57 protein-coding genes, 2 tRNA genes and 1 riboswitch (2 of these 60 running past the window's edge) are annotated in these 55,438 nt (G+C 63.2%); of the genes, 35 read left to right on the forward strand and 24 right to left on the reverse strand.

Features of this window, described 5'->3' with window-relative positions:
• From KJP30_RS02145 to miaA, 3 genes are all read right to left on the reverse strand, one after another.
• Positions 1-140: the beginning of an ABC transporter substrate-binding protein gene (locus KJP30_RS02145; RefSeq protein ID WP_218447340.1), read on the reverse strand. It extends 1,531 nt beyond the left edge of the window; 140 of the gene's 1,671 nt are visible here — the first part of the coding sequence; it begins with the start codon at positions 138-140; its stop codon lies beyond the left edge, outside the window.
• Between the two features lie 243 nt (positions 141-383).
• Entirely contained in the window at positions 384-1,208 is an 825-nt protein-coding gene (locus KJP30_RS02150; RefSeq protein WP_224874293.1) for an AraC family transcriptional regulator, read from the reverse strand.
• Between the two features lie 29 nt (positions 1,209-1,237).
• Entirely contained in the window at positions 1,238-2,143 is a 906-nt protein-coding gene (miaA, locus tag KJP30_RS02155) for a tRNA (adenosine(37)-N6)-dimethylallyltransferase MiaA (protein WP_218447343.1), read from the reverse strand.
• A gap of 110 nt (positions 2,144-2,253) precedes the next feature.
• Between miaA and pyrH the strand changes: the two genes are divergently transcribed.
• Positions 2,254-3,033: a UMP kinase gene (gene pyrH, locus KJP30_RS02160; protein ID WP_218447344.1), complete on the forward strand. Its 780-nt coding sequence runs from the start codon at positions 2,254-2,256 to the stop codon at positions 3,031-3,033.
• Positions 3,034-3,058: 25 nt separating this feature from the next.
• Here the strand turns inward: pyrH and KJP30_RS02165 are convergent, their stop codons facing one another.
• Positions 3,059-4,027, reverse strand: coding sequence for a GlxA family transcriptional regulator (locus KJP30_RS02165; RefSeq protein ID WP_218447345.1), 969 nt, complete (start codon positions 4,025-4,027; stop codon positions 3,059-3,061).
• A gap of 182 nt (positions 4,028-4,209) precedes the next feature.
• Between KJP30_RS02165 and KJP30_RS02170 the strand changes: the two genes are divergently transcribed.
• The 13 genes from KJP30_RS02170 to lpxB all read left to right on the forward strand — a co-directional run bounded on the left by KJP30_RS02170 (position 4,210) and on the right by lpxB (position 16,539).
• Complete coding sequence (locus KJP30_RS02170; RefSeq protein ID WP_218447347.1) at positions 4,210-4,998, forward strand: class II aldolase/adducin family protein; 789 nt, start codon at positions 4,210-4,212, stop codon at positions 4,996-4,998.
• A gap of 127 nt (positions 4,999-5,125) precedes the next feature.
• Complete coding sequence (frr, locus tag KJP30_RS02175; protein ID WP_218447349.1) at positions 5,126-5,686, forward strand: ribosome recycling factor; 561 nt, start codon at positions 5,126-5,128, stop codon at positions 5,684-5,686.
• Positions 5,687-5,942: 256 nt separating this feature from the next.
• On the forward strand, positions 5,943-6,668 hold the full coding sequence (gene uppS / locus KJP30_RS02180; RefSeq protein ID WP_218447351.1) for an undecaprenyl pyrophosphate synthase: 726 nt from the start codon (positions 5,943-5,945) through the stop codon (positions 6,666-6,668).
• Complete coding sequence (locus KJP30_RS02185) at positions 6,665-7,447, forward strand: phosphatidate cytidylyltransferase (RefSeq protein ID WP_218447352.1); 783 nt, start codon at positions 6,665-6,667, stop codon at positions 7,445-7,447. Before uppS ends, KJP30_RS02185 begins: the two co-directional genes overlap by 4 nt.
• Entirely contained in the window at positions 7,444-8,610 is a 1,167-nt protein-coding gene (gene dxr, locus KJP30_RS02190) for a 1-deoxy-D-xylulose-5-phosphate reductoisomerase (RefSeq protein ID WP_218447353.1), read from the forward strand. The genes KJP30_RS02185 and dxr overlap by 4 nt, the downstream gene beginning before the upstream one ends.
• A 20-nt stretch (positions 8,611-8,630) precedes the next feature.
• On the forward strand, positions 8,631-9,974 hold the full coding sequence (gene rseP / locus KJP30_RS02195) for an RIP metalloprotease RseP (protein ID WP_218447356.1): 1,344 nt from the start codon (positions 8,631-8,633) through the stop codon (positions 9,972-9,974).
• An 84-nt stretch (positions 9,975-10,058) separates the two neighbouring features.
• Positions 10,059-10,190 carry a hypothetical protein gene (locus KJP30_RS25005; RefSeq protein WP_255564378.1) on the forward strand — a complete coding sequence of 44 codons (132 nt, stop codon included), beginning with the start codon at positions 10,059-10,061 and terminating at the stop codon, positions 10,188-10,190.
• A 103-nt stretch (positions 10,191-10,293) separates the two neighbouring features.
• Positions 10,294-12,660 (forward strand): outer membrane protein assembly factor BamA, encoded by a 2,367-nt coding sequence (gene bamA / locus KJP30_RS02200; RefSeq protein ID WP_218447358.1) that lies wholly within the window; start codon positions 10,294-10,296, stop codon positions 12,658-12,660.
• 7 nt (positions 12,661-12,667) lie between these two features.
• Positions 12,668-13,270 (forward strand): OmpH/Skp family outer membrane protein, encoded by a 603-nt coding sequence (locus KJP30_RS02205; RefSeq protein ID WP_218447359.1) that lies wholly within the window; start codon positions 12,668-12,670, stop codon positions 13,268-13,270.
• A 66-nt stretch (positions 13,271-13,336) separates the two neighbouring features.
• On the forward strand, positions 13,337-13,798 hold the full coding sequence (gene fabZ / locus KJP30_RS02210) for a 3-hydroxyacyl-ACP dehydratase FabZ (protein ID WP_218447361.1): 462 nt from the start codon (positions 13,337-13,339) through the stop codon (positions 13,796-13,798).
• Positions 13,795-14,583 carry an acyl-ACP--UDP-N-acetylglucosamine O-acyltransferase gene (gene lpxA, locus KJP30_RS02215; RefSeq protein WP_218447362.1) on the forward strand — a complete coding sequence of 263 codons (789 nt, stop codon included), beginning with the start codon at positions 13,795-13,797 and terminating at the stop codon, positions 14,581-14,583. Before fabZ ends, lpxA begins: the two co-directional genes overlap by 4 nt.
• Before the next feature lie 7 nt (positions 14,584-14,590).
• Entirely contained in the window at positions 14,591-15,379 is a 789-nt protein-coding gene (locus KJP30_RS02220; protein WP_218447364.1) for an LpxI family protein, read from the forward strand.
• Positions 15,379-16,539 carry a lipid-A-disaccharide synthase gene (lpxB, locus tag KJP30_RS02225; RefSeq protein ID WP_218447366.1) on the forward strand — a complete coding sequence of 387 codons (1,161 nt, stop codon included), beginning with the start codon at positions 15,379-15,381 and terminating at the stop codon, positions 16,537-16,539. The genes KJP30_RS02220 and lpxB overlap by 1 nt, the downstream gene beginning before the upstream one ends.
• 74 nt (positions 16,540-16,613) lie before the next feature.
• Here lpxB and tkt read toward each other — a convergent pair whose 3' ends face one another.
• Complete coding sequence (gene tkt, locus KJP30_RS02230; RefSeq protein WP_218447368.1) at positions 16,614-18,632, reverse strand: transketolase; 2,019 nt, start codon at positions 18,630-18,632, stop codon at positions 16,614-16,616.
• A gap of 244 nt (positions 18,633-18,876) precedes the next feature.
• On the opposite strand from tkt, the gene KJP30_RS02235 reads away from it, so the two are divergent.
• Positions 18,877-19,713 carry a colicin transporter gene (locus KJP30_RS02235; RefSeq protein ID WP_218447370.1) on the forward strand — a complete coding sequence of 279 codons (837 nt, stop codon included), beginning with the start codon at positions 18,877-18,879 and terminating at the stop codon, positions 19,711-19,713.
• Positions 19,710-20,111: a cell division protein ZapA gene (locus tag KJP30_RS02240; RefSeq protein WP_218447371.1), complete on the forward strand. Its 402-nt coding sequence runs from the start codon at positions 19,710-19,712 to the stop codon at positions 20,109-20,111. The genes KJP30_RS02235 and KJP30_RS02240 overlap by 4 nt, the downstream gene beginning before the upstream one ends.
• A gap of 9 nt (positions 20,112-20,120) precedes the next feature.
• Here KJP30_RS02240 and KJP30_RS02245 read toward each other — a convergent pair whose 3' ends face one another.
• From KJP30_RS02245 to xth, 4 genes are all read right to left on the reverse strand, one after another.
• A complete protein-coding gene (locus KJP30_RS02245; RefSeq protein WP_218447372.1) occupies positions 20,121-20,810 on the reverse strand; it encodes a hypothetical protein in 690 nt (229 codons plus the stop codon).
• An 88-nt stretch (positions 20,811-20,898) separates the two neighbouring features.
• The gene (gene grxD, locus KJP30_RS02250) at positions 20,899-21,261 is read right to left on the reverse strand and encodes a Grx4 family monothiol glutaredoxin (protein ID WP_218447373.1); all 363 of its coding nucleotides are present in this window, start codon (positions 21,259-21,261) and stop codon (positions 20,899-20,901) included.
• Positions 21,262-21,406: 145 nt separating this feature from the next.
• A complete protein-coding gene (locus tag KJP30_RS02255; protein WP_218447375.1) occupies positions 21,407-21,643 on the reverse strand; it encodes a BolA/IbaG family iron-sulfur metabolism protein in 237 nt (78 codons plus the stop codon).
• Between the two features lie 102 nt (positions 21,644-21,745).
• Positions 21,746-22,528: an exodeoxyribonuclease III gene (xth, locus tag KJP30_RS02260; RefSeq protein ID WP_218447377.1), complete on the reverse strand. Its 783-nt coding sequence runs from the start codon at positions 22,526-22,528 to the stop codon at positions 21,746-21,748.
• Positions 22,529-22,940: 412 nt separating this feature from the next.
• Here xth and KJP30_RS02265 point away from each other — a divergent pair, with 412 nt between their 5' ends.
• From KJP30_RS02265 to KJP30_RS02275, 3 genes are all read left to right on the forward strand, one after another.
• A complete protein-coding gene (locus KJP30_RS02265) occupies positions 22,941-23,600 on the forward strand; it encodes a DUF6749 family protein (protein WP_218447379.1) in 660 nt (219 codons plus the stop codon).
• 65 nt (positions 23,601-23,665) lie between these two features.
• The gene (locus tag KJP30_RS02270) at positions 23,666-24,724 is read left to right on the forward strand and encodes a DUF6902 family protein (RefSeq protein WP_218447380.1); all 1,059 of its coding nucleotides are present in this window, start codon (positions 23,666-23,668) and stop codon (positions 24,722-24,724) included.
• A complete protein-coding gene (locus KJP30_RS02275) occupies positions 24,721-25,617 on the forward strand; it encodes a DMT family transporter (protein ID WP_218447382.1) in 897 nt (298 codons plus the stop codon). The genes KJP30_RS02270 and KJP30_RS02275 overlap by 4 nt, the downstream gene beginning before the upstream one ends.
• Before the next feature lie 68 nt (positions 25,618-25,685).
• On the opposite strand, the gene KJP30_RS02280 is transcribed toward KJP30_RS02275, so the two are convergent.
• Together KJP30_RS02280 and KJP30_RS02285 are read right to left on the reverse strand one after the other, a co-directional pair.
• A complete protein-coding gene (locus KJP30_RS02280) occupies positions 25,686-26,009 on the reverse strand; it encodes a HesB/IscA family protein (RefSeq protein ID WP_218447384.1) in 324 nt (107 codons plus the stop codon).
• Positions 26,010-26,158: 149 nt separating this feature from the next.
• Positions 26,159-27,292 (reverse strand): trypsin-like serine peptidase, encoded by a 1,134-nt coding sequence (locus KJP30_RS02285; protein WP_218447386.1) that lies wholly within the window; start codon positions 27,290-27,292, stop codon positions 26,159-26,161.
• Positions 27,293-27,591: 299 nt separating this feature from the next.
• Here KJP30_RS02285 and KJP30_RS02290 point away from each other — a divergent pair, with 299 nt between their 5' ends.
• The 8 genes from KJP30_RS02290 to KJP30_RS02325 all read left to right on the forward strand — a co-directional run bounded on the left by KJP30_RS02290 (position 27,592) and on the right by KJP30_RS02325 (position 36,310).
• A complete protein-coding gene (locus tag KJP30_RS02290) occupies positions 27,592-28,800 on the forward strand; it encodes a deoxyguanosinetriphosphate triphosphohydrolase (protein ID WP_218447389.1) in 1,209 nt (402 codons plus the stop codon).
• A 64-nt stretch (positions 28,801-28,864) separates the two neighbouring features.
• Positions 28,865-30,703, forward strand: a complete 1,839-nt coding sequence (locus KJP30_RS02295; protein ID WP_218447390.1) for a cation:proton antiporter — start codon at positions 28,865-28,867, stop codon at positions 30,701-30,703.
• 59 nt (positions 30,704-30,762) lie between these two features.
• Positions 30,763-32,505, forward strand: coding sequence for an arginine--tRNA ligase (argS, locus tag KJP30_RS02300; RefSeq protein ID WP_218447391.1), 1,743 nt, complete (start codon positions 30,763-30,765; stop codon positions 32,503-32,505).
• 82 nt (positions 32,506-32,587) lie between these two features.
• The gene (locus tag KJP30_RS02305) at positions 32,588-33,580 is read left to right on the forward strand and encodes an SPOR domain-containing protein (protein ID WP_218447392.1); all 993 of its coding nucleotides are present in this window, start codon (positions 32,588-32,590) and stop codon (positions 33,578-33,580) included.
• Positions 33,577-34,587, forward strand: coding sequence for a glycoside hydrolase family 3 N-terminal domain-containing protein (locus KJP30_RS02310; protein ID WP_218447393.1), 1,011 nt, complete (start codon positions 33,577-33,579; stop codon positions 34,585-34,587). The genes KJP30_RS02305 and KJP30_RS02310 overlap by 4 nt, the downstream gene beginning before the upstream one ends.
• On the forward strand, positions 34,584-35,381 hold the full coding sequence (locus tag KJP30_RS02315) for a segregation and condensation protein A (protein WP_218447394.1): 798 nt from the start codon (positions 34,584-34,586) through the stop codon (positions 35,379-35,381). Before KJP30_RS02310 ends, KJP30_RS02315 begins: the two co-directional genes overlap by 4 nt.
• Positions 35,374-36,060 carry an SMC-Scp complex subunit ScpB gene (scpB, locus tag KJP30_RS02320; protein ID WP_218447395.1) on the forward strand — a complete coding sequence of 229 codons (687 nt, stop codon included), beginning with the start codon at positions 35,374-35,376 and terminating at the stop codon, positions 36,058-36,060. Before KJP30_RS02315 ends, scpB begins: the two co-directional genes overlap by 8 nt.
• Positions 36,061-36,136: 76 nt before the next feature.
• Complete coding sequence (locus tag KJP30_RS02325; protein WP_218447397.1) at positions 36,137-36,310, forward strand: hypothetical protein; 174 nt, start codon at positions 36,137-36,139, stop codon at positions 36,308-36,310.
• Between the two features lie 12 nt (positions 36,311-36,322).
• On the opposite strand, the gene KJP30_RS02330 is transcribed toward KJP30_RS02325, so the two are convergent.
• The 8 genes from KJP30_RS02330 to KJP30_RS02365 form a co-directional block, all read right to left on the reverse strand.
• A complete protein-coding gene (locus KJP30_RS02330) occupies positions 36,323-37,405 on the reverse strand; it encodes a 2'-deoxycytidine 5'-triphosphate deaminase (protein ID WP_218447398.1) in 1,083 nt (360 codons plus the stop codon).
• 134 nt (positions 37,406-37,539) lie between these two features.
• Positions 37,540-37,616: transfer RNA gene (locus KJP30_RS02335), tRNA-Pro, on the reverse strand.
• 65 nt (positions 37,617-37,681) lie between these two features.
• On the reverse strand, positions 37,682-38,797 hold the full coding sequence (locus KJP30_RS24835) for a MerR family transcriptional regulator (RefSeq protein WP_246594326.1): 1,116 nt from the start codon (positions 38,795-38,797) through the stop codon (positions 37,682-37,684).
• Positions 38,798-38,817: 20 nt separating this feature from the next.
• Entirely contained in the window at positions 38,818-39,120 is a 303-nt protein-coding gene (gene ihfA, locus KJP30_RS02345) for an integration host factor subunit alpha (protein ID WP_218447400.1), read from the reverse strand.
• A gap of 126 nt (positions 39,121-39,246) precedes the next feature.
• On the reverse strand, positions 39,247-40,218 hold the full coding sequence (locus KJP30_RS02350; protein ID WP_218447401.1) for a beta-ketoacyl-ACP synthase III: 972 nt from the start codon (positions 40,216-40,218) through the stop codon (positions 39,247-39,249).
• Positions 40,215-41,315 (reverse strand): phosphate acyltransferase PlsX, encoded by a 1,101-nt coding sequence (gene plsX / locus KJP30_RS02355; protein WP_218447402.1) that lies wholly within the window; start codon positions 41,313-41,315, stop codon positions 40,215-40,217. The genes KJP30_RS02350 and plsX overlap by 4 nt, the downstream gene beginning before the upstream one ends.
• Positions 41,316-41,340: 25 nt before the next feature.
• Positions 41,341-41,547: a 50S ribosomal protein L32 gene (rpmF, locus tag KJP30_RS02360; RefSeq protein ID WP_218447403.1), complete on the reverse strand. Its 207-nt coding sequence runs from the start codon at positions 41,545-41,547 to the stop codon at positions 41,341-41,343.
• Positions 41,548-41,700: 153 nt separating this feature from the next.
• Positions 41,701-42,270, reverse strand: coding sequence for a YceD family protein (locus KJP30_RS02365; RefSeq protein ID WP_246594327.1), 570 nt, complete (start codon positions 42,268-42,270; stop codon positions 41,701-41,703).
• Between the two features lie 89 nt (positions 42,271-42,359).
• On the opposite strand from KJP30_RS02365, the gene KJP30_RS02370 reads away from it, so the two are divergent.
• The 3 genes from KJP30_RS02370 (at position 42,360) to KJP30_RS02380 (ending at position 45,551) form a co-directional block, all read left to right on the forward strand.
• Positions 42,360-42,818: an outer membrane protein assembly factor BamE gene (locus KJP30_RS02370; protein WP_218447405.1), complete on the forward strand. Its 459-nt coding sequence runs from the start codon at positions 42,360-42,362 to the stop codon at positions 42,816-42,818.
• A 106-nt stretch (positions 42,819-42,924) separates the two neighbouring features.
• Positions 42,925-43,653, forward strand: coding sequence for a GNAT family N-acetyltransferase (locus KJP30_RS02375; RefSeq protein ID WP_218447406.1), 729 nt, complete (start codon positions 42,925-42,927; stop codon positions 43,651-43,653).
• A gap of 74 nt (positions 43,654-43,727) precedes the next feature.
• Complete coding sequence (locus KJP30_RS02380) at positions 43,728-45,551, forward strand: ABC-F family ATP-binding cassette domain-containing protein (RefSeq protein ID WP_218447407.1); 1,824 nt, start codon at positions 43,728-43,730, stop codon at positions 45,549-45,551.
• Positions 45,552-45,605: 54 nt separating this feature from the next.
• Here the strand turns inward: KJP30_RS02380 and KJP30_RS02385 are convergent, their stop codons facing one another.
• Entirely contained in the window at positions 45,606-46,691 is a 1,086-nt protein-coding gene (locus tag KJP30_RS02385) for an AbrB family transcriptional regulator (RefSeq protein ID WP_218447408.1), read from the reverse strand.
• Positions 46,692-46,771: 80 nt separating this feature from the next.
• Between KJP30_RS02385 and KJP30_RS02390 the strand changes: the two genes are divergently transcribed.
• The gene (locus KJP30_RS02390; RefSeq protein ID WP_218447409.1) at positions 46,772-47,884 is read left to right on the forward strand and encodes an acetoin utilization protein AcuC; all 1,113 of its coding nucleotides are present in this window, start codon (positions 46,772-46,774) and stop codon (positions 47,882-47,884) included.
• A gap of 25 nt (positions 47,885-47,909) precedes the next feature.
• Here the strand turns inward: KJP30_RS02390 and KJP30_RS02395 are convergent.
• Positions 47,910-47,983 (reverse strand) — tRNA-Gly (locus KJP30_RS02395).
• A 117-nt stretch (positions 47,984-48,100) separates the two neighbouring features.
• On the opposite strand from KJP30_RS02395, the gene KJP30_RS02400 reads away from it, so the two are divergent.
• Complete coding sequence (locus KJP30_RS02400; RefSeq protein WP_218447410.1) at positions 48,101-49,231, forward strand: fumarylacetoacetate hydrolase family protein; 1,131 nt, start codon at positions 48,101-48,103, stop codon at positions 49,229-49,231.
• 51 nt (positions 49,232-49,282) lie between these two features.
• Here the strand turns inward: KJP30_RS02400 and KJP30_RS02405 are convergent, their stop codons facing one another.
• From KJP30_RS02405 to speB, 3 genes are all read right to left on the reverse strand, one after another.
• Positions 49,283-51,325 carry an ASKHA domain-containing protein gene (locus KJP30_RS02405; RefSeq protein WP_218447411.1) on the reverse strand — a complete coding sequence of 681 codons (2,043 nt, stop codon included), beginning with the start codon at positions 51,323-51,325 and terminating at the stop codon, positions 49,283-49,285.
• A 127-nt stretch (positions 51,326-51,452) separates the two neighbouring features.
• Positions 51,453-52,601, reverse strand: coding sequence for a CaiB/BaiF CoA transferase family protein (locus tag KJP30_RS02410; protein WP_218447412.1), 1,149 nt, complete (start codon positions 52,599-52,601; stop codon positions 51,453-51,455).
• Between the two features lie 89 nt (positions 52,602-52,690).
• Positions 52,691-53,647, reverse strand: coding sequence for an agmatinase (gene speB, locus KJP30_RS02415; RefSeq protein WP_218447413.1), 957 nt, complete (start codon positions 53,645-53,647; stop codon positions 52,691-52,693).
• A gap of 81 nt (positions 53,648-53,728) precedes the next feature.
• Positions 53,729-53,905: riboswitch (cobalamin riboswitch) on the forward strand.
• Between the two features lie 42 nt (positions 53,906-53,947).
• Here speB and bluB point away from each other — a divergent pair.
• The 3 genes in view from bluB to guaB are tightly spaced (at most 36 nt apart) and all read left to right on the forward strand, a layout consistent with a single transcriptional unit that may run on beyond the window.
• Positions 53,948-54,658 (forward strand): 5,6-dimethylbenzimidazole synthase, encoded by a 711-nt coding sequence (gene bluB, locus KJP30_RS02420; protein WP_218447414.1) that lies wholly within the window; start codon positions 53,948-53,950, stop codon positions 54,656-54,658.
• Entirely contained in the window at positions 54,655-55,083 is a 429-nt protein-coding gene (locus KJP30_RS02425) for a hypothetical protein (protein WP_218447415.1), read from the forward strand. The genes bluB and KJP30_RS02425 overlap by 4 nt, the downstream gene beginning before the upstream one ends.
• 36 nt (positions 55,084-55,119) lie before the next feature.
• On the forward strand, positions 55,120-55,438 hold the beginning of the coding sequence (guaB, locus tag KJP30_RS02430; protein WP_218447416.1) for an IMP dehydrogenase. The gene runs 1,130 nt beyond the window's last position; the window shows 319 of its 1,449 coding nt (coding positions 1-319); it begins with the start codon at positions 55,120-55,122; its stop codon lies beyond the right edge, outside the window.

The following is a 55,438-nucleotide window of genomic DNA, read 5'->3' on the forward strand; positions in this document are numbered from 1 at the left end:
GCGTAGGCGGCGGCAGAGGTCAGGCCCAGCGCGGTCGTGCGCACCAGAAATTCGCGACGGTCCAGAAGACCCTTCTTGAATTCCTCGGCGTACATCTTGGCAGCCGGATGTACCCGCTGCAGGTTTTCGGTCGATGTCATGCTTGTCTCCCTGTGACACAACTCGGTTCAGCCGGGGGTCTGATATTCGGCATTCTCAAGAGGTTGTCGCTTCCCTCTTCGGCCTTGCCCCTCGCTGGACTTCATTCCGCACGAGAAGGCTTGCCCCGTCAACGCCCGCTTTCGCCCTTTTGAGGTCAAAAACCGACATGTGACTTATTCAAAAGCGACATGCGCTTGTTGCGCAAGTAACTTCCGCGGTACCACGAGTCGGATGCCCGCTCGTCACGCGCGAAGAGGAAGATGCCGCGATGCGGCGCGAAGGGCGGTTGGCGACTGTCCGGTGTGGGTCTGGATGAATCGGGTGAAATAGGCCGCCGAGGCAAAGCCCAGCGACTGCGCAACCTCCTTCACCGGGGGCTTGGGGCTTTCCAGCGCCACGCGCGCGGCGTGGAGCTTGCGTTCGGTCAGAATATCGGCGGCGGTCTTGCCGCAGCACTGGCGGCAGACCCGGCTGAGATGGGTTGGCGTCACGTCCAGTGCCTCGGCATAATGGCCCATCGGCTTCGGCTCGCGGAAATCGCGGGTCACGGCCTCGGCATAGCGCCGCACAAGCCGCTGCGCGGCGCTTTCCGGCGGGGTGTCTGCCGCGCCAGCCTGCACCTGCCGGTGCAGCCAGACACCGATCAGCCCGACATGCGCGGCCAGCGCCTCTTGCAGCATCGGGCGTTGCTGCATGGTTTCGCGGCTCATCGTGTCGATGGTGCCGGTCAGTTCGGCTTGCGAAAGGCTGTCGCGAACCCTCAAAAGCAGCGGAAGATGCGGCAGATAAGGGCTTAACCCTGGCGGGCTTTGCACGATCAACGCCTGCGTGCCCTGCTGGACCTCGACCGAAAACAGTGTTCCGGCGGGCAGGAAAAGGGCGTTGTTCATCGAAAATCCGCGCCGGATGCCGTTGACGATCACGCGGCCCTGACCGCGGGTGAACCACAGCGTGACGTCCACTTCGCGGTCATGCAGCAATGTGAATTTCCACGGCGCGCCCTGCAATTCCAGAGCGAAGGAACCGCTGCGCACCGTGCCCTTTGGTCGGGGCGGCGCGGGCGGCATGGGCTTTCTGAGGAAGCCGGGCCGCGACATCAGGCCAGTGCCTCGGCGGTCAGGTGGTGCCAGTGTCCCATGCGGGCACGGAACCACGTGCGTTGGCGCTTGGCGAACTGGCGGGTCAGGATGGTGGCGCGCTCAATGGCGTGATCCAGCGTAATCTCTCCGTCCAGATGGGCCATGAGTTCCGCCGCGCCGATGGCCTTGGCCGACGGGCGGTCGGCGGTCCAGCCGGGTCGGTTCGCGCGGGCTTCGTCCAGCGCACCGCTTTGCACCATCTTGCGGAACCGGGTTTCGATTCGGGGCGTCAGCCAGTCTTTCGGGGCCTCGACAACGAATCCGGTGGCCTGATCCAGTGGCAGCAGGGGCGGCGGGGTGTTGTCCTGCCAGTCAGCAATTCCCCGCCCCGTAGCCTGCAACACCTCCCATGCGCGGGCCACCCGCGCGGGGTTGTTCAGGTCGATCCGGGCGGCGCTTGCCGGGTCAAGCTCGGCCACCATGGCCGCCAGCCCGCGGTCCGCCAGCAGCGTTTCGCCACGGGCGCGAATCCCCGGCGGGGTTGGCGGGATCTCGGCAAGGCCTTCGGTCAGCGCGGTAAGGTAGAGACCGGTGCCGCCGGTAAAGATCGGGCGGTCTGGCGCATTCAGAAACTGTGCCGCCTCGCGCAGCCATTCCCCGACACTATAGGCATGATCACCTGGAACATGGCCATACAGCGCGTTTGGCGCGCGCGATTCTTCCTCCGCCGAGGGACGGGCCGTCAGAACGCGCCAATCGGAAAAAACCTGTATCGCGTCCGCGTTGACGATGATTCCGCCTTGTTTTTCGGCGATGGCCAGCGCCAGCGCCGACTTGCCGCTGGCGGTCGGTCCGGCGATCAACACCGGGCGCGTGGGGTCACAGGCCGCGAGGCAGGCCTCGATTGCCGAATTGTCACGCATTGCGCTGCCTGTCCCGCTGTCCCCGGCGGCCTTCCCCTGGGCCATTGCGGCCCAAGCGGTTTTCCGCCACATATGCGCGCGATCATACCCCCCCCGAGACGGAGCGCAACATGACCGAAGACGGCACCCCGCAGACAACCTTCAAACGTGTGATGCTCAAGATTTCCGGCGAAGCGCTGATGGGGGATCAGGGCTTTGGCCTGCATCCGCCAACCGTGCAGCGCATCGCGCGCGAGGTGAAGTCGGTGCAGGAGATGGGCGTCGAGATCTGCATGGTCATCGGCGGCGGCAATATCTTCCGCGGATTGGCCGGCAGCGCACAGGGGATGGAACGGACCACCGCCGACTACATGGGCATGCTGGCGACGGTGATGAACGCGCTGGCCATGCAATCGGCGCTGGAAGGTCTGGGGGTCTTCACCCGGGTCATTACCGCGATCCGCATGGACGAGGTCGCCGAACCCTACATTCGCCGTCGCGCGGTCCGTCACCTTGAAAAGAAACGCGTCTGCATCTTTGCCGCGGGTACGGGCAACCCTTATTTCACCACTGATACCGCGGCGGCATTGCGGGCCAACGAAATGGCCTGCGAAGCGATCATCATGGGCAAGAACGGCACCGACGGCGTCTATGACAAGGATCCCCGTCACCACGCCGATGCCAAACGTTACGACGAAGTGACCTTTGACGAGGTTCTGTCCAAGAACCTCAAGGTCATGGATGCCTCTGCCATTGCGCTGGCGCGTGACAACAACATGCCGATCGTCGTCTTCTCGCTGGATGAACCGGGCGGGTTCCGCGGTATTCTGGCAGGGCAGGGCACCTGCACCCGCGTGATCGAAAAACCGGCCGAGCCGCAACCGGACAAACCCGGTCCCGCTCCGTCCTGATCCGCGCGACTGCGTCCGGCCGTGCCTAGTGCAGGACAGCCGCGGCTGCGCGACCCGGTGCCACCGACGACAGGCGCGCCCGCCGCTGATCGCGCGGCGGAGTGCCGAACCGGGCGTGATAGCTGCGGGTAAAGGCCGAGGGTGAGGCGAAACCGGCGGCCAGCGCGATGTCCAGCACCGAAAGTTCGGTTTCCGAGACCAATTGCGCGGCACGGTCCAGCCTCAGGCCAAGGTAGACCTGCGCGGGCGTCTGGTTCAGCCCCTTTCGGCAGCGCAGGCGCAATTGTTTCGGGCTTAGCCCAAGTTCGGCAGCCACCCTTTCAACCGGAATCGGGTTTTCGATCCGCGCGGCCATGATGGCCATCATGCGTTCCAGCAAGGGGTCGGCGCTGACTGCCAGTTTCTGACACTCGCCGGCGTCGCGAATCCGTCCGTGCGCCAGCGCATCGGCGGTTCTGGAGGCAAGCGCCGGGCTCTGCACCCGGGCGATCCAGGCCAGCACCGCGTCCCCGGTGGCGACGCCCCCGGCTGTCGTCAGGCGCTGACGGTCAAAGGCATAAAGGTTGTCCGACAGGGCAATATCGGGGAAATCCTCCAACATACCGGGCACGGCCTCATGGTGCAGCACCGCCTCACGCCCGTTGAGGAACCCCAGTTTCGCAAGGATCATGCCGCCTGTGTCCAACCCGCCCAGTGTGGCACCCGCTGCATCCGCCCGGTTCAGGAAAGCGCGCAATCCCATCGGCAGTGACTTTAGCGGATCATAGCCTGCGCAGAGCAAGACAAGGTCGAATCCCTGTGCGCCGTGCCAGTCCGGCATGTCGCCATCTACCATTGTGCCATCCGACGCGGCGACCGGCGCGCCGCTGACAGTGCGCACGGACCATGTAAACAACGGCTGTCCCGCACTTTTGTTGGCGACGCGCAGCACCTCGCGCGCGAAGACATATGCCAGCATCTGGAAGCCGGGAAAGAGGATCAGGCAGACATGCATCTTTGGTCAGGGTCCGGGGTCACGGTGCGGTTGTGCCATGCCGAGGGTTAAGACCCGGTTGCAGGCACAGCGATCCTAGACCATCGCTTGGGCATTTTCTGCACGAAAAACGGCGCAGCAGGGCCGATGTTGCACAGAATGTGGTGACATCCTGCGCCCAGCGGACCAACAGGAGAGCCCAGATGAACATCCAGACCCCGATGCCGACAGGCCAGCGCCCGGCCAATTGCTCTGATGCGGAATGGGAGGCGCGACAAGAGCTGGCGGCGATCTATCACGCGCTGGTGAAATACCGGCTGACCGATGTCACCAACCAGTGGCACGCCATGCGGGTGCCCGGCGAAGACGCGCTGCTGACCCATCACTATGGTTGGATGCACGAAGAGGTGACGGCTTCGAATCTCATCAAGGTCGGGTTCGACCGGGTGAACCACACCCCGGAAAACGGCGAACCCAACCCCTCGGCCACCGAGATCGGCAAACTTTTCTTCGAGGCCGATCCAACGATGAACTGCATCATGCACATTCATACCAAGGCGATCATGGGGGTCAGCGCGCAGGCCGAAGGGGTCGGCCCCTATAGTCAGGCTTACCTGATGATCGGCGGCGGGGACGTGATCGGCTATACCGACTACGAGTTCGAATGCACCGATGATTTCCTCACGGGCCTGCTGAAAGCGGGCCGGGACAAGAAGATGATCGTCGAAGCATGGCACGGGGCCTTTGTCTTTGGTCGCGACGCGGGCGAGGCGTTTTTCCGCAGTTTTTATCTGGATCAGGCCTGTGCCGTGCAACTGGAGGTCCAGAAATCGGCGGCAGGCGGCGCGACGGTCCGCACGATCCCCGAGGCCGAACAGCAGCGCCACCTTGCGGATATGGCGGTAAGCGACTGGTACGGCTACGAAGGCGCGCTGGAATGGGCCGCGATCCGGCGGCGGCTGGACGTCGAGAGCCCCGCCTACCTTGGATGACAGAGGGCAACAGGGCTGGCGCGGGCACAGACCCGCGCCGCGCCATCTGGTCAAGTCGGATTGATCTGCGGTAAAGGTCGGGATAACCAGTGCTTCCCGAGCACGCAGCATCAACAAGGGGCCACCGATGTCCGAAGACTTCGAACTCGATACCGACGATCTTACGCGCCGCATGGAAGGCGCGATGTCCAATCTGCGCACCGAATTCGCTTCGTTGCGGACAGGCCGTGCCTCGGCCTCGATGCTGGAACCGGTGCAGGTGGATGCCTACGGCCAGATGACCCCGATCAACCAGGTTGGCACCGTGAACGTGCCGGAACCGCGCATGGTGACGATCAACGTCTGGGACAAGGGACTGGTGGGCAAGGTGGAAAAGGCGATCCGCGAGTCGGGCCTTGGCATCAATCCGCAGTTGAACGGCACCATCATCATGCTGCCGATCCCCGAACTGAACGAGGAACGCCGGCGCGAACTGGGCAAAGTGGCGGGCCAATATGCCGAACACGCCCGCGTTTCGATCCGCAACGTGCGCCGCGACGGCATGGAGCAGATCAAGAAACACAAGGACAGCATGTCCGAGGATGACGCCAAGCTTTGGGAAAGCGAAGTGCAGGAGCTGACCGACACCTACATCAAGAAGGTGGACGAAGCGCTGGAAACCAAACAAGAAGAGATCATGCAGGTGTAATTCCCGGGACCGCGCACGCCTTGCGCGTGCGCCCGTTGGGAAAGGCGGTGCGGGCAGGCCTGCCGCCGCTTGCAATTATCGATAGACGCGGGCCCGCGCGGCGGGCCTGCCACGGCAATGCACCGCCATTGCCGCGTTCTTGCCTTTCCCGGCGGGGAAGATTGGATTAAGCACCCGCCGATACCTTTGCTTTGGATTGGCAAACATGTTGATCTAGGAACGTGAGCGCTCGCATTTCGCCTTGGAAGGGAATTTGATGGCCAGACCGATGATGGAAACTTCGGGACCCAGACATGTTGCCATCATCATGGACGGCAACGGCCGCTGGGCGACGATGCGCGGCCGTCCGCGGTTGTTTGGTCACCATGCCGGCGCGCGGCGCGTGCGCGAAGTGGTCGAAGCCTGCCCGGACTACGGGGTGAAATACCTGACCATCTTTGCCTTCTCGACCGAGAACTGGAAGCGCACGCAGGTCGAAGTGGCCGGGCTGATGAGCCTGTTCCGCCGGTATATCATGAAAGAGATGCAGGCCTTCGTGAAGGAAAACGTCCGCGTTCGTTTCATCGGAGACCGCCCGCGGCTGGATGCGAAACTGCGCGCGCTGATGGACGAGGCCGAGGATTTCACCAAACATTGCACCGGCGTCAACCTGACCATCGCGCTGAATTATGGCGGCCGGGACGAGGTGGCGCGCGCCGCCCAGCGGCTTGCGATGGATGTGCGGGACGGCAAGCTGGACCCTGAAGGCATCGACGTCGAAACCCTGCCGAAATACCTTGATACACACGTGCTGCCGGATCCTGACCTTGTGATCCGCACAAGTGGCGAGGCACGGATCTCGAACTTTCTGCTTTGGCAGTCAGCCTATGCGGAATACGAGTTCATCGACACGCTCTGGCCGGATTTCACCCCGGAAGAACTGGGGCGGCTATGCGCGGCCTTTGGTGGGCGTGACCGTCGATATGGTGCCGTCAAAGCATGAAAGGACGCTGGCGCGATCTGCGAGCCAGGATCCTGTCGGCGATTGTCCTGATCGGGATCACGACGCTGGCGGCGGTCTCGGGGCCGTTGGGCTTTGCCCTTTGGGCATCTGTCGTGACCGGCCTGATGATCTGGGAACTGACCCGGATGGTCGGACCGCGCCACCCGGGTTTGCCGGTGGTGCTGGGTGTGATCGTGGCGCTGCTGATCTTTGGATCGGCACGGGGGATCGCGGCGCCTTGGGGCGGGACCGATCTGGGCAGCGCCGCGGTCATGGCCGCCGTTGTCGCCCTGTGCCTTGGGCTGATTGTGCGGCGCGACCGGTTGTTGACGGTTGGCTATGGCTTTGCGGTGGTTCTGACAGGCAGCATCTGTGTCGGCGTGCCGCTGTCCATGGTGCTGCTGCTGGTGGTGCTGGTGGCATTGACCGACATCGCCGGGTATTTTGCCGGGAAATCCATCGGCGGGCGCAAGTTCTGGCCTTCGGTCAGCCCCAACAAGACATGGGCCGGAATCGTGGCCGGTTGGGCCGCTGCCGGTTTGTTGGCCATCGTCCTTGTGCTGTGGTTCCGCGCGCCTTTCGGATTTGTCCTCGTGGCGCTGGCGCTCAGCTTTGCCTCGCAGATGGGCGACATCACCGAAAGTGCGCTGAAACGCAGGGCGGGGGTCAAGGACAGTTCCAACCTGATCCCCGGCCACGGCGGTTTTCTCGACCGGCTTGACGGCGTGGTGGGTGCCTCGCTGCCCCTCGTGTTCTTCGTGCTGGTTTTCGACTTATGAGCCGACGCATCTCTATCTTTGGCGCCACAGGGTCGATCGGGCAAAGCACCATCGACCTGATTGCCCGCGACCGTGACGCCTATGAGGTGGTTGCCCTGACCGGCGGTGCCAATATCGACCAATTGGCGCGGGATGCGCGGGCCCTTGGTGCGGGTCTGGCCGTGACTGCCCATGAGGACCGGCTGGAGGATCTGCGGGCCGCGCTGGCGGGCAGCGGGGTCGAGGTGGCAGCCGGTCGCACCGCCTTGGTCGAGGCAGCGACACGGCCCGCGGATTGGGTCATGTCCGCCATTGTCGGCGCGGCCGGGCTGGAACCCGGATTGCGCGCCCTGCAACAAGGGGCGACGCTGGCACTGGCCAACAAGGAAAGCATGGTCTGCGCGGGCCCCCTGATGCTGGCGACAGCACGGGAAAACAAAGCGCGGCTTTTGCCCGTGGACAGCGAGCATTCCGCCGTCTTTCAGGCCTTGATCGGTGAGGATCTGACAGCCGTCGAGCGTGTCATCATCACCGCGTCTGGCGGGGCATTCCGGGACTGGCCGGTGGAGGATCTGGAAAAGGCCACGCCGCAACAGGCGGCCACCCATCCCAACTGGGCGATGGGGCAACGGATCACCATCGACAGTGCGTCGATGTTCAACAAGGCGTTGGAACTGATCGAAACGCGCGAATTCTTTGGGCTGGACCCTGAGAAGATCGAGACCGTCGTGCACCCGGAATCGATGATCCACGCGCTGGTGGGGTTCAACGACGGCGCCTTGATGGCGCATGTGGGACCGCCCGACATGCGTCACGCCATCGGCTTTGCGCTGCATTACCCGGCGCGCAGGGCGCTGCCGGTCGAGCGTCTGGACCTTGTGAAGCTGGGCCAGCTTTCGTTCCGCGCCCCTTGTGAAACCCGCTGGCCGGCCTTGCGGCTGGCGCGCGAGGTCATGCAGGCGGGCGGATTGATGGGCGCGGTGTTCAACGCCGCCAAGGAATCCGCGCTGGATGCCTTCATCGCTGGGCGGATTACCTTTCCGCGCATGGCCGGCGTCGTCGAAGAGGTGCTGACCCGGCTTTCGTCCCAGGCGAGCCATAATGCTGCCGGGATTACCCTTGATATGGTCATCGCGGCAGACCATCTCGCACGGCAAGAGGCCCGTGCGGTCATGTCAGAATAAGAATTGAGTGGAGTGGCAGCTTGGACCCGACGACTTTGATCCCGCAATTCGGTGGCGCACTTTGGACCGTCGTGTTCTTCGTCGTCGCGCTGTCGGTGATCATCGCCGTCCATGAATATGGCCACTATATCGTCGGCAAAAAGACCGGGATCTTCCCCGAGGTGTTTTCGCTGGGCTTCGGTCCGGTGATCTGGTCGCGGATGGACCGCGACGGCACCAAATGGCAGCTCGCCGCGATTCCCTTCGGCGGCTACGTGAAGTTTCGCGGCGATGCCAATGCCTCGGGCGGGATCGACGAGGACGCGATGGACGGGCTCGACGACGACGAACGGCGCACAACCATGGCAGGGGCGCCGCTTTGGGCGCGTGCAGCGACAGTTGCGGCGGGGCCGGTGTTCAACTTCGTTCTGTCGATCCTGATCTTTGCCGGTGTCATTATGTTCCGGGGCGAAATGACCGAACCGCTGACCGTGGGTGAACTGCGCCCGCTGCCGGTGGAACAGGAATTGCGCCCGGGTGACACGATTCTGGCCATCGAGGGCACGCCGCTGCCCGCCGCCGACCAGGGTTCGGCGATGCAGGCCTTTTTTGACGGCCTGCCGCATCAGGCACAGCTGGACTATACCGTGCGTCGCGACGGCAGTGAGATCACCGTTGCCGGCCCTTACACCTATCCGCCAATCGCCACCCAGATCGCGCCGCGTTCGGCCGCGGGTGACGCCGGGCTGAAATCCGGCGATGTCATCACCGCCGTCGATGGAACACCGATCTTTGCCTTTGAAGAACTGAAGGAACGGGTCGAAGGGTCCGAGGGCGCGACGCTGCAATTGACCGTGTGGCGCGATGGCGAGGTGCTGGACAAGGAAATGACGCCGCGCCGGGTGGATGAACCGCAGGCGGATGGCGGATTTCAGACCTTCTACCGAATCGGCATCGTGGGCGGCGTGGCCTTTGACCCTGCGACGGAAACTGCGGGGATCGGGTCTGCGCTTTTGGGCGGTGTGGCGCAGGTTGGCCGCATCATCGAAGGATCCTTGTCGGGTCTTTGGCACATGGCTACGGGCGCAATCAGCACGTGCAACCTGTCCGGCCCCATCGGAATCGCGGAAACCAGCGGCGACATGGCCAGCCAGGGCACCGCGAATTTTATCTGGTTCATTGCCGTTCTCTCCACGGCTGTGGGGCTTCTTAACCTCTTTCCCGTACCGGTTCTGGACGGCGGCCACCTTGTGTTCTACGCCTACGAGGCCGTGTCGGGCCGTCCGCCCAGCGATCGCGCTCTCAAGGTTTTGATGTCCATCGGGCTGACTGTTGTCCTGTCCTTGATGGTCTTCGCGCTTTCGAACGATCTGTTCTGCCCCTGACACAATGCGGGCGGTCTCCCGCCCAACTCCTGCCTGAATCACCGGTCATACCCGTGGGTGCAAACGCAACCGAGGACCGATTCCATGACTGCGATTCAAGCGGGATACCGAAGCATGAGCCTGCTGGTCACCATCAACTGGGACCGGCTGCTGTATATCTGCACCATCGTCTTCGCCTTGTTTTTCGGGGGCTGGCTGGGCTCTGTCCTGCACTAGTCGCTGACAGGCGACAGTCGGCCAAATTCGCGCTTCCGAGCTTTTGACAAGCAGGGGCATTCCCGATACTCACGACTCCGGGATGTCAAAGTGGATTGCGAAAATGGCAAAGGTCATTTCCGCGCGTAAAGCGCTGGGTGGAGCACGAGTTTACAACGTTGCGAATGCGACTCGGGCGGTTTGCCTGAGCTTTGCGGTCGCGATGGGGGCAGGGGTGGCCACCATCCCCGAGGTTGCCTACGCGCAAGCCTTTGTCTTCAACTCCGTCAATATCGAGGGCAATCGCCGGGTCGAACCGGGCACGATCCTGTCCTACGCGGGAATCGCGCGCGGACAGCGCGTGTCTGCCGCGGAACTGAATGACGCTTACCAGCGCATCCTTGGCTCCGGTCTGTTCGAGACCGTCGAGATCATCCCGCAAGGGTCGCGTCTGACCATCCGCGTCGTGGAATATCCGACGATCAACCGCATCGTTTTCGAAGGCAACCGCCGCATCAAGGATGAGGATCTGGCCCGTGCGATCCAATCGCAGTCGCGCCGCGTCTTCAGCCCGCGTGTGGCCGAGGCCGACGCCCTTGCGATCAGCCAGGCCTACGAAGTGCAGGGCCGTCTTGCCGCGCGTGTCTCGCCCAAGGTGATCCGCCGCAGCGACAACCGTGTCGATCTGGTCTTTGAAGTCTTCGAAGGCGGCACCGCCGAAGTGGAGCGCATCGGCTTTGTCGGGAACGGCAAATATTCGGACCGCCGCCTGCGTCGCGTGCTGGACACCAAACAGGCGGGCCTGCTGCGCGCGGTGATCCGCAAGGATACCTTCATCGAGGATCGCGTTGAGTTCGACAAACAGTTGCTGCGCGATTTCTACTCGGCCCGCGGCTATGTCGATTTTCGGATCACCGGCGTCAACGCCGAGTTGAGCCAGGAACGCGACGCCTATTTCGTGACCTTCAACGTCGAGGAAGGCCAGCAGTTCAAATTTGGCGATGTCAGCGTCACCTCCGACCTGTCGGACGTGGACTCTGAACTCTTCGCCAGCAAGGTGCGCCTGAAAAGCGGCAAGGTCTATTCTCCGACGCTGGTCGAGAACGAGATTGCCCGGCTTGAGAAACTGGCGATCAACCTTGGTCTGAACTTTGTGCGCGTCGAACCGCGCGTCACCCGCAATGACCGGGATCTGACGCTGGATGTTGAATTCCAGCTGGTGCGTGGTGAGCGTATCTTCATCGAACGCATCGATATTGAAGGCAATACCACGACACTGGACCGGGTGATCCGCCGCCAGTTCGAGGTTGTCGAAGGCGACCCGTTCAACCCGCGCGCCATCCGCGAAAGCGCCGAACGGATCCGGGCCCTTGGCTTCTTCAACAAGGCAGACGTCGAGGCGCGTGAAGGTTCCAGCCCGCAGCAGGTTGTTGTCGACGTCGACGTCGAGGAAAAGCCCACCGGCTCGATCAGCTTTGGTGGCTCCTACTCGACAGAGAACGGTCTTGGCGCGGCCTTCTCCTTCTCCGAGCGTAACTTCCTCGGCCGCGGTCAGTCCTTCAGCTTCAAGATCAACACGGCCGCCGATGCACAGCAATACGGGCTGTCCTTCGTCGAACCGGGCCTGTTTGGCCGCGACCTGTCGCTGGGCTTTGTCCTTGGGTACAACGAAACCGACAATGACAACGCCGATTTCGATACGGTGACGGGGGTGTTCAAACCCTTCCTCGAATTCCCCGTTGCCGAACAGGCACGGCTGCAACTGCGCTATACGCTGGACTATGGTGACATCCGCAATGCGGACTCGACCGTCGGCGGCATCATCACCTCGGAAATCGCCGAGGGTGAGCGTTTTGACAGCTCGCTGGGGTATACCTACATCTTCGACACGCAGGCGAAGGGTCTGAACCCCAACACCCGCTACCGGTTCGAATTCGGACAGGATTTTGCAGGGCTTGGCGGCGATACGACCTTTGTGAAAACCTCGGCCAAGGCCATCGCACAGACGCTGGTCTGGAACGAAGAGGTCACCCTGCGGGCCTCGATCGAAGGCGGCGCGCTGAGCTACTCCAAGGGTGATGCCCGCGTCACCGACCGGTTCCTGATCGGTCCGGACATCATGCGCGGCTTTACCACTGGCGGGATCGGCCCGCGCGAAGTCGGCACCGGCTTTGATGACTCGCTGGGCGGCAACTATTACGCCGTGGCGCGGTTCGAGGCGGAATTCCCGCTTGGCCTGCCTGAGGAATACGGCATTACCGGTGGCCTGTTCTACGACGTCGGCTCGGTCTGGGGGCTTAGCGACTCGACCAAGAGCAAAGCGACCGGAACGTTGGTTTCCACCGGGTTTGAGGCACGACATGTTGTCGGCTTCTCGATCTTCTGGCGCAGCGCCATCGGTCCTTTGCGTCTGAACTTCACCGAAGCGGTGAAGAAGAACAAATGGGACGAGCCGCAGAACTTCAACCTGACGATCTCCAGCCAATTCTGAGGCAGGCGTGCGTCTGGCCCTTCGGTTTGCTGTCTTGCTGCTGGCGCTTTGGGGCGCCGCAGCCGTGGCTCAGGGGCAGGGTGGCCCCTTTGCCACCGGCGTGCGCCAATCTCCTATCCTTGTGATCGACTTTGAACGCGTTTTCTCGGAAAGCGCTTTTGGTCGTCGCGTAAATGCCGAGATCGAGCAGCAGGGGCGCGCCATCGCCGCGGAGAACCGCAAGATCGAAGCAGAGCTGATCGAGGAAGAGCGCAAGCTGACGGACCTGCGACCCACTCTTGCGCCGGACGAATTCCGCAAGCTGGCCGACGCCTTCGACGAAAAGGTCCAGACGCTGCGCGATGAACAAGATGCCAAGGCGCGTGCCTTGGGTTCGCAGACCGAAGACGCCCGCCGCCGTTTCCTTGGAGTGGCTCAACCGGTGCTCGAAGGTTTGCTGCGTGAGGCGGGTGCGGTCTTGATCCTTGAGCGGCGCACCGTCTTTGTGGCGGCCGATACAATCGACGTCACCGAACGGGCCATTGCGCTGATCGATGCGCAGATCGGCGACGGAACGCCGGCAGACCCAGATCCCACGCCCAAGCCAGAGACGCCAGATCCGCAGGACTGACGCCGCGCTTGCCCCTGCGCGCTGCCATTGCTAGGGGTTAGCCCAAAATACGAAAGGCCGCTTGCCATGACTGACACGCTTCTCAGCGCGGATATCCAGCTGATCCAGCGCATCCTTCCGCACCGCTATCCCTTTCTGCTGGTGGACCGGGTGATCGACATCGACGGCACGCAAACGGCGACCGGCATCAAGAACGTCACCATGAATGAACCGCATTTTCAGGGTCACTTTCCCGGCCTGCCGATCATGCCGGGCGTGACTATTGTCGAGGCCATGGCTCAGACCGCCGCCGTCATGGTGGGCACCGCGCTGGATATGGCCGACAAAGAAATGAAGGTCTATTTCATGTCCATCGACAAGTGCAAGTTCCGCCGCAAGGTGGTGCCTGGCGACCAGTTGATGATGAAACTGACCACGTTGCGCGGCAAACCCGGTGGCAAGGTCTGGAAGTTCGGCGGCGTCGCCGAGGTCGAAGGTGAGATGGCCGCCGAGGCTGAGTTCACCGCGATGATGGACCTGCCGTCTTGACCCAGACCGTGATCCATCCCTCTGCCGTCGTCGAAGAGGGCGCGGTCATTGGTGAGGGCTGCCAGATCGGTCCCTTTTGCCACGTTGGCCCCGAAGTCGTCCTTGCCGAGCGGGTCGAACTGAAAAGCCATGTAGTGGTGACAGGACAGACCGAAATCGGTGCCGAAACGGTTGTCTTTCCGTTTGCCGTGATCGGTGAGATCCCGCAGGATCTCAAGTTCAAAGGCGAAAAGACACGACTGGTGATCGGTGCGCGCAACCGCATCCGCGAACATGTCACCATGAACAGCGGCACCGAAGGCGGTGGCGGCGTCACCCGCGTGGGTGACGACGGTTTGTTCATGGCGGGCTGTCACGTGGCCCATGACGCGCAGGTCGGCAACAACGTCATCCTTGTGAACAATGCGGCGCTGGCAGGACATTGCGTGATCGAGGATGATGTCATCATCGGCGGCCTGTCGGGTGTGCATCAATGGGTGCGCATCGGGCGCGGGGCGATCATCGGCGCGGTGACCATGGTCACCAATGACGTGATCCCCTACGGCCTTGTGCAGGCTCCGCGTGGCAAGCTGGACGGGTTGAACCTTGTCGGGCTCAAGCGGCGCGGCGTGGCCCGGTCGGACATCACGGCGCTGCGCGCCGCCTTCCAGATGCTGGCCCAGGGTGAGGGCGCTTTTGCCGACCGCGCCAAGCGGCTTCGGGATGAAACACAAAGCGACTATGTGCGCGAAATCGTGGATTTCATCCTTGGCGACAGTGACCGCCACTTCCTGACGCCGGGGTAAGGCCGAGATGCTGGCCCTGATCGCCGGGCGGGGGGCTTTGCCCGCCGCCGTGGCCGGCGCCGCGGGCGAACCGGTCCTGATCTGCGGTCTGGACCATTGCCCGCCGGACCATGTTGAGGCCGAACACCTGTTCTGTATCGAACGGCTGGGCGGCTTTCTGGCATGGCTGCGGTCCAGGGGCGTCACCCGTGTCTGTCTTTGCGGGTCCGTGGACCGGCCAAACCCGTCGCTGCGGCGCATCGGGTTGCGCACCCTGCCGCTCGTGCCACGGATCCTGCGCGCGCTGAAGCGTGGCGATGACGGCGCATTGCGTATTGCGATTGATATCCTCGAAGGTGCGGGTTTCACCGTGCTGGCGGCGCATGAACTGGCGCCATCCTTGCTGCCTGCGGCGGGCGTGCCGACGCGCGCCCGGCCGGATGACGCCGCGACTGAGGCAGCGCGCTTGGGCGACCGGGTGTCAGGTGAGCAGGCCCGGCGCGATCTTGGGCAGGCCTGCGTTGTCCGCGATGGTCAGGTGATCGCCCGCGAAACCGAGGCAGGCACCGATGCCATGCTGCGAGGATTGGGGCCAGAGGCGCGCGGCGGCGTGCTGTACAAAGCCCCCAAACCGGGTCAGGAGCGGCGCGCCGACCTGCCGGTGATCGGGCTTCAGACTGCCGAAGGCGCGGCGGCGGCAGGTCTGGCCGGGATCGTGGTCGAGTCGCAGGGCGTCATGGTGCTGGATCAGCCGCAAGTTCTGGCCCGGCTGGAGGCAAGCGGCCTGTTTTTGTGGATACGCGAAAGGGGAGCCTGATGGAGGTTTTCATCACAGCGGGCGAACCGTCGGGCGACCGTCTTGGCGCCGCCCTGATGGCCGGTCTCAAAGAGCTTGTGCCGGGCGTTACCTTTCGCGGTGTCGGTGGCCCGTTGATGATTGCCGAAGGGCTGGACAGCCTGTTTCCCATGGATGAAATCAGCATCATGGGCATCACCGAGATCCTCAAGGAATATCGCCACCTCAAGGCGCGTATCCGGCAAACGGCGGACGCGGTTGTGGCCGAACGGCCTGATGTGCTGATCACCGTTGATCTGCCCGAATTTTCGCTGCGCGTGGCGCGTTTGGTCAAGGCGGTCTCTGATGTGCGGGTGGTCCACTATGTCGCGCCGACGGTCTGGGCATGGCGGCCCAAACGCGCGCAAAAGATGGCGGCGCATGTGGATCAGGTGCTGGCGCTCTTGCCGTTCGAGCCGCCATATATGGAAGCCGCCGGGATCGCCTGCGATTTTGTCGGGCATCCGGTTGTGACAGAACCGCAGGCCACGCAGGAAGAGGCCGCAGATTTCCGTGCCCGTCATGGCATCGGCGGAGAGATGGCGCTGGTCTTGCCCGGATCGCGGCGGTCAGAGGTCGCACGCCTGTTGCCGATCTTTGCCGAGGTGGCAAATCAGCTCTTGGCCCGGCGGCCGGATCTGCGGCTGGTGGTGCCCGCGGCCCGCCCGGTTGCCGCAACGGTGCGCGAGGCAGTGGCAAACTGGCCGGGCAACCCGTTGGTGATCGATCCGGCCGAAGATCCCGAGGGTCTGGAAAAACGCGCGGCTTTCCGTGCGGCGGACGTGGCCATCGCGGCCTCTGGCACCGTATCGCTGGAACTGGCGGCAGCCGGGACGCCGATGGTCATAGCCTATGACATGAGCTGGCTCAGCCGGCAGATCATCGGGCGGATGTTGCTGGTCGACTCTGTGACGCTGGTCAGTCTTGTCTCGGAAACCCGCGCCGTGCCCGAGTTCATCGGCGCCAAGTGCCAGCCGACCCCGATTGCCGAGGCGGTTGGCAGGGTGCTGGACGCTCCCGAGGCGCAACAAGAGGCCATGACACTGACCATGGAGCGGCTGGGCCGGGGGGGCGAACGACCGGGATTAAGGGCCGCCCGGGCAGTGTTGAACCGGCTGCCCGAGGGCAAGACCCTCAACTGAGAGGCGCAGACCAAAAAAGAAGGGCCGGAAACCTGCGTTTCCGGCCCTTTTGTCTTGTGTCTGGAAGGCGCGGCTCAGAGCAGCGCCTTGACCTTTTCGGCCACCGCTTCGGCGGTGATGCCAAAGTGATCGTAAAGAACATTTGCCGGAGCCGAGGCGCCAAAGCTGTCCATGCCCACGAAACCGGCCTTCTTGGCATTGCCGCGCTCACCGCAGAGCCAGCGGTCCCAACCCATGCGGACGCCTGCCTCGACAGCCACACGCACCGGACCGGCGGGCGGCAGGACACGGCGGCGGTAAGCTTCGTCCTGTGCCTCGAACAGTTCCCAGCAGGGCATGGAGACAACGCGGGTGCCGATGCCTTCGGCTTGCAGCAGGTCGCGGGCCTTCAGCGCGATGGAAACCTCGGAACCGGTTGCCATCAGGATCGCCTGACGCTTGCCCTCGGCCTCGGCCAGCACATAGGCGCCTTTCTCGGTCAGGTTGGCGTTCTTGTGCTCGGTCCGTACGGTGGGCAGGCCCTGACGGGTCAGCGAAAGAACCGAAGGTGTCGCCGTCTGGCGCAGCGCGATTTCCCAGGCTTCGGCGGTTTCCACCGCGTCGGCGGGGCGGAAGACCAGCGTGTTCGGCGTTGCGCGGCTGATCGCTACGTGTTCGACCGGCTGATGGGTCGGGCCGTCTTCGCCAAGGCCGATCGAGTCATGGGTCATGACAAAGACCGTCGGAACCTTCATCAGCGCGGCCAGCCGCATCGGCGGGCGGGCGTAGTCGGTGAAGGCCATGAAAGTACCGCCGTAGGGGCGGATGCCGCCATGCAGCGCCATGCCGTTCATCGCCGAGGACATGCCGTGTTCACGAATGCCCCAGTAGATGTAGCGGCCTTTGCGGTTGTCGGTGTCAAAGACACCCATGTCACCGGTCAGCGTGTTGTTGGAACCGGTCAGGTCGGCGGAACCGCCCATGGTTTCCGGCATCACCGGGTTGATGACTTCCAGAGCCATTTCGCTGGCCTTGCGGGTCGCGACCTTGGGGGCGTTTTCCGAGATCTGCTTTTTCAGCGCTTTGATCACGGCCGAGAGCTTTTTCGGGGCCTCGCCGTCCATGACGCGGGTGAATTCCTTCTGGCGCGAGGCGCTGGCCTCGGCAAAACGGGCGTTCCATGCTTCACGCTCGGCCGCGCCGCGCGATCCGACCTCTTCCCACCAGGACTTGATGTCCGCCGGAATGTCGAAGGGAGCCGAGGTCCAGCCCCACGCGGTCTTGGCCGCATCGTTCTGTTCCTCGTTGGTCAGCGCACCGTGACCCTTGGAGGTGTCCTGCGCCGCGTGGCCAAGCGCGATATGCGTCTTGCAGGCGATCATCGAGGGCTGCGCGGTTTTCTTGGCCTCGGCAATGGCGGCGTCGATGGCCTCGGGGTCGTGGCCGTCGATTTCCTGCACGTGCCAGCCCGACGCCTTGAAGCGCGCGACCTGATCGGTGCGGTCCGACAGCGAAACCTTGCCGTCGATGGTGATGTCGTTGTTGTCCCAGAAGACGATCAGGTGGCCCAGTTCATAGCGACCGGCAAGGCCGATGGCCTCTTGGCTGACGCCTTCCATCAGGCATCCGTCACCGGCGATCACATAGGTGTGGTGGTCGACCAGCTTCTTGCCAAACCGGGCGCGCAGCGCCTCTTCGGCGATGGCGAAGCCGACCGAATTGGCGATGCCCTGACCCAGCGGGCCTGTGGTGGTTTCGATTGCCTTGGCAAGGAAGTTTTCCGGGTGGCCGGCGGTCTTGGCGCCCAGCTGGCGGAAGTTCTTGACCTGCTCCAGCGTGATTTCCGGATCGCCCGACAGGTAGAGCAGCGCGTAAAGCAGCATCGAGCCATGGCCCGCCGACAGGATGAACCGGTCGCGGTCGGCCCAGTCGGGGCGGCTGGCATCGAATTTCAGGTGCTTGGAATACAGAACCGTGGCAACGTCGGCCATGCCGATGGGCATGCCGGAGTGGCCGGAATTGGCCGCGGCGACGGCATCCAGCGCAAGCGCGCGGATGGCGGTGGCGCGCATCCAGTGGTCGGGATTGCGGGTGCGAAGCTCTTGGATATCCACCGGGTTTCGTTCCTCTGGCTGGGGGTTTGCGGGCGTCAATAGCAGTCCAGCGGCGAAGTGCAAGCCAAGCGCCGCAACGCGCGTGAAGGCCGTCCTCTAAGGCCTTGGAAGATAAGGGGGCGCAATTTCCTTTTTCGCTTGTTAAACTTTCCCCGGTCGGGTGTGGAACGATTCGTTCCGTCCCGGAAAGAGGAGCGGCGCGACCAAGGGCGCGGCACCGGGCAAGAGGACGAAGCAGGGCAGAATGAGCCAGATCGAGGACTTGCAGGCGCGCATCACACGTGCGCTGGACCGTATCGGACAGGGAATTGACGGGATCGGCGCGACCCCGGTCTCTCCGGATTTCGACGCCCTGCGGGGCCGGGCCGAGGCAGCGGAACAGGCCTTGGCCGAAGCGCAGGAGGCACTGGCCGCCGCGCGGGATCAGGCGGAGATCGACCGCGATGCTGCTGTCGCGGAGGCAGCGGAGCGCGCCGAAGCCGAGCGTGAGGCAGCATTGGTTGCGCTAAGGCATGAGGCCGATACCGAAAGGGATGCGGCTTTGGCCGCACTACGCGAACAGGCCGAGGCAGACAGGACAGCGGCCATCGCCGCCATCCGGGCCGAGGCCGAAGAGGCGCTGGAACGCGCCCGTGCCGAGGCCGGGGCCGAAGCCGAGGCGCAGACGGCACCTGTCACCGAGGGGGCGCCCCCTGATGTTGCCGCGCTTGAAGAGGCGCTGGAAGACGAGAAAATGGCAAACGCCCAGCTGGAAGAACGCCTGCGCGTGCTCCGCGCCCGGCTGGAAGAGGTCAGCGCCGCCGCACCGGCAGAAGCGCCAAAGCCCGAGACGCTGGCCGCGCTGGATGCCGAGTTGCAGAAACTGCGCGCCGCCAATGATGAACTGGTCACGACCAATGCGGCGCTGCGCGAAGCCAATGCTCAGGGTGTTGGCGATCCGGAATTGATCAATCGCGGACTACAGGCCGAGCTGGAGGCGCTGCGCGCCGCAAGGGCCGCCGAAGCCGCCGAGGCGACCGCCGTGATCGGGGCACTGACCCCGCTGCTGGCCGACGCCGCCGAAGGGGAGATGCAGGGATGAGCCAGATGGAGGTCGAGATCAAGATCGGTGGCCGCAGCTTTGAGGTTGCCTGCCAGCAGGGGGAGGAGCAATATCTCTTGTCCGCGGCCCAGTTGCTGGACACCGAGGCACAGGTGCTTGTGACCCAGATCGGCCGTATGCCCGAGGCGCGGATGCTGCTGATGGCGGGCCTGATGCTGGCGGACAAGACAGCCGGTCTTGAGGAACGACTGCGCGAGGCACAGGACAAGCTGAAAGCCGCGGAGAGCGAGCTTGCCGAGTTGAAGGCCAAACCCGCGCCGGATCCCGAAAAGGTCGAGGTGCCGGTGATCCCGAATGACGTCACCGACGCGCTGGCGGAGATCGCCGCCCGTGCCGAGGCATTGGCCAATAGTTTCGACGAGGCGAAATCGGGCTGAGGGCCCGGGTTAATCCTGCGACAGGCGCGCGCTCAGCGCGCGGCCAAGCGCAATGAACTCCGCCAGTTCATCGGGGCGTCGCAACAGGTGCTTGTAGCGGATCCTCAGCCCATGACGATTGCGCGATACGATAGGATGCTGCGCCTCGTTGCGGCCTTGCCGGGCTGCCGCCAGTTCCGGAGCGTCACGCAGGCCGTCCAACGCATCTTCGGTGCCGGGAGTGGCAAAGAGCGTACCGGCCCCGGGTCCGGCAACCGATCGCAGCTCCGCCGCCTCATCACCCAAACCGCCGGTCATCTTGTTCAGCATCATTCGCATGAAATTGCCGGACCCCATCTTTTCCATCATCATATCCGCCATTGCGGCGGTCTTGGCGGGAATGTCGGGGCCGAGCAGGGCCATGCCATCGGAAAGCGCCAAACGGGGCTGATCGAATTGCGACCAACTGGTCCACGAGCCGCCTTTGGCGCTGTTTGATCGGAAATACAGGGTGACTTCCCAACCTTCATCGGGGTCCGAGATAAGCGTGCGACTGCCGCGCCCGCCGCTTTGCGGCTCATAGCGGAACTGCCACCCGTTCTGAGCGGCCATGGCCTTCATCGCGTCCCGCCGTTTGTGGCTGCTGCGGATGGCAAAGGCAATCAGACCGGTGCCCGCGAAAGAGGCAAGGATCAGAACGGCGGCGGCGAGGTAATCCATGAAAAATCTCCGCTAGGCGCAAAGGTTCAAATAAAAAAAACGGGCAGGAAGATCCCGCCCGTTCGGTCTTGCACGTCGTCGACGTGGTTCAGGCGTTGGCTTCGCGGATCTTGTCCGCAGCATCCTTGTTGTAAGCGACGCCCTTGTCGTCGAACAACTGGTCCAATTCTCCCGAAAGGGTCATTTCGGTGACGATGTCGCAGCCACCGACAAATTCGCCCTTCACGTAAAGCTGCGGAATGGTGGGCCAGTCCGAAAAGTCCTTGATCCCCTGGCGCAGCGCGTCATCGGCCAGCACGTTCACATCGGCATAATCCACGCCCATGTAGTTCAGTACACCGGCCACGCGGCTGGAAAAGCCGCATTGGGGCATGGTCTTGTTGCCCTTCATGAAGAGCACGACGTCATTGGCGTCGACGGTCTCCTGGATCTTGCTGTTCGCGTCTGTCATTTCTTTCTCCGTTCCGCGACCCTGCGGCGCATCCCGCGCCGAGGCCGCTGTTCATCTCGTCCATGTAAGGTCGGGATAGCGAGCGTCCCGGCCCTTGTGCCGTTTCCGTCTGTCACAGGGGGCGGGCGATGCCGCGCTGCCTGCCTCAGTCCGGGGCCTTGGTGGTCAGCGCCAGCGCGTGCAGCGCCCCGTCGGGGCCGTCCATCTTGCCCTTCAGCGCCGCATAGACCGCGCGCTGCTGCTGGACACGGTTCTTGCCGCGAAAGCTTTCGTCGACAACCATGGCAGACATGTGGACCCCGTCCTCTCCGTCGACGGTGATCTTGGCATCAGGGAAAGACTGGCGCAGCAGATCCTCGATTTCCTGGGCGTACATCGGCATGTATGCGTCTCCGCGCGTTGGTTGTATTCGACAAAATTAGTGTGCCATCCGGGGACGTGCAAGGCGGCTGCGGCCGAGTGCCCGAAATGATCCGATCCGCCCTCAGGCGGCGAGCTCGATCCAGACGGGCACATGGTCCGAAGGTTTCTCGCGTCCGCGAATGGCGGCGTCGATCTGGCATTCTGTCATCAGGTCCGCCGCGGCTGGTGTCAGCAAAAGATGGTCGATGCGGATACCGTTGTTCTTTTCCCATGCGCCGGCCTGATAGTCCCAAAAGCTGTAGTAGCCGGGGGTCTGGTTGCGGGCGCGGAACGCCTCGGTAAAGCCAAGGTTGAGAATCCGGCGAAAGGCGGCCCGGGTTTCCGGGCGGAACAGCGCATCTTCGGTCCATAGTTCGGGGCGTGCGGCGTCTTGGGCCTGGGGGATTACGTTGTAATCGCCTGCCATCAGCGCGGGCATTTCGCTGGCCATCAGGTCGCGGGCGCGGGCCTCCAGCCGGTCCATCCAAGCCAGCTTGTAGTCGTATTTCGGGCCGGGTGCCGGGTTGCCATTGGGCAGGTACAACCCACAGATGCGCACCGCCTGCGTGTCGCCCATGACAGTGGCCTCGATCCAACGGGCCTGTTCGTCACTGTCGTCGCCGGGCAGGCCGCGCCGCACGTCTTCCAGTGGCCGTTTGGACAGGATGGCGACACCGTTAAAGCTTTTCTGACCGTGGGTTTCCACGTTGTAACCGCGATCTTCGAAGGGCTCGCGGGGGAAATTCTCGTCCACCGATTTGATTTCCTGACACAGGACCACGTCGGGTTGCGCCTCGTCCAGCCAGTCCAGCACCGCGGGAAGGCGGGCCTTGATGCCGTTGATGTTGAATGTGGCGATCTTCATGCGGCGTTCTCCTGACGGTCCGGGGTTCATGGATTGCAGGACAGGGGCTGACGGTCAAGCGCGTCAACAAAGCCCTAAATTGTATCAGACTGGTTGAGCATTGAGTCATCCTTGCAACTTAACAGCGAAAAGCCTGTCACAAACGACCCACTGGAACTCGCATGATTCGGGGATGATTCGAGGGTTTGCTGGTTTGCAAAGTGCCGTTGCGCTGCAAACTCTGAGTTTATCCACAAGAATTTTGTTTCTGTGGATAACCCGTATTGTCTCACCTTCCGAAACCGCTGCGCGAATCGGAATTGTGGATAAACTTTCTCTTAAACAACCTTAACAAGAATTAACTTTTTTGCAAACTATTTTTACGTGCAGATTTCAAGGGCATAGCTGCTCAACCTGAAAAAGGAGCGATCCCATGACTGCCCTCATCAAGCTGCACACCTCTGAAGAAATCGTTTCCAAGCCGGAAACGAGCGCCTTCGCTGGCGAGGCCGTCGAAGCCTTCACCTCGTGGTCGGGTCCTGCCGAAGGCGACCTGTTCTCGGGTGCCTGCGTCGAAGCCTACACATCCTGGTCCGGTCCGGCGACCGGCACGCGCGAAGCGGGTGATGCTGTCGAAGCTTTCACGTCCTGGTCGGGTCCGGCAACAGGTCAGATGGAAAACGGCGCAAATGTCGAAGCCTTCACTTCGTGGTCGGGTCCGGCAGCGGGCGACCGTGACGCAGGCGATAATGTCGAGGCTTTCACCTCGTGGTCCGGCCCGGCGGCTGGTGACATCGAACGCGGCGACAATGTTCAGGCCTTCACTTCGTGGTCGGGTCCGGCAGCGGGCGACCGTGACGCAGGTGATAATGTCGAGGCTTTCACCTCGTGGTCCGGCCCGGCGGCTGGTGACATCGAACGCGGCGACAACGTTCAGGCCTTCACTTCGTGGTCGGGTCCCGCAGCGGGCGACCGTGACGCAGGCGATAATGTCGAAGCTTTCACCTCGTGGTCCGGTCCCGCCGCGGGTGACGTCGAAACCGGTGACAATGTTCAGGCCTTCACCAGCTGGTCCGGCCCGGCACGCGCCTGATCCACGACACTGATACCCGGGCGGGGCGGGGAACGCTCTGCCAAGCGACAGAGGAGACCCAAGCGATGAGCAATATCATCCAACTGACCGTCCCGACCCGGATAGCCCCCCTGGAAGCGCGGATCACCGCGCTTCTGGGAGCCTTCGCCGACCATCGCCGTCACGGTGACGACGTGTTCTGGCTGAAGGAAAACGCGGAACTGCTGAACATTCTCGAATGCACCGGACAGGCCGTCGCCCCCGAGGCGCTGGCCCGCCACGCCGCCTTCTACGCTCAGGCTGTGCAGAGGCTGGAGTTCTTTCCGCAATATTATCGTTTCATCCTGTCGCTCGCGCTGGACCTCGAAGATCTGGGGATGCCCGGCGATCAGGCCCAGAAGATGGTCGATTTCGCCGCCCGCGAAGGCCTTGCCGAAGCGGAACTGTCAGATCTGCAACGTGCCGAAGCGCGCCGATTGATGACCCGGCGCGGCGTCGATCCGGTCCGCGATGCGGGGCTGAACGACCGGCTGCGGGAGTTCTGTTCGCGGACCAAGACCTTTGCGTTGCCGAACAAGAAAGCCGCTTATGAGCTGACGCATATCGTCTATTACCTGTCGGAATACGGTCGTCGCGATCCCGGTCTGCCATCCGAGGCGATCCAGAGCCTGCATTTCGCTGGGTTGACCGCCTTTCTGGACCAGAATGCCGACCTGCTGGCCGAGATCTGCATCGCGTTGCGTTATTGCGGTGAGGTGCCGCCGGGTGTTTGGACCGCCTGGCTGGAAGGCGAAACCGCCGCCTATGGCGTGATTGCGGATGTTTCTGCCTCGGTTAACGACGATTATCACGAATACCTCGTCTGCAATTGGCATCAGGCCGTTACCGGGGCACCTCTGTTTCGCAAAGCCTTGCGCGACGACCGGCTGCGGTTCGAACGCGGAGCCCGTGCCCAGACCGTACTGCGGGAACTGAGCCAGGCGATTTACGGTCTGGATCACCGCTCGGGCGATTGGGACAGGATGCGTCCGCGCATGGAACCTGCGCTGTCGCCCGAAGCACGCGACGTGCTCAGCATCGCCTCGCAGTCCAGCGCCCTGTTCGATGCCTATTTCGAGGGCTTTGCCCGGGCAGGTCGCGCATGACCCGGCTGTTGACCCTGTCCGGCGCAACTTTGGGCGCGGCACTGATCTTTGTCTATACCGGCATGATGGCCGCGGCGGACGGGATCACCAAGTTCATCGCCGGCGGATATGCGGCACCGCAGCTTTTTGTTCTGTCCTCGGCCTTGGTCATGGCCTTTGCGCTGGCAGGTGCGCGGTCGAACGGGCAGGGGCCCGGCCTGCGCATCCGGTCAAAAAAGGCGATGTTCATCCGGTCCGTCCTGACGGTCATTGCCTCGGTCGCCTTCTTTCAGGCGTTCCGCCTGTTGCCTTTCGCCGATGTCTTTCTTTTCATTGGGCTGATCCCGCTGATCGCGGCAGCGCTGTCCGGGCCGGTGTTGGGCGAAACACCGCGGCCGATGGCATGGGCAGCCTTGGCCGTAGGGGCCGGCGGCGTTCTGTTCCTGATGCCCGGCGGCCTGTCCGGCGCGCAGGCAGGCCACGCTTGGGCCTTGCTGGCGGCGGTGACCGGTTGCGCATCCATGCTGGCCGCACGCGTGATTGCCAAGGTCGAACGCGCACCGCTGGCACAGGTTTTCTGGCCCAACGCCGCGCTGATGGTGGCCATGTCTCTGGCGCTGCCCTTCGTGTGGAAACCGATGAGCCTGACCGACATGGCGTGGGTCACCGCCTATGCGGCTGCACTGTTCGCCGCCCGCTACGTTGTGGCCGAGGCCCTGCGCCTGTTGCCCGCCTATGTGGCCACGCCGCTGATGAACCTGCAATTCGTCTGGATGGTGGCGATCGGTTTCCTTGCCTTCGGCGAAGTCCCGACGCTGGGCACCTGGGTGGGGGTCATGTTGGTGGTTGGTTCGGGCATGTGGCTGGTGCTGGAAGAGCACCTGACCCGGCCCAAGGTCATCCCGGCGGAATGACCACATATATAGAAAGTGTCAGAGGCGCCGTCGACAGCGCCTCTTTTACCATGCGAAAAATCGCGGTGTCAGATCGAAAAAGAGGTGCCGCAGCCGCAAGAGCTGGTGGCATTCGGGTTTTCGATCACAAAGCGTGCGCCGATCAATTCGTCGGAAAAGTCGATCACGGCACCCGACAGAAAGGGCAGCGAGACCGGATCCACAATCACCCGCTCCTCACCCTCGGTGATCACAAGGTCATCATCGGCGGGATCGTCCAGCGAGATGTCATATTGAAACCCCGAACATCCGCCCCCTTCGACGGCCACGCGCAATGCCTTGCCACCGGCACCGGCGCCGATTTCGGCGAGACGGGCAAAGGCCCGGTCGGTCACTTTCGGCGGAAGCTGCATCTTGGTCCCCTTTGCTGCGGCCACGCCTGATACCTAGGCGCAGCGGCGGGGGGCTTCAAGCGGTGACGCGGCGGGTGATGTCATCGAGCCAGACAGGAATGCGCCCGCCCCATGACAGGGGCGGGCGTCGCAAGTGGCCGTGATGCGGTTTACTGCTGATCGCCAATCCAGTTTGCAAGATCCACCGAATGCAGCGCAAAGCGGCGTCCGGTCGACAGTTCGTGGCTGAGGTGCAAACCAACCACGGCACCGGTTCCGGCATCAAAGATCGGCGCGCCAAGGTCGCCATAGTCGCTTTGGCAGTTATGCTCAAAGGACTTGGCGGGCAGATAGGCCGGGTCCGTTGGCAAGGCACCGCAATGCTGGATCTGCATCGACCCGCCGCGCGGGAACGACAGCATGTACAGCGGCGAGCGCGGGTCTGGCGTGGTCTGGCCGACGCGCTGAATGCGATCCGGGGCAAAGTTGGTGTCCGGGTCGGCGATGTGCAGGATCGCAAGACCGGTTTCCTTGCTGGACAGTTCCGTATCCAGTGTCAGCACATAACCCTGTGCGGTCCACAGACGCTGATCGGGAAAGACGTGGTCAAAGACGATGCGGATCTCTTCGATCTTGCTGGCACCGACGCGCGGATCTTCGAGGACGCCGGGCACGCAGGCATAAGAAGTGGCCACCACCGAGGGGCCAAAGACAAAACCCGAGCAGAACACCGGGCCATAGTCGGTGGTCACGCGGATCCGTCCCGTGCCGCGCACGTTGTTGAGCATGGATACCTCATAGCCGTCGCTATAGGCGGGAGCGGCGAAAGAGATATAGGGCATCTCTTCGACCGGTTTCACATCGGTCGAGGGCGCGGGGTCAAGGGGCGCGCCAGCCAGCAGCGGCGAACCGGTTTTGGGCGCAGGCACGGGCCGCGGTTGCGGGTTGCGCGCGGGCAGGGGCGATACCGGGCTGGGGGCCAGAACGCTGGGCGGTGCACTGCCCGGGTTGCGCGCGGGCAGGGTCACAACCGGATCGGGTGTCGGACCGGGGCGCGGCGGGCGCGTTGTTGGATTCGGGGCCTTGGCGGGCGGGGCGCCCGGATTGATGGCCGTCGGGTTCTTGGCCTTGATGGTGATGGTACCGTCGTCCTTTTCGGGCTTGGCGGTTGGATCCAGCACGAGGGTTTCGTTGACGGTCTTCTTCGGAGCGCCATCCTTGTCGAGGACGAGATCGGCCAGAACGGGCGCCGGCAGGCTAAGGGCGAAGCAGCAAAGTGCGACGCTGCGCAGGGGACTGAACATGGTTTTCTCCAAGGGTTGAACGATAAAAAACTTGCCCCCAGTCTAGCTTTTCGCTGGTTTCCCTCAAAGTAAGGAACCCCGGACGTTTCCCTTGGGCGGCTCTTGGTCAAGTGACTGAAATCGTTCATGGCGCAAAAATGTGCCGGTTCCGCTCACTGCCGGTTGTCGTTCTGCGGCAGCGGCCGTCGAATCGCCCGGCGTCGGAGCGGTCCAAGGGGTTTTTCGCCAAGTCGTTGTTAACGCTGAGCCAAGCGGATAAGAGACGCGCGGGACACGCAAGCAACTTGGGACCAGACGTCATGCGCGCCAAATTCGCCTCGACCCACAACAGCGCGCGCGGGCGGCGCTATCCGGAAGAGGAAAGCGCGCATCGCTCGTGCTTTCAGCGCGACCGCGATCGCATCATTCATTGTTCCGCCTTTCGCAGGCTCAAACACAAGACGCAGGTCTTTGTTGAACACGAAGGCGATTTCTATCGCACGCGCCTGACCCATTCGATCGAGGTCGCGCAGGTGGCGCGGACAATCGCCAATGCGCTTGGGTTGAATTTTGACCTGACCGAAGCCGTGGCGCTGGCGCATGACCTTGGCCATACCCCGTTCGGGCATACGGGCGAGGATGCGCTACACGCGCTGATGGCACCCTATGGCGGGTTCGACCATAATGCCCAGACGCTGAGGATCGTTACCCGTCTGGAACGGCATTATGCCGAGTTCGACGGGCTGAACCTGACATGGGACACGCTGGAAGGCATCGCCAAGCACAACGGTCCGGTTGCGCCTTTGGGGCCGGATGGCAAGCTGGTTGGCGATATCCCTCACGCGCTGGCCGAATACAACGCCGAGGACGATCTGGAACTGCACACCCATGCCAGCGCCGAGGCGCAGGTGGCGGCCCTGTCCGATGACGTGGCCTATAACAACCACGATCTGCATGACGGTCTGCGGGCCGGCCTGTTCACCGAGGAAGAGATCGCGGCGCTGCCGATCATCGGCGACGCCTATGCCGAGGTTGACCGGAAGTATCCCGACACCGACAGCTATCGGCGGCGGCACGAGGCGCTGCGGCGGGTCTTTGGTGCCATGGTGACTGATCTGATCGGCACATCCCGCCAGCGCCTGTCCGACTCTGGTGCGGAAAGCGCGCAGGACATCCGCGATCTTGGCCACCCGGTGATCGCCTTTTCACCGGAGATGTGGGCCGACCTCAAGCAGATCCGCAGTTTCCTGTTCACCAATATGTATCGCGCGCCCAGCGTGATGGATCAGCGCGCCCGCGTGACCGAGGCGGTGAACGAATTGTTCCCGATCTATCTCGATGAGCCGTCGCATTTGCCGCAACGGTGGCAGGGCGACGTGGCCGCGGCCGAGGATGAAACCGCGCTGGCGCGGCTGGTGGCCGACTACATCGCCGGAATGACCGACCGTTTTGCCTTGCAACAGCATGCGCGCTTTACCGGGCGGGACGTTCTGGACGGGTTCTGGCCCGGCCAGGATGCCGGTGCCTAGGCGGATCGACGCGGGCCGGGCGGCAGGCTAGGCTGCCGCATGTCAGGACGGCAGGGAGCAGAGCATGGCAGTTGCTGAGACAGGCGGGTTGGACCCCGTTCTGGCCTTCGGGCTGGTGGGGGCGCTAGGCGTCGGCAGCCAATGGCTCGCCTGGCGGTTGCGGCTGCCCGCGATCGTGCTGATGCTGGTGGCGGGACTGGTTATCGGACCGGTGACCGGCATTCTGGATCCGGCGGTACAATTCGGCGACATGCTGCAACCCATGATCGCGGTTGCGGTTGCGATCATCTTGTTCGAAGGCGGTCTGACATTGGATCTGCATCGGCTTTCCGATGCGGCCAAGGGCGTGCGACGGCTGGTTCTGATCGGCGCGCCACTAGGGTGGCTGGCCTCAGCCTCGGCGCTGCATTGGGTTGCAGGTCTCAGCTGGGAATCCTCTGCGGTCTTTGGCGGTATCATGATCGTGACCGGACCCACAGTGATCGCGCCCTTGCTGCGACAGGCGCGACTGCAACGCCGCCCCGCGGCCCTGATGCAGTGGGAGGCCATCGTCAACGATCCGGTTGGCGCATTGGCGGCGGTGCTGGCCTTTGAGGTCGTCGTCGTCCTGCGCACCACCACGGGTGCAGGTCCGGCCATGGTCGAGATCGCGCTAGGCATCGCCGTTGCAACGGCCTTGGGACTGGCCGCAGGTTGGGGCGTCGTGCGCGCCTTTCGTCAAGGCTATGTGCCGGAATACATGAAGGTCCCGGTGCTGTTCGTCGTGTTGCTGGCGGTTTTTGCCGTGGCCGACCACGTATTGCATGAATCCGGCCTGCTGGCGGTGACCATCATGGGGCTTTGGATCGCCAATGCGCGCCTGCCCAGCTTTGCCGAGATCTATCGGTTCAAGGAACATGCGACGGTTCTGCTGGTCTCGGGTGTCTTTATCCTGTTGGCCGCGGGCATGAGCTTTGAGCGGCTGGCCGTGCTGGACTGGCGCGCCGGGGCCTTTGTTCTGGCCGTGATCCTGTTGGCGCGGCCTTTGCCCGTGCTTGCGGCGCTGGCCTTTACCAATGTTCCTTGGCGCGAACGGTTGCTGGTGGGGTTTACCGGGCCGCGCGGTGTGGTCCTTGTGGCGGTTGCGGGCCTGTTCGGTGAACGGCTGGCGCAGCTTGGTCTGCCGGATGCCGACAGGATCGCTCCGCTGGCTTTTGCGCTGGTGGCGGCCACCGTGGTTCTACATGGTTTCACCCTTGCGCCCATGGCGCGGCTCTTGGGGTTGACGGCGGCGCGTTTGCCCGGCGTGTTGATCATGGGCGGGTCGAAATGGGCGGTGGAACTGGGCGCGGCCTTCAAGAAAATGGACCTGCCGGTCATCATCGCCGACCCCAACAATGCCCATCTGCGCAGCGCACGCGAGGCGGGGTTGAACACCTTCTACGGTGATATCCTCTCTGAGGCGGCAGAGGATCGCGTTGATCTGGTGGCCTATGAAAAACTGATCTGCGCCAGCGACAATGACGCCCACAACACCTTGGTAGCCACCGACCTTGCGCCGGAGTTCGGGCGCGAGAATGTTTTTCAGCTCAAGCGCGTGCGGGACACTTCCAGCCGCCACAGCCTGCCCGCCACGCTTGGCGGTCGGGCTTTTGGTGCGGATGAGACTTTTTTCGAGGTCAACGCCGCCATCACGGGCGGCTGCGAGTTCCGGGTGACCAAGTTGACCGAAGAGTTCACTGTCGAGGATTGGCGCGAAACCCAACCTCAGGCGGTGCCCATGGCAGAGCTTGGACCCAATGGCACCTTGCGCCTGCTGGGGCCCAAGGACGAGTTGCGCGGCGGACCGGGAACCCAGCTTTTGTCCAGACTTCCCAAGCGCCCCGAGCGACGACAGAACGGTGAAGGCGCCAAGGAGGCCTGACGCCCGTTTGACGCCACTCCGCAAAGTGATAGAGACCGGCCAACACTGGAGCCGATGAGATGAACCTGTTTTCCGATATCCGCAGCCTCGTGCTGGAGGCCATTGCCGCCCTGCAAGCCGAGGGCGCGCTGCCCGAAGGGCTGAACACCGACCCCGTCACCACCGAACCGCCGCGCGATCCGCTGCATGGCGACATGGCGACCAATGCCGCGATGGTGCTGGCGAAACCCGCCAAGGCCAAGCCGCGCGACATCGCCGAAGCGCTGGCCGCCAAACTGCGCATCGACGACAGGATCGACAGCGCCGAAGTGGCCGGTCCCGGCTTTCTCAACCTGCGGCTGGCGCCGTCGGTCTGGCAGGCACTGCCGGGCAAGATCCTGACGGAAGGCACCGCCTATGGCCGGTCCGACATGGGCGCCGGCAAGAAGGTGAACGTCGAATATGTTTCGGCCAACCCGACCGGTCCGATGCATGTCGGCCACGCACGCGGTGCCATCGTCGGTGATGCCATGGCGTCGCTGCTGGCCTATGCCGGATATGACGTGACACGGGAATATTACATCAATGACGGCGGGGCACAGGTCGATGTGCTGGCCCGGTCGGTGTACCTGCGTTACCTCGAAGCACACGGCCAAGAGGTGGAATTCGCCGATGGAACCTATCCCGGCGACTACCTGATCGAAGTGGGCCAAAAGCTCAGGGACAAGGTGGGCGAGGCCTATCTGGACAAGGGCGAAGAGGTCTGGCTGGCCGAGGTGCGGGGCTTTGCCACCGACGAAATGATGGCCATGATCCGCGAAGATCTGGCGCTGCTGGGCGTCAAGATGGACCACTTCTTTTCGGAAAAGTCGCTCTATGGCACCGGCAAGATCGAGGCCGCCATCGACAGCCTGCGGGACAAGGGGCTGATCTATCGCGGCGTGCTGGAACCGCCCAAGGGCAAAAAGCCCGAGGATTGGGAACCCCGCGAACAGACGCTGTTCAAATCCACCGATCACGGTGATGACGTGGACCGGCCGATCATGAAGTCGGACGGATCGTGGACCTATTTCGCACCCGACATCGCCTATCACTATGACAAGGTCGAACGAGGGTTCGACCTGTTGATCGATATCTTTGGCGCGGACCACGGCGGCTATGTCAAGCGGATGAAGGCGGCGGTTTCGGCGCTGTCCGATGGCAAGGTGCCGCTGGAAATCAAGCTGATCCAGCTGGTCAAACTGTTCAAAAACGGCGAACCGTTCAAGATGTCCAAGCGGGCAGGGACCTTTGTCACCCTGCGCGACGTGGTAGACATGGTCGGCAAGGACGTGGCGCGGTTCCACATGCTGACGCGGAAATCCGACGCGGGGCTGGACTTTGACTTCGACAAGGTCGTGGAACAGTCCAAGGAAAACCCCGTCTTCTACGTCCAGTACGCTCATGCACGGATCTGTTCGGTGCTTCGCAAGGCGGCCGAGGATGGCGTGGAGGTCAGTGATGCCACTCTGGCATCGGTCGACCTGTCGTCGATGACCCATCCGGCCGAGATCGCTCTGGCCGGAAAGCTGGCGGAATGGCCGCGTCTGGTCGAGATTGCCGCGCGCACACAGGAACCGCATCGGATCGCCACCTACCTGTCGGAACTGGCCGCAGAACTGCATGGATTGTGGAACCGTGGCAACGACGCCCCCGAGCTGCGGTTCCTTCAGGATGACCCGGCTGCAACACAGGCGAAAATCGCGCTGGCGCGGGCCACCGCGGTTGTGATTTCCGCCGGTCTTGGTATCTTGGGCGTGACCCCGGTGGAAGAAATGCGCTGACAAAGGCGCGCCCGCCAGGGTCTCGAGTTGAGCAGTAATGCATTCGGGCGGCCATGTACCGCCCGGGGGACAAGAGGCGAATATGGCGGATTTCACGTATGAAGGGGCCCCCGCGGCCCCGGTGTCTATCAAGATGGCCTCGGTCGCGAATTGGGCCGGGGCTGCCGTGTCGCTTGCCCTGATCGCGGGAATTGCGGTCTGGGGCTATCGCGTGGTGGCGCGGGATGTCAGCGGTGTGCCCATCGTGCAGGCCATGTCCGGCCCGATGCGCGAGGCGCCCAAGGATCCCGGCGGCACGCTGGCCGATCATCAGGGGCTGGCCGTCAATGCCGTGGCGGGCAGTGGTGCGGCCGCCGATCCGGCGGATCGGTTGATGCTGGCACCGCGCCCTGCAGGGCTCCAGGCCGAGGATGTGGCGCTTGGCGTGCTGAAACCGGTTCCGCAGGCCGATCCGAAACCGGCTCTTGCGCGCAATGCCGAAATCGTCGCTCTGCAACCGCAAGGGGCCCCGATCCCCGAAAGCGCCGATCCCGTGGACAGCGGCCCACTGGCGGCACTGGCCGACGAAATCGCGTCGCGGTCGAAACCGCTCAGCCCGCTGGCCCCCGGTACCGATGCCGAGGTTGTCACCGCCTTGGCCAAGGCGCTGCCGGATGTCGGTTCCGCCGTCGACAAAGAGCGTTATACCGGCCCGGGACTGGCGCGTTCGCTGCGTCCGCGCCTGCGGCCTGCTGGCCTGTCCTCAACGGCGCGCCCCGTGGCCGCTGTTGCGGCGGCAGTCGCTTCCGCACCTGTCACCGAAATCGATCCTGCCACCCTGCCTGCCGGGACCCGTCTGGTTCAGATTGGGGCTTTTGACAGCCCGGATGCCGCGCGCAGCGAATGGGACAGGCTGGACGGTCGTTTCGGGGACTACCTTGCCGGAAAGGATCGCGTGATCCAAAAGGCCGCCTCCGGTGGGCGCACGTTCTACCGTTTGCGGGCGCACGGGTTTGTTGACCTTTCGGACGCGCGCCGCTTTTGCGCGGCCTTCGTGGCGCAAAAGGTCGATTGTATTCCGGTTGTGACGCGATGACCCGGTTTGGCGCGGTCATTCTTGGTTGCGCCGGATCGACGCTCTCGGAAGCGGAAAAATCTCTCTATTCCGAAACGCGCCCCTTCGGCTTTATCCTGTTCAATCGCAATCTACAGGACGCGGACCAGATCCGCGCCCTGTGCGATGCCTTGCGAGAGGCGGCAGGCCACGACGCACCGGTTTTCATCGACCAGGAAGGCGGTCGGGTGCAAAGGTTGCGGCCCCCGCTGGCGCGCGCATGGGCACCGCCTTTGGAGGACGCTCGGGCCGCAAATGCCGAACGCCGGTTCTATCTGCGCGGGCGTCTGATTGCGCATGAATTGTGCGGCTTTGGGATAGATGCCAACTGTGTGCCGACGCTGGATATCGCGCGGACAGAGACCCACGCCGTTTTGCGCAATCGCTGTTACGGGACGGATCGGGACAGTGTCATTCGCAATGGTCGCGCCTTGGTTCAGGGCTGTCGGGATGGCGGCGTGCTGCCGGTCATGAAGCATCTGCCTGGCCATGGACGCGGCACACTGGACAGCCACCTTGAACTGCCGCGGGTCACGACCTCGCGCAGCAGTCTTGGGGACGAGGATTTTGCAAGTTTCGCGGCCTTTGCCGACCTGCCGATGGCAATGACCGCGCATCTGGTCTTTGAGGATATCGACCCGCGCCCGGCAACGTTGTCGCCGGTCATGAACGGGGTGATCCGCAATGACATCGGCTTTGGCAATCTGCTGATGACGGATGACATCTCGATGCAGGCCCTGTCCGGCACAGTGGCGGAACGCGGGACTGCGGCGCGGGCCGCAGGCTGTGACGTGGTCCTGCATTGCAACGGCGATCTGGCAGAGATGCAGGCGCTGTGCGCCGCTGTCGGCACGATGGACGATCCCGGACAGGCACGGGCCGAGGCGGCCCTTGCCGCCCGGACACAGCCCAAGCCGGTTGACATCGACAGCTTGCGCGCCGAGGCTGACGCCTTCGCAGCCCTGGACCCGCGCCCAAACCCCGCATGAGTGACGCAGACACGCCCGATCTGGTTGAACTCTCCGTCTCTGAACGCCTTGCCGCCGAGGCGTTGGTGGTGGATGTGGACGGGTTCGAGGGACCGCTGGACCTGTTGCTGAACATGGCCCGGACCCAAAAAGTGGACCTGCGGACGATTTCGATCCTGCAACTGGCGCAGCAATACCTGACCTTCGTAGAACGGGCCAAGGCGCTGCGGATCGAACTGGCGGCGGACTACCTCGTCATGGCAGCTTGGCTGGCCTTTCTGAAATCGCGGCTTTTGTTGCCGCCCGATCCGACCGAGGAAGGCCCTTCGGGCGAGGATCTGGCTGCGCACCTTGCCTTTCAGCTGGAACGCTTGCAGGCCATGCGCGATGCCGCCGCGCGCCTGATGGCGCGTGACCAACTGGGGCGCGATTTCTTTGCGCGCGGCCTGCCAGAGAAGATGGAACAGCTGCGACAGGTCCGCTACACCGCGTCTTTGCTGGACCTGATGCAGGGCTATGCGCGGATCCGCACCCGCGATGAATTCCGTCCCTTCGTGATGGACCGCGACCATGTCTTTACCATGGAACAGGCGCTGGAACGGATGCGTGGCATGATCGGTTTTTCCGGCCAGTGGACCGATATTCAAAGCTATCTGCCCGATGGCTGGGCCGAAGATCCGCAACGCTGGCGTTCGGCCACGGCGGCGACTTTTGCCGCTTCGCTGGAACTTGTCAAAGAGGGCAAGGCAGAGTTGAAACAGACCGGCACCTTTGCCCCCATCCTGTTGCGCCGCAAGGAGTCGCGCGATGACTGAGACCCCGGATACCGCGCCAGAAGAAGACACCCCGGCCGCCCGCGACAGCCTGTTCGAGGCACCGCCCATCGGGGAACAAGAGCGTATGGTCGAGGCCATCCTCTTTGCCAGCAGCGAACCGGTGACGGTAAAGGAACTGAACGATCGGATGCCGCACGGTTGCGACGCGGCCGAGGCCTTGGTCTATCTGCGCAAAAGATACGAGGGACGCGGCGTGCGTGTGGTGCGTGTGGGCGATGCCTGGGCGATCCGGACGGCGCCGGACCTGGGCTTTTTGATGCAACGCGAAACGGTCGAGACCCGCAAACTGAGCCGCGCCGCCATCGAGACGCTTGCGATCATCGCCTACCACCAACCGGTGACGCGGGCCGAGATCGAGGAAATCCGGGGCGTGTCTGTCAGCAGGGGCACGGTTGACCAGTTGCTGGAGATGGAATGGATCCGATTTGGTCGGCGGCGGATGACGCCGGGGCGGCCGGTAACTTTCGTCGTGACGCAGGAATTCCTGGACCACTTCGGTTTGGAATCCGCGCGTGATCTGCCGGGGCTTGCCGATCTCCGGGCCGCGGGGCTTTTGGAAAGCCGTCCTTCGCCCCTGGGCGTACCGCAACCGGGCGATGGGGACGTGGATGCCGAGGACGAACCGATGGAAGGCCAGAGCGAACTGTTCGAGGACTGAAGCGCCCGAAAATGGGCACAATCGCCTGATATGTCACCGGCACCCGTCCAAAGATTCGGGCAAGGAGGGAGTGGGCATGTCACTACAACAGGTTCTGAACATGGTGCTGCGGCAGGTGACGCGGAGGTTGGTCAATAAGGGGATCGACGCGGGTATTCAGCGCGCCACCGGTGGCGGTCAGCAAGGCCGTCAGGCGCAAAAGGCCATTCGTCAGGCCCGCCGGGCCGCGCGTATGGCGCGACGTGGCTAAGCTATCAGAGCCTTAAAAGGCTCGAAAATGCTTGGAGAGTTTCAGCCCTTGCCCCTGATAGTTCGAGGCAATGCCGGCACCATAAAGCTGTGCCGGCACTTCTGACATGCGCTCATAAACCAGACGTCCGACGATCTGACCATGTTCCAGCACAAAGGGCGCTTCGTGACAGCGGACTTCCAACACGCCACGGGCACCGGCACCGCCCGCAGCGGCATGGCCAAAGCCCGGATCGAAAAAGCCCGCATAGTGAACCCGGAACTCGCCGACCATGGCCAGATAGGGGGCCATTTCTGCGGCATATCCGGGCGGGATATGCACCGCTTCGCGGCTGACAAGGATATAGAACGCTCCGGGGTCAAGGATCAGGCGGCCATTGTCGCTGTGCAGTTCATCCCAGAACTCACGGGGGTCGTAATGGCCGATGCGGTCCAGGTCGATGACACCGGTATGCGGACGGGCGCGATAGCCAACCAAATTGCCGCTTTGGGGCCGCAGGTCGACGGAAAACCCCAAGCCTTCGCCGATGACGGCAGGTCCGCCCCCCACAAGCGTTTCCGCCTGATGCAGATCCTGCAATTCGCCGTCTGTCAGCACGGATCGGCCATCGCGAAACCGGATCTGGTTCAGTCGCATTCCGGGGCGGACAAGCACCGAAAAACTGCGCGGGCAGATTTCGGCGTAAAGCGGGCCGTCATACCCTGTCGCGATACGGTCAAATTCGACCCCGCCATCAGTGATGACTCGAGTCAGCAGATCCAGCCGCCCGGTCGAGCTTTTGGCGTTTGCAATGGCTTGCACTCCTGCGGGCAGTTTGACCCTTTCCATAAGCGGAACAAGGTAGACACAGCCCTTTTCCAGAACAGCCCCGTCGCCGCCAAGGGAAATGCGGTGCATTTCGAATTCATTGATGCGGTCGGCCACACTGCGGGTTTCACCGGCAAGGAACGAGGCGCGCACGCGGTATGCGACCGTGCCCAACCTTAGGTCTAGACTGGCCGGTTGCACCTGTCCTTCGACAAACGGGGCATCTGCGGAGATAGCACCGTTCTTGATCAAGGTTTCGATCTGTTGGCTGGCCAGTACCCCGGTCATCGCGTCCCCCTCGTTTCGGGCTTAGTATCAAGCGCCTCTGCGGATTTGGAGCGCAAAAAACACCGCAAGGTGCGGAATGCACCAGCCTTCCGCATGCGCAGGCGGCTACAAGTCGGATAACCATTTTGATGATTTGGTCGGGCTAGCAGGACTCGAACCTGCGACCTTCCGTCCCCCAGACGGACGCGCTACCAGGCTGCGCCATAGCCCGACTTGTCGGGCGTTCTTACGCTATTTTTCGGCAAGAGCAACCCCCGTAAACGAATTTTCGGTGCCTTAATTCAACGGGGCCGCAAGCCTGTCGCGGAACGCGACAAGCGCGGGCATTTGGGCCGCCAGTGCCGCCCGTTGTTTGGCATCCAAAGTGGCAATTCCTGCGATATGCCCCAGAGGACCGACTGCGGGATGCTGTGGTTTGGGCGCTTCGCTCTGCGGCTCGGGTGCCCCGAAGTCCTGCAAGGGAATCGCGGGTCTCGCGGCTTCTTCCGGGGCCGGGATCACCGGTTCCGATTCGGGCGCAGGGGCCTCTTCGGCGTCATCCAGATCGATGACTTCGCCGTCGACATCGTCCTCGGGGACGAAATCAAAGGGCAACTGGGACGAACCGTGCCTGTCCCCGGTGTCATGCTTGACCGACATCTGACCAACCGGTTCCGTTGCCTCGGGTGCGGCAATGGGGTCGACGTCGTCCGGCGGCACATTCGTGGGGTCCATTTCCTTCGGTTCAGTCGCCATTGGTTCAGGATTGGGCGATTCCCTGTCCTTGGGGTTCGCAGCCGGTGCGTTTTCGGGCAGTGTCGAAAAGTCTTCTCCGACACTTTCCGGGTCGAAGTCTTCCGACAGCGACGGAGCGGGGGCCGAAACCTCGACTGGCTCTTCGACGAGTTCTTCGGCGCGCGCCTCGGCCACTTCGGGCTCTGGCTCGGGTTGAGGATCTGCTGCCGGATCATCGGGCAGGGGGGAGCCCTCTGCCGGATGGTCAGCTTCCTGACTGGCGGCCTTGGCCTGCTGCATCACGGCCTCGCCGGGGAAGGCGACGACTTCGGCCTCGTCCATGTCGACTTCGACGTAAGGCGCATCCTCGATCACCGGGGGCTGATCCTCAGTCTCGGGGTCTACAGGTAGCGAGGCCAGAGAAGCCACATGGCGCACGCCCTGTTCTCGCAAAACCTTTTGAACGCCTTTGATGGTCATCCCGTCATCATGAAGCAAGCGTTTGATTCCGCTTAGCAACTCCATGTCGGCGGGGCGATAATAGCGGCGACCACCGGCCCGTTTGACCGGTTTCACCTGGCTGAACTTGCTTTCCCAGAAGCGCAGGACATGGGCCGGAGTCTCCAGCCAATCCGCAACTTCCGAGATGGTGCGGAACGCGTCGCGGGATTTGGGCATGAGCCTTGCCTCAGAGGTTGTTAGTTTTTGTTGCCCGCGGCCACGCGGTCTTTCATCAGGTGCGAGGGCCGGAATGTCAGCACGCGGCGCGGTTGAATAGGCACCTCTTCGCCGGTCTTGGGATTGCGCCCGACCCGAGCGGCCTTTTCGCGGACAGAAAAGGTCCCGAAGGACGAGATCTTGACCTGCTCACCTTCGACCAACGCATCGGACATGTGCTGTAGCACCGCCTCGACCAGTTCCGCGCTTTCGTTGCGCGACAGGCCGACTTCGCGGAAGACAGCTTCGCTCAGATCCATGCGAGTCAGGGTCTTGTCACTCATCTTCGTCCCTCCCGGTGTTTTACCCGGATTATCGGGGCGAAAAATCACAAGTCAATATCAACGACTTGCGGCAAGCAATTTATCCAGCACGAAAAGCCCCGGATGCAACATCGCAGGGCACCAGCGTTACCAGCGCAACACCACGGCACCCCATGCAAGACCGCCGCCAATGGCTTCGGTTACGATCAGGTCGCCGGGCTTGATCTGTCCACGTGCCTTGCCGACCGAAAGCGCCAGCGGAATCGAGGCGGCAGAGGTGTTGCCGTGATCCTGAACGGTGACCACGACCTGATCCATCGGCAGGCCAAGTTTCTTGGCCGTACCGGAAATGATGCGGATATTGGCCTGATGCGGGACAACCCAATCGACCTCGTCCGAGCCGATTCCGGCCTTCTCCAGGGCCGAATTGGCCGTGGCCGCAAGTTTTTCGACCGCGTGGCGAAAGACTTCCTTGCCCTGCATCCGAAGGTGGCCGGTGCTTTGCGTGCTGACGCCGCCATCGACGTAAAGGATATCGCGATAGCGCCCGTCGCTGTTCAGATCGGTAGACAGGATGCCGCGATCCGCCTTGCTGCCTTCGCCTTCGGCCGCTTCGAGGATCAGTGCCCCGGCGCCGTCGCCGAAGAGAACGCAGGTGGAACGGTCGGTCCAGTCCATGATCCGCGAAAAGGTTTCCGCGCCGATGACCATCACACGCTTGGCCTGACCAGAGACGATCAGCGCGTTGGCATTGGCAAGGGCAAAGATGAAACCGGCACAGACCGCTTGCACGTCAAAGGCGTAACCGGCGGTCATGCTCAATTCGGCCTGCACCATCGTCGCGGCGGAAGGAAAGGTGAAATCCGCGGTCGAGGTGGCGACGATCAGTGCGTCGATTTCGGCGGCATCGATCCCGGCGTCCTGCAAGGCCGCCTTGGCCGCCCGGGCCGCGAGATCGGAGGTGGTTTGCCCTTCGGCGGCGAAATGGCGGCGTTCGATCCCCGAACGGGCACGAATCCATTCGTCGGATGTGTCCAGGGTCTTTTCGAATTCGGCATTTTCAACAACGCGGTCGGGCAGGTAATGCCCGACGCCGGTGACGACGGCGCGTGTGGTCATGGTGTCTTGCGGTCCTTTTCTGCGGCGCCATCCTGCGCCGCCTCGGCGGCAGAGGCAACCCGTGCCGCAAGCCGGTCGGCGAAACCCGCCCGCGCCAGTTCGTAGGCAAGCTTGACGGCGGCGGAAACCCCGGTGGCATCCGCAGATCCGTGGGATTTCACCACTGTTCCGTTTAGGCCAAGAAACACGCCGCCATTGACGCGGCGCGGGTCGATCCGCTTTTGCAGGCGGCGCAAGGAGGTCAGCGCCAGCAACGAGGCGATCCGCGACAGGGGCGAATAGGCGAATGCCTCACGCAGCAGATCACCGATCAGTTTGGCGGTGCCTTCGCCAGTCTTGAGCGCGACATTGCCGGTAAACCCGTCGGTCACGATCACGTCACAGGAATCGCCGGGAATGTCGCCACCTTCGACGAAACCGACAAAGGAATAATGTCCGACTTCTTCGTGCGAGGCGATCTTGTCATGCGCCTCTTTCAACTCGGCGCGGCCCTTGTGTTCTTCGGTGCCGACGTTCAGCAGGCCGACGCGGGGCCGGGACAGCGACAGCCCGTTGCGGGCATAGGCGGCACCCATCAGTGCGTATTGCAACAGATCTTCGGCGTCGGCGCGGATGTCCGCACCCACGTCCAGCATCACGTTGAAGCCCTGAGGGTTGCGCGACGGCCACAGAATCGCAATTGCCGGGCGGTTCACCCCCGGCAATTTGCGCAGACGCACCATCGACAAAAGCATCAGCGCGCCGGTGTTGCCGCAACTGACCGCGACTGTTGCTTCACCTTCGCGGACCGATTCAAGCGCCGACCACATCGACGTGCCCTGACCATGGCGCATGACCTGGCTGGGCTTGTCCTTCATACTGACCACACCCTGCGCGTCGCGGATATCGACGCGTTCGGCCAGCCCACGACGACGCGCGACCAGCCGTTCCAGCTCTTCGGCCGGACCGTGCAGGATGAAATGCAGTTCGGGATTTTTGTGAGCGGATTTATGGATGCCCGCGACCACCGCCGCCGGGCCCCGGTCGCCGCCCATGGCGTCGACCGAAATCACGATCCGGGACGGGCCTGCCTTGGAGGTGTCCTTCACAGAGGTCATGCAGGCTACGTCCCGAAGACCTTAATCAGGCCGCGTCTTCATCCAGATCGACGTCGTCGGTCGTCGCGATGATCTCGCGCTCTGCGTAGTGGCCGCAGGACGGGCAGACGTGATGCGGGCGCTTCAGCTCGCCGCAGTTGTCGCACTCGTTCGGGTTTGCACCGATCAGCGCGTCATGTGCGCGGCGATTGTTGCGGCGCGACTTGGAAACCTTGTTCTGCTGGACAGCCATGTCTCAACCTCGTTTTTCGTCGGGGGCGGGGCCGCCCTGTATGTTTCGGATGGGCCATGCAGCGGGGCTCCGACAGGGCCCGCGGCGACATGCGCCTGACGTACTCATGAGCGCGCGAAAATACGCAGTGCCGCCGATTTGGCAAGCGGAATCTCAGCCCTCACGGTCCTTGTCCTGCATTTTTTCGCGCAAACCTGCAAGCCCCGCAAAAGGTTTGCTGTCTTCATCGGTCATCGGGGCGATTCCCTCTGCCGCGAACTGGGCGTCGCCCAGTTCGACACCGTCCTTGCGGGGGTAGGTCGGCAGCGCCAGCGAAAGCGACTCGATCATCGCGCCTTCGATGTCGATTTCTTCCCCTAGCTCTTCGACGCTGTCGTCTTCGGGCATTTCGGTTTCCGATCCGGGATCCGGCTGGGCGATCCGGCTGGCGGGCAGGTATTCGCGGACGACGGTCGTGTCGATGCGTGTGGTGACCGGCTCCAGCGTGACGATGCAGGACTGTACGGCCGTTGCGCCCAGTTCAGCCTCCAGCCGCCAACCGTATTTGCCCAGAGGCCGCAACTCTCCTTTGAAACGCAGCTTGCGAAGTGTTTCGGCGCCGAGTTCGGCCGCGATGCGCGCCCGGTCGTCGGGGCCGGGTTCCAGATGCACGGGCGTGGGGCCGGTGTTGCGCAGGCTGGCGACACGGAGGCGCGGCGGAGTAGAGGGGGCGTCACTGGACATGGCTACGGGTTTTCCTGCGCTTGAATGGCGGGCGTTCCTTCTGTAATCGGGATAGGTGGCAGAAGGGCCCATGACAAGAGGGGCATGGAATGAACGGATTTGCAGGCAGGATCAAGGCGCTGATCGCGGTAATCATGATGGTGGCGCTGTCGGCCTGTGCCGCGCAGTACCGCACGCATGGCTATCTGCCTTCTGAAGAGGATCTTCAACAGATCGTCCCCGGCGTGGATACCAAGGCCTCGGTCGAGGATCTGATCGGCGTGCCCAACGCCGCAGGCGTGCTGAATGGATCGGGCTACTACTATATTGAAACGCAGGTCCGCCATTTCGCCTATCAAAAACCCAAGGTCGTCGAACGTACGATCGTTGCCATCACCTTCGATGAAAACGATGTTGTGACCAATATCACCACTTACGGGCTGGATGACGGGCGCGTGGTGGCGATCAACCGCCGTGTCACGCAGACCACGGATGGCGACATCAGCTTTATCCGCAAACTCTTTGGCAACGTCGGCGGTATCTCGGCCAGCAACCTTCTGGGCGGCTGATCGCCGGCCTTCGGGCCGCCGTGAAACCGTCATTTGATTGTCACGCGGTTTTGGCATCTCGTTCGGAAAGCGCGCATCGAGTCGCGCCCGGGCAGGAGAGATCCAGATGATCATGCTGAGCCGCGGACGCTATCGCGCCCGCATGGCCGACGGGGCCTTGGATATCGACGCCGCCCAGGTTCTGCGGGGGCGCGCCTTTCACGGCGGCGGGCGGGATGTGGATACGTTTGACTCCGTCTGCGACCATGTGCTGATCGAAGACGCCCGGACCGGCGCGCTGGTCTGTTGTTTCCGCTTCCTGCCGCTGGCAAGCGGGGGTGAGATCGGGCGCAGCTATTCGGCGCAGTATTACGAATTGTCCGCGCTGGAGGCTTTTGAGGGCCGCATGGTCGAAATGGGCCGGTTCTGCATCGACCCCGACCTGCAAGACCCTGATATTCTTCGCGTCGCTTGGGGCGCGATGACCACCTATGTCGACGCGCAGGGGGTCGAGATGCTGTTTGGCTGCGCGAGTTTCTCGGGCACGGATGCGCGGGATTATTACGATGCCTTCGCGATGCTCAAGGCGCGCCACCTTGCGCCGCGCCGCTGGTTGCCGCGGGTCAAGGCCCCCAATGTCTTTCGTTTCGCGCAGCGGCTGCGCCGTCAACCGGACGCCAAGAAGGCCATGCTGAGGATGCCGCCGCTATTGCGGACGTATCTGATGATGGGGGGGTGGGTCAGCGATCATGCGGTGGTCGATGCCAAGATGAACACGCTGCATGTTTTTACCGGGGTCGAAATTGCCGCCATCCCGCCCGCCCGCAAGAAGCTGTTGCGCGCCGTTGCGGGCTGATCCGCGTTCCGGTTCCAGCGTCTCACATCGCGCGCGCCATTGACGAAATCATCGCGCGCGATTAGCTGGCGGCCATGGCTCCTCCTCCTCTGCTTCAAATCACCGGGATTTCGCTGACCTTCGGCGGCAATCCTGTTTTCGACGATCTTTCACTGACCGTGCACCAAGGGGACCGTGTGGCCCTTGTGGGGCGCAACGGGTCGGGAAAATCAACCTTGATGAAGGTCATGGCCGGGCTGGTCGAGGCAGACAAGGGCGACCGTGTCGTGCCTGCCGGCATCTCTGTCGGCTACATGGAGCAGGAACCGGACCTGTCGGGCTTTGAAACGCTGGGCGCTTTTGCGTCGTCGGAACTGGCCCCGTCCGAGATGTATCGGGTCGAACGCGCATCGGAAGGGTTGAAGTTTGATCCCGACCGGCTGGTCGCGACTGCTTCGGGTGGTGAACGCCGCCGGGCCGCGCTGGCGAAACTGATGGCCGAAGCGCCGGACCTTATGTTGCTGGACGAGCCGACCAACCATCTGGACATCGAGGCGATCGCCTGGCTTGAAAATGAGCTGAAGAGCACTCGCAAGGGCTTTGTCCTGATTTCGCACGACCGCCGCTTTCTCACCGAACTGACGCGTGCGACGCTTTGGATCGACCGGGGCGAAGTGAAACGGCAGGAAAAAGGCTTTTCCGAGTTCGAAGCTTGGCGGGACAAGGCATGGGATGAGGAAGACACCCAGCGCCACAAGCTGGACCGGAAGATCAAATCCGAGGCCCGCTGGGCCGTCGAAGGTATCAGCGCCCGTCGCAAGCGCAATCAGGGCCGGTTGCGTGCGCTTCAGGACATGCGCAAGGAACGCGCCTCGCAGATTCGTCGGCAGGGGGCAGCCGCGCTGGAGATGACCTCTGGTCCCAAGTCGGGCAAGAAGGTGATCGAGGCCACGGGCATCAGCCATGCATTTGGCGACAAACCCATCATCCGCAACCTTGACCTGACCGTTCAGCGCGGTGACCGCGTGGCCTTTGTGGGGCCGAATGGCGTGGGCAAGACGACGCTTATCAAGATCCTCACCGGCGAAATCACCCCGGACGAGGGCAGCGTGAAACTGGGCACCAATCTGGTGCCGGCGGTTTTTGACCAGAGCCGCGCGCAACTGGACCCCGAGGCCTCGCTTTGGGACAGCCTGACAAATGACACCGACATGCGCGTGTCCGGCCAGTCGGATCAGGTCATGGTGCGCGGCACGCCGCGTCACGTCGTGGGCTATCTCAAGGACTTCCTTTTTGACGAACGGCAGGTGCGCGCGCCGGTGCGGTCCTTGTCAGGCGGGGAAAAGGCGCGGTTGCTGCTGGCCAAGCTTTTGGCGCGGGAATCGAACCTGTTGGTGCTGGACGAACCGACCAACGATCTGGACGTTGAAACGTTGGACCTCCTGCAAGAACTGTTGGACGACTACGATGGCACGGTCATGTTGATCAGCCACGACCGGGATTTCCTTGATCGTGTTGCCACAACGACCGTCGCGATGGAGGGCAGGGGCCGGGCCACTGTCTATGCCGGTGGCTGGACCGATTATCAGGCGCAAAAACGCGAACAGGAGGCTCCGGTCAAGAAGGCGAAGCAGGCCGCCAAACCCGAGACAGGTTCTGCCGCGGCACCGGCACCCTCCGCCGCCAAGGCGACCCTCAGCTTCACCGAAAAACACCGGCTTGAGGAATTGCCGGGCCTGATCGACCGACTGACCGCCGAGATCGCCAAGCTGGAAGACTTCCTTGCCGCGCCGGATCTCTTTTCCAAGGAACCGGTCAAGTTCCAGAAGGCGACCGACGCCCTGGTCGAGCGGCAAACCGCCCTGTCTGACGCCGAAGAGGAATGGCTGGAATTGATGGAAAAAGCCGAAGAGGCCTGACAGCTTCTGGTTGCAGCATCCATGCGAATGTCGCGGGCTCAGCGGTCTGATCCTTCAGTCCGCTTTGCGCCCCAGCCCCATCAGCCGCGCCAGCACGCTCATTTCAACCACCGTCAGCAGGATGCGGACCACGTGATGCAGGCTGACCAGCGCGGGGTTGGCCGCGAGGCTGAGCGCCACGATGGACATCTCCGCAACTCCTCCCGGGGCAAAGCTGATCAGCAGGTGCAGCCATTCGATCCCTGTGATCTGCCATAGCAATGCTGACAGGATCGCGCCCAACGCCATCATGTAGCCCACCGACAACAGCGCCAGCCAGGCGCAGCGACGGATCAAGGCAAGGCCCACGCCCTTGAACCGCATCCCAAGGCTGACACCGATTACCAGTTGCGCGCTGGCGATCAGCCAGACAGGCAGGTGCAAGTCCAGAACCCCGGTGACCGTGGCCAATGCGGCAAGGATCAATGGCCCGCTCAATTGAGCGGCGGGCAAGCGGATGAGCTTGCCCAGCCACAGCCCAAGCCCCGCAGCGAGGCAGATCAGAAACAGTGCCTGCGGCGTCACCGGGGCAGTTTCGGCTCCGGCCGACAGGCCCGCCGCGCTGCCGACCGGCTCTCCGAGCCAGAGCGACAGGCCCAGTGGCAGCAGGGTGATGACCACGATGATCCGCAGGAATTGTTGCGTGGTCATAACACGGATGTCGGCCCCCGCACCTTCGCCCATAACGATGCTTTCCATAAGTCCGCCGGGCGTTCCCGAATAGAAAGCCGTGGCGCGATCATAGCCGCCAAGTCTTTGGAAAATCGCCATGTTTCCAAGGTGCGCCAACGCCACAAAGATCACCAGTGCCGCCATGGTCCAAGGCAGATCGCCCGCAAGTGTCAGCAGTTCGGCAGTGACCTGAGTGCCGATCATGACCCCGATCAGGGCGACAAAGCCGGTCCGGAATTTGAGCGGAAAAGCATAGTCGTTCAGGAAGCCCGGTTCCCACATCAGAACCACCAGCGCCGAGGCGAAGAGCCCGCCCAGCATCCATGGCATCGGCAGATGCGCCCAGGCTGCAAACGCGCCGCCAAGCGTACCGAAGGCAAGGACAAGGGCGGTTTGCCAGACAAGGCGGAACGGGGGGACTTCGGGCATGATGCGATTTTTCATTCGGGATCGGCGCAGTATGCGCCTCGGGATTCCCTTCGCGTCCAGATGGCTCTAAGTCTCGGGGCATGTCCACCCCGCTGTTCATTGGATCGAACATCTATCGCGGCTCCGTCTACGGGGCGCGGCATCCGTTGTCGATCCAGAGGGTGCCCGCCGTGACGGACCTTTGCCGCGCACTTGGCTGGTTGCCGGCAGTACGTTACCGGACATCGCCAAGGGCCAAGCCGGAGGCGCTGACCGGGTTTCATACATCCGCCTATGTTGCCGCCTTGCAGGCCGCCGAGGCGAGTCAATCCGTCGATGACGCGACGCGCGAGCGGCACGGTTTGGGCACACTGTCGAACCCGGTATTTGCCGAGATGTACCGCCGCCCCGCGACCGCCGCCGGGGGCGGTTTGCTGGCCGCAGAACTGGTGACGCATGGGGGCGTGGTCTACAATCCCGGAGGCGGGCAACATCACGGGCTGCCGGACCGGGCGGCGGGCTTTTGCTATCTGAACGAACCGGTTTTGACGATTCGCCGCCTGCTGGACATGGGGCTGTCTCGCGTGGCCTACGTGGACATAGACGCGCATCACTGTGACGGGGTCGAGGCGGGCTTTTCGGGCGAGCCCCGGGTGCGGATGATCTCGGTACATGAAGCGCGCCGCTGGCCTTTCACCGGGACATTGCAAGAGACTGCTGGCGGGACGGCCTTCAACCTGCCTGTGGCGCGGGGCTTTAACGATACGGAGTTCACCATGGTGCTACAGGAGCTCGTCCTGCCTGCGGTCGCCGACTTCCGGCCCGACGCCATCTATCTGCAATGCGGGGCGGATGCCTTGGCCGAAGATCCGCTGGCGCGGCTGGCCCTGTCGAACCGCTGTCATGTGGCTGCGGTACGTGCCCTGCGGGATCTTGCGCCGCGCCTGATCGTGTCGGGTGGGGGCGGCTACAACCCGTGGAGCGTGGCGCGATGCTGGACCGCAGTCTGGGGCGAACTCGCCAGAGAGCCGGTTCCCGAACGGCTGCCGCGGCAAGCCGAAACCCTGATGCGTGGCCTGACGTGGCACCGCAAGGCCCAGCCAGCTGAGACGCTGCTGACCAGTCTGCTGGACGCTCCCCGCAACGGTCCGGTATCGCGGGATCTGCGCGCGGACCTGTCGGTGCTGAGGGCGCGTTTGCAGCGCACCCTGTAACAGTCTGGGATTTCGTGAAAATTTCTGGAGCGGGTAGCGGGAATCGAACCCGCGCGTTCAGCTTGGGAAGCTGACAGGCTACCATTACATCATACCCGCCGCGAGCTGCATCGGTATCTTAGCTGCCCCCGCGCGTCAAGGGTGCGCGCGTGGTGACTTTCGCCCTTGGCGCGCCTGCGCTAAGCCTTGCAAAACACAATGAAGGGGGAGAGGACGATGACGCTTCAATTGCCTGCCGGGGGCACGTTCGTGGGGCGCGCTTGGCGTCCGGACATCGGACCTGCCGTGGTCGTGCGCCGGGGGGATCATCTGGTCGATATTACCAGCAGCAAAGTGCCGACCATGCAGGCACTCTTGGAACTGGACGACCCGGCGGGTTTCGCAAATGGGGCCGAGGGTCCGGTACTCGGGGCGCTACAAGATGTCGCCAAACCCTCTGCCGACGGTCTGCGCTTGATGGCGCCATGCGATTTGCAACCGGTCAAAGCCTGCGGGGTGACTTTCGTTTCCTCGATGCTGGAACGGGTGATTGAAGAACAGGCCAAGGGCGATCCGGCGCGGGCCGAGGCTATCCGCGAACGGTGCGCCGCGATCCTTGGCGAAAGCCTGCGTGCTGTGCAGCCCGGTTCGGAAAAGGCGGGGCAGCTCAAGGAAGTGCTGATCGCCGATGGCGTCTGGTCGCAATACCTTGAGGTTGGGATCGGCCCCTATGCCGAGGTGTTTTCCAAGGCGCAGCCCATGTCCGCCGTGGGCTTTGGCGCCGAGGTCGGGCTGCATCCGGTTTCGACATGGAACAACCCGGAACCGGAGATCGTGCTGGCGTGTGACAGCACCGGGCGCGTACGGGGCGCGACTTTGGGCAATGACGTGAACCTGCGCGATGTCGAGGGCCGTTCAGCGCTGTTGCTGGGCAAGGCCAAGGACAACAATGCCTCTTGTGCGGTCGGGCCGATGTTGCGGCTGTTCGATGACAGCTATGGCATCGACGATGTACGTCAGGCCGAGCTGACGCTGACCGTAACTGGTGAGGATGGTTATGTCCTGAACGGGCGCAGCAGCATGTCCCAGATCAGCCGCGATCCGCTTGACCTCGTTTCGCAGACTTTCGGGGCGCATCATCAGTATCCGGACGGCTTCTTTCTGATGCTGGGTACGCTTTTTGCCCCGACAGAGGATCGTGACCATCCCGGCGAAGGCTTTACCCACAAGCTGGGCGATGTTGTCGAGATATCCGAACCATCGCTTGGGCTGTTGCGGAACACCGTGCGCCTGTCGACGGAATGCGCGCCTTGGGTCTTTGGCACCAGCGCCCTGATGCGCAACCTCGCGGGGCGGGGCCTGTTGTAATCGAATGCTCCGGGGCCATCATTCCGGCCCCGGAGCCTGTCGCGGCTCGGCTCAGGCCCGCTTGCGCCGACGACGCCCGCCGGGCTTGTCATCGCCACCGGTGTTAAAGCTCACGTCCGGCAGGTTAACGATCTTGCCCAGTTCCGGGAACGGATCCGTGGCATGCGGGATCGCGTTGGCGTTTACGAAATGCTCTTGGAACTTGGGTTCGATGGCGGTCTCGACCTTCGTGATCTCGCGGACCACCCGCTCGATTTCGCGCCGGGCACCAAGGTTGCACAGGGCGATACGGGCACCGGTGCCGGCGGCATTGCCCGCGCTGGTGACTTTCTCCAGCGGCACGTCGGGGATCATGCCCAGCACCATGGCGTGCAGCGGCGAGATATGCGCCCCAAAGGCACCGGCCAGCACCACGCGATCCACCTTGTCCACGCTGCGCGTGTCCATAAGCAGGCGGGCGCCGGCATAAAGCGCCGATTTCGCCAATTGGATCGCGCGGATGTCACCTTGGGTCACGGTGATGCGGGGCCCGCCCTCGGCGGTGCCATCGTGAACCAGATAGCTGAACGTGCGGCCTTCGGGTTGGCAGCGGTCGGTGCCTGTTTTATCCGGCCCGCCAATCAGCCCCGAGGGATCCAGAAGGCCCGCGATGCGCATTTCGGCCACCGCTTCGATGATGCCCGAACCGCAAATGCCCGTGATGCCGGTTGCGGCGGTTTCCGTCCAAAAGCCGTCTTCGTCCGACCATTTGTCACAACCGATGACGCGGAACCGGGGTTCCTTGGTTTCGGGATCAATGCGGATCGCCTCGATCGCGCCGGGGGCGGCCCGTTGGCCAGAGCTGATCTGCGCGCCTTCAAAGGCGGGCCCGGTCGGGGAGGAACAGGCCAGCACGCGGCTGGTATCGCCCAGAAGGATCTCGGCGTTTGTCCCGACATCAACAATAAGCGCCAAGTCTTTGGATTTTCCGGGTTCTTCGCTTAGGGCGACGGCGGCGGCATCGGCCCCGACATGGCCCGCGATGCACGGCAATACATAGATCTGCGCGGCCTGCGGCAGCGTCTTCAACTGGAGGTCACGCGCCGTCAGTGTAACGGCGTTCGAGGTCGCAAGTGCAAAGGGAGCCTGTCCCAGTTCCACCGGATCAATGCCCAGAAGCAGATGATGCATCACCGGGTTACAGACAAAGACGGTTTCAAGGATCAGCGCCGGGTCGATCCCGGCCTCGGCGGCGATTTCCTTGGCAAGCGTGTCGATGGCCTCGCGCACGGCACGGGTCATTTCCGCGTCACCGCCGGGGTTCATCATGGAATAGGACACCCGGCTCATCAGGTCTTCGCCAAAGCGGATCTGCGGGTTCATGATGCCCGAAGAGGCGACCACCTCGCCGGTGTCGAGGTTCGTCAGATGTGCGGCGACGGTGGTCGACCCAAGGTCAATGGCAAGCCCATAGATCCCGGCCTCATGCAGACCTGGCCATGCCGCCACAAGCCGGGGCACTGCGTCTTGATCGTCTTTGTGCAAGGCAACGGTAATTTTCCACTGGCCCTTGCGCAGGATGGGTTGCAACCGGGCAAGTGTGGAAAACTCTGTGGATATTTTGGGGATATCCCATTGCGCCGCCAGAGCCTGCTCGACGCGCTCCAGATCCCCGGTCGGTTCGTGCATGTCGGGTTCCTGCACCTCGACATAATACAGCCGCGTGGCGGGATCCATTTCGATCACGCGGGCCGAGGCCGCCTTGCGCACCACCTGGCGGTGGACCTGGCTTTCGGGTGGAACGTCGATGACGACATCCTGCTGAACCGTGGCCTGACAGCCAAGACGCCGGCCCGTTTTCAGACCGCGCACCCTGTCATAACGCTCTTCAACGGCGTTCCATTTGGACAGGGCATCCTCGGCCACGGTGACGCCGTGTTTGGGGAAATCGCCGTACGAAGGTGTAATCTGGCACTTCGAACAGATGCCGCGCCCGCCGCAAACGCTGTCGAGGTCGACGCCCAACTGGCGGGCGGCGGTCAGAACTGGGGTGCCCACGGGAAAGCGCCCACGCTTGCCCGAGGGGGTGAAGATCACGAGAGGGTCTTTGGACATGCTATGCTCCTGCCGATTGGCGGGACCATAGCGTTTGCACGCGCGAGGAAAAGCCGTAGCGCGTCAGGATGCGGCCGGAAAACGGCACGCGGCAGTCCTGACGCGACCCGAAGCTGGCAAAAGCCGGTTACAACCCGTCCAGCCAGCGCAGGATTTCGCCACGGTTGCCGTCCAGATCGGGCGCGGGCGCACGCGAGGTCGGATCGGGCGCATCCGTCATCTTGATCGGGTTGCCGGCGGCCTTGTAGGCTTGCCGCCCGTTCTTGTCCAAGACATCGACCACCATGTTGCGCGCAAGGATCTGCGGATCCTTGAGCACCTGCGCCACATCCTGAATCGGGCCGGTGGGGATCCCCGCCGCCGCCAGCCGCGAGATCCAGTAGGCGCGGGTATTTTCTAGTGTAACTGCCTCGATCAACCGTTTGAGAAGGCGCGCATTTTCGCATCTGGCCGGATTGGTGGCAAATCGCGGATCGTCCGAGATCGGCAAGTTCAGCGCGATGCAGAGTTTTTCGAACAACCGGTCATTCCCGGCAGCGATCACGAACAGACCGTCGCTGGCATGGAAGGTTTCGAACGGTGTGATCGAAGGATGCCGCGCGCCCGATGGCCCCGGGGCCTTGCCGGTGACAGTGGTCAGGGCCACCGCGTGTTCAAGGATGGCCAACTGGCTGTCCAGCATGGCCACGTCGATCTTGCGCCCCAGTCCGGAACGGTCACGGTCCAGCAATGCGGCAAGAATGCCCTGCGACAGGAACATGCCCGCCACGATATCGCCGATCGAGGCCCCGACGCGCACCGGCTCGCGGTCTTTTTCGCCAGTGATCGACATGACGCCGCCGCGTGCCTGCACCACCATGTCATAGGCCGGACGTTTCGAATCCGGTCCCGAATGGCCAAAGCCGGAGACCGCGCCGTAAACCAGACGCGGAAAGGCGGCGTGCAGGTCTTCCCAGCCATAGCCGAGCCGTTCCATTACGCCGGGACGGAAATTTTCGACGATGACATCGGCCCGCGCCAGCAGACGCTCAAAGATTTGCCGGTCGGCGTCGGCCTTGAGGTTCAGCGAGATGCTTTTCTTGCCATGGTTGATAGCCGCGAAATAGGCGGATTTGCCATCCTTGAAGGGGGGGAAGGCCCGTGTGTCATCACCGGAACCGGGCGGTTCCACCTTGATAACCTGCGCGCCCATATCCGCCAGCGTCATGGTGCAGAACGGCCCGGCAAGGACATGGGTCAGATCGAGAATCACGTATCCGGCTAGGGGGGCGGTCATGGGCGGGTCCTGTAGGGGTTGTCATGTGCTCTGCACCACAGAAGCGTGACAGCGTCGTGACGGCAAGGGTTGGTTTCCGGGGCGGCGGTCTATGGCCGGGGAATGCCCGCGTGAAAGACAAATCCCAGCAGGTTCATCAACACTTGCGCCGCAAGGATCGAGGTACTGCCCGTCGGATCATAATCCGGGGCGACCTCGACAAGGTCGATGCCGACGATGGCATGGCGGCGCGTGACCTGCTGCAACAGTTCAAGGACCTCATAATACAGGAACCCGCCGTGGCTGGGGGTGCCGGTGCCGGGGGCAATCGACGGGCAGAAGGCATCAATGTCGATGGTGACATAGACCGGCGCGCCCGCCGGGATCCGCTGGGCGGTGGCCAGTGGACCCAAGACCCGCATCTGACGGACTGACAGGATGTCAGAGCCGCGCGCGCGGGCGTCGTCATACCCCTCGCGTGCGGTGGACGAAACATTGCGGATGCCCACCTGTGTCAGGCCCGAGACCCAAGGCTTTTCTGCGGCGCGGCGCATCGGATTGCCGTGGCCGCGGGTGACTCCATGACGTTCGTCCACGAAATCAAGGTGGGCGTCGATCTGAAGCACGTGGAAAGGCGGTTGGCCTTCATAGGCTTCGATACAGGGAATGTTGATGGAATGATCGCCGCCGATGGTAACGGGCAGGGCGCCTGCCCGCAGCGCGGCCTCAACCCCTTTTCGGATGTTGGCATGGCTGGTCAGCGTGTCGGTGTGAACGATGTCCGCATCCCCCATGTCAACAATCCGCACACCGTCCAGATAGGTCACATCGTCCTCGTGGTCATAGGCCCCTGAGTGACCAAAGCTAAAAAGCGTCGAGGCTTCGCGCACGCCCCGCGGCCCGAACCGCGCGCCCGCCCGCCATTGCGTGCCCGCGTCAAACGGCGCGCCAAGGATGGCGGCATCGGCCTCCAGCCGGTCCCAATCGGGCTGGTAGGGGGCCTTGGCAAAGGTGCAGATGCCGGTGAAGGGCAGGTTCAGGCGTCCGCCTTCGTATCCGTGGCTCATGTGATGCGCTCCTGTTTTGCGGTCAGCCTAGCCATGGCCGCAAGGCAGGCAAGCGGTGCTTGCCTCGCGGCGGGACTTGCCGCAATCTGCCCGGCGTCAGGTGCCCCGCACGGGGAGAATCGGGAAGCCGGTGCGAATCCGGCGCGGGCCCGCCGCTGTAAGGGGGACGGAGCGGACAGACGCCACTGGGACCATCCGGGAAGGCGTCCGCTGCGGAAGATCCCAAGCCAGAAGACCGGCCTGACGACATGGACCGGCGTCTGGACAGCGCCCGGTCGCTGTCATTTGCGGAGCCAAACCATGAGCGATCCCGTCATCGCGCCCGATCGGGCGCGCCAATTCACCCCGGAAGAACGCCGGGCGCTGTACGATGTCATTTATGCGCGTCGCGACGTGCGGAACGAGTTCCTGCCAGATCCGGTTGCCCCGGAGACCCTGCGCCGGGTGCTGGAAGCGGCCCACGCGGCGCCCTCGGTCGGGTTCATGCAGCCCTGGAACTTTATCCTTTTGCGGGATGCCGCCCGACGGCAGGCCATTCACGCGGCCTTTGAGCAGGCCAATGCCGAAGCGCAAGAGATGTTTTCAGGCGAAAAACGCTCGAAATACGCGGCGCTGAAACTGGAGGGCATCCTCAAGGCACCGCTGAACATCGCGGTAACCTGTGACCGCACGCGGGGCGGCAAGGTTGTGCTGGGCCGCACCCATAACCGGGATATGGATCTGTACTCCACGGTCTGCGCCGTCCAGAACCTGTGGCTTGCCGCGCGGGCCGAAGGACTGGGCGTCGGCTGGGTCAGCATCTTTCGGCAAGACGATCTGCGCGCGCTTCTTGGTGTGCCGGAAACCGTCGAGATCGTTGCCTACCTTTGTGTCGGCCATATCGAAGAGACATTCTCGGAACCGGAGTTGCAGGCGCGGGGCTGGCGCAAGCGGCTGAACCTCGACAGCCTTATCATGGAAGGTCACTGGCAGGACGCGCCGGGCATGTGCGACCACGGGCAGGGAACGTGATCGACCAGACCACCGCGAAACGGATCAACCTGCTGCATGGCGCGCCGCGTTTCGTGTTGCGGGTCGATCCGGCGACCGGGCGGGGCGAGGTTTCGAACCCATCGCGGGTGCCAAAGGCCAGCGGCGAATACTGGATCCATGGCACCACGATCCTCTCTGGTGGCGTGGAACTGCCGTCCGTTCTTGTCGTGGATACCGACAGCGGCGGCACTTTGCGCGCGGTTTTCTGGAAAGGGGCGGATGGCGGCTGGATCGACAGCCAGAACCCGCAGGTGCCGGAGATGCTGGGACTGTCCCGCGACCGCATCTTTCCCTTTGACTGGCGGTTCGACGTGCCGCTGGAGCACGACATTTTCCATCCTGCACCCGCCCGGACACGCCGCCGCACCGCGCGCTCTTTCCTTTCCCGTCTGCTCATGCGATAGGGACGCGCCAACCGATCCCTCCCAAGGAGTGCCCCCATGGAGATTCGCGAGGCCCTGACCTTCGATGACGTTCTGCTTGTACCCGCGGCCTCTAACGTGTTGCCGTCCACGGCTGACACGCGCACGCGGGTGACCAAGTCGATTGCACTGAACATCCCGCTTTTGAGTTCCGCGATGGACACGGTGACCGAAAGCCGTATGGCGATCACCATGGCCCAGGCGGGCGGCATGGGGGTCATTCACAAGAACCTCGGTGTCGAGGAACAGGCCCGCGAAGTGCGGCGGGTCAAGCGCTTTGAAAGCGGGATCGTCTACAACCCGGTGACGCTGCGCCCGGACCAGACGCTGGGCGATG

Origin of the sequence: Antarctobacter sediminis (genome assembly GCF_019218285.1) — a bacterium.
Taxonomy (GTDB): Bacteria; Pseudomonadota; Alphaproteobacteria; order Rhodobacterales; family Rhodobacteraceae; genus Antarctobacter; species Antarctobacter sediminis.

Bases quoted from the DNA above. Each gene is read 5' to 3' on its own strand.
- KJP30_RS24835 (WP_246594326.1), bottom strand. From the start codon at position 38,797: ATGCCCAAATCCCGCGACGCGTTCCGCACCATCTCGGAAGTTGCGGAT.
- KJP30_RS02410 (WP_218447412.1), bottom strand. From the start codon at position 52,601: ATGACCGCCCCCCTAGCCGGATACGTGATTCTCGATCTGACCCATGTC.
- lpxB (WP_218447366.1), top strand. From the start codon at position 15,379: ATGGAGGTTTTCATCACAGCGGGCGAACCGTCGGGCGACCGTCTTGGC.
- scpB (WP_218447395.1), top strand. From the start codon at position 35,374: ATGACTGAGACCCCGGATACCGCGCCAGAAGAAGACACCCCGGCCGCC.
- KJP30_RS02315 (WP_218447394.1), top strand. From the start codon at position 34,584: ATGAGTGACGCAGACACGCCCGATCTGGTTGAACTCTCCGTCTCTGAA.
- KJP30_RS02265 (WP_218447379.1), top strand. From the start codon at position 22,941: ATGACTGCCCTCATCAAGCTGCACACCTCTGAAGAAATCGTTTCCAAG.
- pyrH (WP_218447344.1), top strand. From the start codon at position 2,254: ATGACCGAAGACGGCACCCCGCAGACAACCTTCAAACGTGTGATGCTC.
- frr (WP_218447349.1), top strand. From the start codon at position 5,126: ATGTCCGAAGACTTCGAACTCGATACCGACGATCTTACGCGCCGCATG.
- KJP30_RS02390 (WP_218447409.1), top strand. From the start codon at position 46,772: ATGTCCACCCCGCTGTTCATTGGATCGAACATCTATCGCGGCTCCGTC.
- KJP30_RS02165 (WP_218447345.1), bottom strand. From the start codon at position 4,027: ATGCATGTCTGCCTGATCCTCTTTCCCGGCTTCCAGATGCTGGCATAT.
- fabZ (WP_218447361.1), top strand. From the start codon at position 13,337: ATGACTGACACGCTTCTCAGCGCGGATATCCAGCTGATCCAGCGCATC.
- KJP30_RS02150 (WP_224874293.1), bottom strand. From the start codon at position 1,208: ATGCCGCCCGCGCCGCCCCGACCAAAGGGCACGGTGCGCAGCGGTTCC.
- KJP30_RS02370 (WP_218447405.1), top strand. From the start codon at position 42,360: ATGAACGGATTTGCAGGCAGGATCAAGGCGCTGATCGCGGTAATCATG.
- speB (WP_218447413.1), bottom strand. From the start codon at position 53,647: ATGAGCCACGGATACGAAGGCGGACGCCTGAACCTGCCCTTCACCGGC.
- KJP30_RS02280 (WP_218447384.1), bottom strand. From the start codon at position 26,009: ATGCAGCTTCCGCCGAAAGTGACCGACCGGGCCTTTGCCCGTCTCGCC.
- KJP30_RS02285 (WP_218447386.1), bottom strand. From the start codon at position 27,292: ATGTTCAGTCCCCTGCGCAGCGTCGCACTTTGCTGCTTCGCCCTTAGC.
- KJP30_RS02310 (WP_218447393.1), top strand. From the start codon at position 33,577: ATGACCCGGTTTGGCGCGGTCATTCTTGGTTGCGCCGGATCGACGCTC.
- rpmF (WP_218447403.1), bottom strand. From the start codon at position 41,547: ATGGCTGTCCAGCAGAACAAGGTTTCCAAGTCGCGCCGCAACAATCGC.
- KJP30_RS02270 (WP_218447380.1), top strand. From the start codon at position 23,666: ATGAGCAATATCATCCAACTGACCGTCCCGACCCGGATAGCCCCCCTG.
- KJP30_RS02235 (WP_218447370.1), top strand. From the start codon at position 18,877: ATGAGCCAGATCGAGGACTTGCAGGCGCGCATCACACGTGCGCTGGAC.
- KJP30_RS02380 (WP_218447407.1), top strand. From the start codon at position 43,728: ATGGCTCCTCCTCCTCTGCTTCAAATCACCGGGATTTCGCTGACCTTC.
- KJP30_RS02170 (WP_218447347.1), top strand. From the start codon at position 4,210: ATGAACATCCAGACCCCGATGCCGACAGGCCAGCGCCCGGCCAATTGC.
- KJP30_RS02385 (WP_218447408.1), bottom strand. From the start codon at position 46,691: ATGCCCGAAGTCCCCCCGTTCCGCCTTGTCTGGCAAACCGCCCTTGTC.
- miaA (WP_218447343.1), bottom strand. From the start codon at position 2,143: ATGCGTGACAATTCGGCAATCGAGGCCTGCCTCGCGGCCTGTGACCCC.
- plsX (WP_218447402.1), bottom strand. From the start codon at position 41,315: ATGACCTCTGTGAAGGACACCTCCAAGGCAGGCCCGTCCCGGATCGTG.
- grxD (WP_218447373.1), bottom strand. From the start codon at position 21,261: ATGACAGACGCGAACAGCAAGATCCAGGAGACCGTCGACGCCAATGAC.
- KJP30_RS02330 (WP_218447398.1), bottom strand. From the start codon at position 37,405: ATGACCGGGGTACTGGCCAGCCAACAGATCGAAACCTTGATCAAGAAC.
- KJP30_RS02325 (WP_218447397.1), top strand. From the start codon at position 36,137: ATGTCACTACAACAGGTTCTGAACATGGTGCTGCGGCAGGTGACGCGG.
- KJP30_RS02245 (WP_218447372.1), bottom strand. From the start codon at position 20,810: ATGGATTACCTCGCCGCCGCCGTTCTGATCCTTGCCTCTTTCGCGGGC.
- KJP30_RS02365 (WP_246594327.1), bottom strand. From the start codon at position 42,270: ATGTCCAGTGACGCCCCCTCTACTCCGCCGCGCCTCCGTGTCGCCAGC.
- uppS (WP_218447351.1), top strand. From the start codon at position 5,943: ATGGCCAGACCGATGATGGAAACTTCGGGACCCAGACATGTTGCCATC.
- KJP30_RS02255 (WP_218447375.1), bottom strand. From the start codon at position 21,643: ATGCCGATGTACGCCCAGGAAATCGAGGATCTGCTGCGCCAGTCTTTC.
- KJP30_RS02185 (WP_218447352.1), top strand. From the start codon at position 6,665: ATGAAAGGACGCTGGCGCGATCTGCGAGCCAGGATCCTGTCGGCGATT.
- KJP30_RS02405 (WP_218447411.1), bottom strand. From the start codon at position 51,325: ATGTCCAAAGACCCTCTCGTGATCTTCACCCCCTCGGGCAAGCGTGGG.
- dxr (WP_218447353.1), top strand. From the start codon at position 7,444: ATGAGCCGACGCATCTCTATCTTTGGCGCCACAGGGTCGATCGGGCAA.
- KJP30_RS02400 (WP_218447410.1), top strand. From the start codon at position 48,101: ATGACGCTTCAATTGCCTGCCGGGGGCACGTTCGTGGGGCGCGCTTGG.
- bamA (WP_218447358.1), top strand. From the start codon at position 10,294: ATGGCAAAGGTCATTTCCGCGCGTAAAGCGCTGGGTGGAGCACGAGTT.
- ihfA (WP_218447400.1), bottom strand. From the start codon at position 39,120: ATGAGTGACAAGACCCTGACTCGCATGGATCTGAGCGAAGCTGTCTTC.
- xth (WP_218447377.1), bottom strand. From the start codon at position 22,528: ATGAAGATCGCCACATTCAACATCAACGGCATCAAGGCCCGCCTTCCC.
- KJP30_RS02240 (WP_218447371.1), top strand. From the start codon at position 19,710: ATGAGCCAGATGGAGGTCGAGATCAAGATCGGTGGCCGCAGCTTTGAG.
- KJP30_RS25005 (WP_255564378.1), top strand. From the start codon at position 10,059: ATGACTGCGATTCAAGCGGGATACCGAAGCATGAGCCTGCTGGTCACC.
- KJP30_RS02290 (WP_218447389.1), top strand. From the start codon at position 27,592: ATGCGCGCCAAATTCGCCTCGACCCACAACAGCGCGCGCGGGCGGCGC.
- KJP30_RS02275 (WP_218447382.1), top strand. From the start codon at position 24,721: ATGACCCGGCTGTTGACCCTGTCCGGCGCAACTTTGGGCGCGGCACTG.
- KJP30_RS02375 (WP_218447406.1), top strand. From the start codon at position 42,925: ATGATCATGCTGAGCCGCGGACGCTATCGCGCCCGCATGGCCGACGGG.
- KJP30_RS02220 (WP_218447364.1), top strand. From the start codon at position 14,591: ATGCTGGCCCTGATCGCCGGGCGGGGGGCTTTGCCCGCCGCCGTGGCC.
- argS (WP_218447391.1), top strand. From the start codon at position 30,763: ATGAACCTGTTTTCCGATATCCGCAGCCTCGTGCTGGAGGCCATTGCC.
- bluB (WP_218447414.1), top strand. From the start codon at position 53,948: ATGAGCGATCCCGTCATCGCGCCCGATCGGGCGCGCCAATTCACCCCG.
- KJP30_RS02350 (WP_218447401.1), bottom strand. From the start codon at position 40,218: ATGACCACACGCGCCGTCGTCACCGGCGTCGGGCATTACCTGCCCGAC.
- KJP30_RS02295 (WP_218447390.1), top strand. From the start codon at position 28,865: ATGGCAGTTGCTGAGACAGGCGGGTTGGACCCCGTTCTGGCCTTCGGG.
- KJP30_RS02305 (WP_218447392.1), top strand. From the start codon at position 32,588: ATGGCGGATTTCACGTATGAAGGGGCCCCCGCGGCCCCGGTGTCTATC.